Here is a 57,671-nt window from a genome sequence, read left to right as displayed (position 1 = left end):
CCGCCGGAATGGCGAAGCCGAGACCCTCCACGCCGCTGCCGGTACTCTTGGCGGTGATAATACCCACCACCTGACCGTATTCATTGATCAGCGGCCCGCCGGAGTTGCCGGGGCTGATGGCGGCGTCGGTCTGCAGCATGTTCCGAGGGGTGCCGTCAATGTTGATGGCCCGATCCAGCGCGCTGATGATGCCGCTCGTCATCGTGTTGGCCAGTTCGCCCAGCGGATTCCCAATGGCGATGGCCGGGTCGCCTACCCTCAGCGCCTTGGAATCGCCCCAGACGAGCGGAATGAGACCGGTGGCGTCAATCTTCAGGGCGGCCAGGTCCGTCTCTGAATCGCGCCCCATGACAGTGGCCTTGTAACTCTTGCCGTCGTGCAGCGTCACACTGACGGAACTGGCGTTTTCGATCACATGATTGTTTGTGACGATGCGACCGTCCGCGGAGACGATGAATCCGGAACCGGCCGCCGGTTGGGTCACCGTCTGCCCAAACACATTGCGTACGGTGGTTTCGGTGGCGATGGCGACGACGGAGGGATTGCACTTCTCATAAATCTGCCGCGTGGTCAGCGAGGCGCCGGACGAGGCGACGGGCAGCAACGCACTGTCGTTTCTTGTTCCCCCTGTGTCCAACGCGTTGCCCGCGGCGGCGACCGGTGCCGTCCCCGTATTATTCATCGATGCTTCGAACGGTTGCAGGCGGGGCAGCAGGCTCACGCCCAGCGCGCCGCCGACGGCGCCGCCGATCAGCGTGAAGATCAGGCACAGGGCTACGATCGGAAAGAGACGGGTCTTCGATTTGGGTTTGCCATGTTTGGCCTTGCTGTCTTTGGGCGCGCTGTCCTGCGCCGTGTGGACGGCGGGCGGCGGATAGAAGGCGGGCGCCTGAGAAACGGTCTCCGCCGATCCCCAGACATCGTGCCCCGCGTAGGCGGGCGGCGCCTCGGCGCGCCAGCTCTCCGGGGCGGGCCCGAAAGCATAGGGAGCATATTCATACGGATAAGCGTATGAGGGATAAGACGGAGTGGGCGCGGGGTAAGCGGGATAGGCGGGATAATACGGTCCCACGGGGGCATCGGCCGCCGGCGCGGACTGCGTGGGTGTGAAGACCGGCGTCGTCTCTGCCGGCGCGGTGTCGGCCGGCGGTGCGTCCATCGGCGCGGGTTCTGCCGGCGCCGCCTCCACCGACGCGGATGCTATGGGCTGTGCCGGCATAAAAGACGCCGGCGTGACTTCCGGGCTCGTGCCCAAGAGGTCGGGATTCTTCTGTTCGTACACAGTCATCATCGCTCCTTTGCGTTCATGTGGTCCGCCACAAACGTTAGCATTTCCGGTTGATGGCTTCATCATACGGGATAATTATGACGGTGTCATGACAAAAAAAAGAAGTCTTTTTGAACAGTTTTAGAAGAAATTGTGAACACGAGACACGCTGGACCAAGGGAATTTTTGAGGTCCCTTGTGGGAGCCGAAAATCCGTGATACAATGAGACGACAGCCCTCGGGCAGGGCCGGATGCGACGCTTGATGCTGCGCCGGATGCGAAGTTGGATCTGTTTTTGTAAGGAGTTTTTTATGTTGCGCGTGGAGGCCCAAAACGACGCATTGACCGTATATTTGGCGGACCGTCCGGTGCTGACGCACACGCCGGACAGCCCGTTTGTCATCGCCGGGCAGGGCGCCGGAGCGTTCCACGCCCATGGCGGACACTGGCGCATCTCCGACCGGCTGAGCCGGCGCACAATGCTGACGAACGCGCACTACGACGCCGGCCGCTCATCCATCCGCTTTTGGGGGGGGGACCTGTCGCTTACGTTTCACCTGTCGGAGGCGGACGGCAATCTGGTGCTGACCCCGCAGCGGTCCACCACCGGGCTCAACCGGCTGTGGCTCCAGTTTCCGGCGACACCCGGCCACTGCGTCTACGGCGGAGGCGCCCAGTACGGCCTGCTGGACCTGCGGGGACATCGGCTCCCGCTATGGGTGCACGAGCGGCGGATCGGGCGCGAAAGTGCGCGTCTCCCGTTTCGTCCGGGCAGCGGGCGCCACGCCACTTATCACCCGCAGCCCACCTTTGTGACACAGGACGGCATCTTTGTCCACATCGACGCTCCAGTCTACGGCGCGTTGGATTTCCGTGCCCCACGCCACCACCGTGTGGAGCTTTGGGATCTGCCGGCAGCCGTGATTGTCGGTGTGGCCGCCGATGTGCCGGCGCTCATGGAGCGGCTCACCCGGCTGCTGGGGCGCCAGCCCGTCCTGCCGCAGTGGTGCGTGGAGGGCGCGTGGATCGAGACGCAGGGCGGCGCGGCGCGGCTGATCGAGCGGCTGGAGCGGGTGCTGGCGGCCGGAGCGCGGGTGTCGGCGGTCTGTGTTCGCGACTGGTCGGGTCTGCGGGAGACGGGGCGGCGCTGGCAGGTGTTTTTTGACTGGGTGTGGAACCGGGAGCTCTACCCCAAACTGGACAAAATGATCGGGGAATTCGGCGTGCGCGGGCTCCACACGCTGGCCTATATAAACCCTCATCTCTCCATCGAGGGGCGGCTGTTCGCCGAGGCGTCGCTCAGCGGCTTTTTGGTGCGCAAGCCGGAAAGCGGCAATTTCATCAACGACATGGGCGGTTTTATGGCCGGGCATCTCGACCTCTCAAACCCCGACGCCTGTGCCTGGTACAAGGAGATCATCAAAAAAAATATCCTGCAGTTTGGGTTTAGCGGTTACATGGCCGATATGGGATATTTCCTCCCGGCCCGGGCCGTGCTGGCCAACCGGGAGAGCTCCAATCGGATGCACAACCGCTGGCCCATGCTATGGGCCAAACTCAATCGGGAAGCCGTGCGGGAGGCTGGCCGCACGGCGGACGCGGTCTTCTTTACCCGCGCCGGATACGGCGCCATGGGCGGGCAGACGATGCTGGCGTCCACGGGCGATCACAACACCGGTTGGGGGGCGGAAGACGGTCTGCCCTCGGCGCTGGACGCCGCCCTCACGCTGGCCTGCGGCGGGATAGGCCTCAGCCTGTCCGACGTGGGGGGCAACGTGTCCTTCGCCGCGCGCCGCACAAAGGAGTTGCTGCTGCGCTGGACGGAGTACGCGGCGTTTACGCCTATTATGCGTATGGCGGACATGGGCGGGGCGCAGCTGGAATTCGATGCGGACGAGGAGACGCTGTCGGTGTTTGCCCGGCTGACGCGTGTGCACGCGGCGCTCGCGCCCTACATGCGGGCGCTGATTCGGGAGAACGCCCACACCGGGTTGCCGGTGATGCGGCCGATGTGGATGGTTTTCCCGGACGACGACAGGCTGCGCCGGGTCCACCATAGCTATATGCTGGGCGAGGAGATGCTGGTGTCGCCGGTGCTGAGGCGGGGCCGGCGGTCGCAGACGCTGTTGCTCCCGGCAGGTCACTGGCTGCACATGTGGACCAAACAGGTCCACTCCGGCGGTGAGCACACCGTCTCCGCGCCGCTGGGATATCCTCCCGTCTTCTACCGCCCGGACGGCCAATGGGCCGACCTTTTTGCCGCAATCGGACAAAAAGGGGACGATTCATCTGTCTGCTTCTGATTTTGTTCTTGGCGTCTGAGATCTTATCACAAAAGAACTGTCTCTTTTGTCCAAAATGGGAGGGAAGGCCATGGACAGATGTCCGCCGTTTTCGCTCCAAATGCTCCCGTTGGAGGTGACGCTATGCGCCCTGGGAGAGGCGACGCTGCCTCCCTTTTTGGGCTCCGCGCTCCGCGGGGTGATCGGTCACGCACTTCTGCACAACAGGCAGGCGTATGATTATTTTTACTGCAACCGGCGCGTGGACGGCAGCGGGCTCGACACCGCCAATCCCTATGTGCTGACGCTCCCACCGGAGGGGAAGACCGCGTATGCGGCGGGGGAGACAATCGTCTTCCGTTTGTTGCTGCTGGGCGGCGCGGCCGCGTATGCGCGCGCCATGGTGGATGCGCTCCGGGCGATTGAGCACAGGGGACTCGGTGTGGCCCGCGTTCCGTTTCAGCTCATAGAAGTCCGACACGGCGTACACGATCGCTTTGTCTGGTCCGACGGCGTCTTTTATCCCGCCGCCGCCCGGCCGGTGCCGTTGCCGGTCCTGCGGCTGGAGGACGTCGCCGGCTGCAAATTGGCGTTTCACACGCCGCTGCGCATCCGCAGAAAAGGGGTGCCGCTGCGCGCAGTGGACGCGCCGACCCTGCTGCGCAACTTGGTTGCACGGACTGTACAGGCCTGCGAGCGGTACGGCGACGGCGCGGATGCGGACGAGGCGGCGCGCCTGCGCGAGGCCGCACAGGCGGTGCGCATAGAGACATACGCGCTGCGCTGGCGGGACCTCACGCGCTACTCAGGCCGGATACACGCCAAGATGGAAATCGGCGGACTTGTCGGAACCGTCGCGCTTGCGGGGGACCTGACCCCCTTTGTGCCGTGGATTCACGCGGCCCGGATCTTACACATCGGGAAAAACACCACGTTTGGACTGGGGTACTTTTCCGCGTCGTTCCGATAAACCGCGCCGCCGGTGCGGGTGTGGCACACAAATTACTAAAATTTAGTAAAAATAAGCAAAAAAAGGCGCGAAAACCGTTGTGCACAACGACGATTTTTAGAATCATTCCTCATATTTTCGATCTATTTATGACAGAGACAGACAAAACTGTAGTGCTCTTAAGAGTGAGAACCACTATATCTGGAAAACGGAAGAATATGTAATAAAATGGAAATACTAGAAAAATCAATAAAAATGTGTTTTAATGGAGGTGTGATGCCGATAATATATGTGAGACTATATTTGGAAGGGGGGGCGTTACATTACCGAGTTGCGGCATAGGCAAATCCCGGTCGGTGCGTAGGCCCTGGGACGCCGGAAATTTCCCCAGGGGCGGATGGATAGACTTGGAGGAAGATTTGAGGTTTTTGCCATGAAAGTTTCATTTGGAAGCTGCCGCATGCAGGCGGAGACGCTGGACGGTCAATTGCAGTATGACATTGTGGTTGACGAAATCAAAAGGGGCGACGACTCTGTTCTCTGCGAAGAATATGGGTTGTGTGTCGCGTTGCGGTCCGGAGAGGTGCTGTCCAAGGAAGAGATCCACGGACTGACCACCTCACGGGAGACCATTGAAGGGCTGCTCGCGCGGCTGATGCGCCACAATGTCACCCCTGTTTCAGTGCGTGACATTGTGGAAGATTGTCTGGCTGAACTCACTTTGACGTAAGGAGACGCGCAAAAGGGCACTTTTAAAACGGCCTGCGACCGTTTTGAAAGTGCCCTTTTTGTGGTGGGCCCGCGGACTTTGTGCCCAAGGCCCACTCGGTGGCGCGCGCGAAGGGGTTGGCCGCTTACAATTCATCCAGTGTGCCGAAACTGTAGCCCATCTCCGTCCATTTCGTCAGCAGTTCGTCGAGGATCTCCGCATTGGTTTTTGAGGTGGTGTGCAGCAATACAATGGCACCGTTGTGCGTGCGCGGCAGCAGCTTGCCAAAGGCCTCCTCGCGCGTGGGCTGTCGGTCCTGGCGCCAGTCCACATAGGCGAGGCTCCAAAAGACGGTCCGATAGCCCAGCTCCTGGGCCAGCGCTAGGTTCTGTTCGCTGAATTTGCCCTGCGGCGGCCGGTAGAAGCGGGAGAGTTCGTAGCCGGTGACCTCCCGGTAGCGCGTCTCCAGTGCCGTGAGTTCCTCCGCGAAGGCGGCTTTGTCGGTGAGGGCGCTCATATCGGGGTGGTGGTAGGTGTGGTTGCCGACGATGTGACCCTCCTCGTGCATCCGCCGCACCAGGTCGGGCGCCGACTCGACGTAGTGTCCCACGAGGAAAAACGCCGCCGGGACACCATGCTTCTTCAGCGTGTCTAAAATGGATGCCGTGTACCCGTTTTCATAACCCGCGTCGAAGGTGAGGTAGAGCCGGGGCTGTTTTGTATCGCCCAGAAAGACAGCGCCGTACTCGGCCAAAAAATCGGCGGTCGCGTTGCCCGTCGGGGGGCGGCCCTCTTTGGGGAAGTGCAGTCCCCAGTCGCCGGACGCGGCGACCGACGCGCGCGCGCCGCTTCTCGACAGAGACCAGAAGGCCGCCGTGAGCAGGATCAGGCCGGCGCCGACCACGGAGAGGACGCGTTTTCCGTTGACGACCCAAAACATGGAGAATCATTCCTTTCACTTCGCACTCCCTATTCTATACGCCCCCAGCCGGCGGCCTATGCGGATTTCGTGCGGACCGGCGGCGCACCGTGCCCGATGAATAAAAATGCAAAAAATACACGCCGCCCCCTTGCGAAAAACCTAAAAATGTGGTTTAATAAATACGTAGTGAGAATCCTTGGGCAAAACATCCGAACGATTTCCTGCAAATGTGTGGGACTTGTGTGCTTTTGCAGAAAGTGTATAGGGATGTATTCCCATATTCCGGTGGGCGCAGGGAGTCGGACATCATGTGACGACGGCCCCGCAAATCACGATGATGTGAGGGAAAGATGATGAAAAAGAAGATTCTGGCGTGTTTGGCCGCCGCAGTGGCAGTGGTGGCGCTGCTCGCCGGCTGTGCGAGTTCTGTGCCCGCAAATACGGTCTTCAGCCTCGACGATTTAGAAGGCAAGCACATCGGCGTGCAGCTCGGTACCACGGGCGATATCTACGCCAGCGACGTCGAGGGCGCCGAGGTGGGCCGTTACAACAAGGGCGCCGACGCCGTGCTTGCGCTTAAGCAGGGAAAGATCGACTGCGTGTTGATCGACAACGAACCGGCCAAGGTCTATGTGCAGCAAAACAGCGATTTGCGGATCCTGGATGATCCCTTTGAGTTGGAAGAATATGTAATTGCCTTGGCAAAGGGTAACACGGAGCTGAAAAATCAGATCGACAGCGCGCTCGCCGAGTTGATCGTTGACGGCACGCTGGCCAGTATTGTGGCCAACTACATCGGCGACAAAGCGGGCCAGACGCCGTATACATCCCCGGAGGGCATCACCCGTTTGGGCACGCTCACCATGGCTACAAACGCGGAGTTTCCGCCGTATGAGTATTTTGAGGGCGATCAGATCGTCGGGCTGGACGTGGACATGGCGCGGGCGCTCTGCGACAAGCTGGGTCTCACGCTTCAAATCGAAAACATGAACTTCGACTCCGTCATCCCGGCGGTGCAGACAGGGAAGGCCGACGTCGGCATCGCCGCTATCACAGACACCGAGGAGCGCCGGGAGAGCGTGGACTTCAGCGCTTCGTATACCACGGCGACTCAGGTGGTCATTGTTCGCAGCAAATAATCATAGCCTGGCCGGCGCATAGGCCCGGGCTCGGCGCGCCAGGCCCGGAGACAGACCGGCGGGATGGATAAACGCAGCGCAATGGGGGCGTGAACACCTGAATGGTAACGACGGTGTCTATGCCCCTTTTGTTTTTCGGCCGGCAAAAGGGGAGACGGGATGGAAGCGTTTTGGAACACACTGCAGAATTCTTTTGAACGGGTCTTCATCGTGGACGACCGCTGGACGCTGCTGGCCAGAGGGCTCGGTCTCACACTGCTCATCACGCTGCTGGCGGCGCTGCTTGGGCTGGTACTGGGTTTTTTGATCGCCATCGTCCGCTCGACGTACGACAAAGTGACCGGGTTGAAACCGGTGCCGCGCGTGGCGCTGAACATTCTCAACGGCATCGCCAAGCTGTATCTGACGGTGATCCGCGGGACCCCGGTCGTCGTACAACTCATGATCATTTACTTCGTCGTCTTCGGCGCGGTGAACATCAGCAAGGTCGTGGTCGCTGTCATTGCGTTCGGTGTCAATTCCGGCGCCTATGTGGCCGAGATCGTCCGGTCCGGCATCATGTCGATCGAACGGGGCCAGATGGAGGCGGGCCGCAGCCTGGGGTTCTCCTACGCGCAGACCATGATGCGCATCATCCTCCCGCAGGCGTTTAAAAACGTGCTGCCGTCTCTCGGCAACGAGATCATCGTGCTGCTGAAAGAGACCTCCATATCCGGGTACATCGCGCTGGAGGACCTGGCCAAGGGCGGGGACATCATCCGCAGCGTCACCTATATGGCGTTTATGCCGCTGATCGTGGTCGCGCTGATCTACCTGATTGTGGTCATTTTCCTGTCCCATCTCGTGACCAGACTGGAAAGGAGGCTGCGCGCCAGTGACCATTGACGACCGGAACACCCGGGCCGGCGCCGGGGATGAGAACATCCTGATCCGGGTGGAGGACCTGGAAAAGCGGTTCGGCGATCTGGCGGCGCTGAGCCAAATCAACATCGACATCCACAGGGGTGAGGTGGTCGTCATCATCGGTCCGTCCGGCTCGGGGAAGTCCACCTTCCTGCGCACGCTGAACATGCTGGAGGACCCAACCGCCGGCGCAGTCTACTTCAACGGCGTGAACCTGGCCGACCTGTCGGTGAACATCAACATCCATCGGCAGAAGATGGGGATGGTGTTCCAGCATTTCAACCTCTTTCCTCACATGACCATTCTAAAAAACCTGACCGCCGCGCCGATCGCCCTGCTGAAAAAGAGCCGGGCGGAAGCCGAGGCGGACGCCATGCGCCTGCTGAGGCGGGTGGGGCTCGCCGAAAAGGCGCAAGAATACCCCGCCATGCTGTCGGGCGGGCAGAAACAGCGGGTGGCCATTGTCCGTGCGCTGGCCATGAACCCGGACGTCATGCTGTTTGACGAACCAACCTCCGCGCTCGACCCGGAGATGGTCGGGGAGGTGCTGGAGGTGATGCGGGATTTAGCGCGCGAGGGGATGACGATGGTGATCGTCACCCACGAGATGGGCTTTGCCCGCGAGGTGGGCAGCCGGATCGTCTTCATGGATGAGGGACAGATCGTCGAGGAGGCCGTGCCGGAGGTGTTTTTTACCACCCCGCGGCGCGACCGCACCGCCCAGTTCCTGCGTAAGATCCTGTGACCCGTCCTCCCCCTCAATAGTACCTTACTGCCGCGAAGCGGCAACAAAAAACAAGAATTTGGGTTGTGGGTTGCAGGTGCAACTCACGTTAGAGACAGACAAACCGCAGGGGGTGGGCTCTGCCCGGTGGGTTTTCGGCGTCCGCCGCCCGAGGCGGGGCGCCGTGCCAAGCATAAGACAGAAAACAGAAAGAAGAAGGGAGTTTCCAATCATGATGCTGCAATCGAAGGACACGCGTCAACGCATCCTGTGCCTTGTGACAGTGCTCGCGCTGGTGGCGCTGCTCTGTCAGCCGGTGGCCGCCGTAGAGGCCGCACCGCTGCCTATCCCCGAAGTCACGTTCACAAACGTGAGCGGCGACGGGGGCATGGACAGAATTTCCATGACGGACGCGAGAACGTTTGAAGTCATTCTTCCGCTGCCGGAGGGCACGGACGCCGAGGCGCTGGCGGCCGGCGTCACCTGGTCGCTGACCCGCGAGGCGGGCATCCGAGATCCGGAGCTGTACCCGACCCAGTACCTGGGCAACACGCTGGAGGACTGGCGGGTCGACGCGCCGCGGGTAGGCCTGCAGGCGGTCTTCGACAACATCGTGACCGTGGCGGCGGCGACCGGTGGCCTCCCGGCGCTGAAGCTGACGTTTGCCAACATTACATTCTTCAACAGCGTCGGCATCAACGGGAGCCGCGGCAGAATGCTGGATTATACGGGCGACTTCGACCTGATCGCTCGGGACGCCGACGGCGCGGTGCTCGGGCAGACGAGCGTCCGCGTCAACGCGTATGACTCCTACCGCACCGCCGAGGAGTTTGCCGTGGAACTGCTGGAGGCGAAGCTCGCCGCCGAGGAGAGCGGGCTGTACGCCGAGGTGTACAGCATGGGCCAGAGCACCTTCGGCATCGACATGCCCTATATTGTTCTGGCTGAGACCGCGGAAGATGTAAATAATTGGAAATCCTTCCTGGCCCTGTCGATCGAAAACCCCGCCGCGGCGCTCGCGTACTACGGGGAGTACGAGGATGAAATCCGTGTGCCGGTGCTCTACAGCAACATCCACGCCGACGAGACAAACGGCGCGGACGCGCCGATGGACTTCGTGTGGGACGTCATCGAGGGCTACGACACGCCGGTGCCGTACGACGACATTGAGAGCCTCACCGAGGCGGGCAAGACGCGGCTCACAGAGCAGCGCGCGAAGACCGATAGAGACGGATACGGCGGCATGGGGAAAAGGGCCACCTCTTCGCTGATCCAAGAATGGACGACGTTCAAGGGCGGCATCACCCCGTCGGACGCCAATGACAACTCCGGCGTCATCGCCAGAGCGACGCTGGAGAGTTACTACAACATCAAAAGCAAAGCCTTCGATTCGGACGCGATTTTGGACGACGTGTTCTTCATCATCGTGCCGGAGGAAAATATGGACGGCCGGACCCACAACACGCGGCAGGGCGGCGGCGGCGTCGACCTGAACCGCGACAACCTGTTCCAGACGCAGGCCGAGACGATCAACATGACCGACATGATCTCCGACTGGAACCCCGTGGCGTACATCGAGTTCCACGGCTTCGTGTCAAACTTCCAGGTCGAGCCCTGCTCGCCCCCGCACGAGCCCAATGTGGAGTACGACCTTTTTGCCGAGATGGCGGTGAAGGGCGGCGAGGCGTTCGGCGCGGCCGCCGTCGTGAACAACACCCGCTACAACAGCTACCAGATGCCGCTGCGCGACTATCTGATTGAAAACGCCGTCACCGGCACCCTGGACTGGCCGGAGCCGTGGGACGACATGTCGACCAACTACACCCCGCAGTATTCGATGCTCCACGGCACGGTGGCCTACACCGTCGAGGTGCCCGCCTCGAACGAGGAGGGCAAGAAGGCGCTGGAGTACGGCATGATGGGTCACTCCACGCAGGTGGCCGAGAACAAGGACGTCTATGTGGAAAACCTTGTCGCCGGTTTCAAGCGCGGCGTGGAGAATGAGGACCCAGATTCGGTCCGCCCGTGGTACGTGGACGCCGCCGACAACCCCGGCGCCGAGGCGAATGTGTACCGTCCGCGCCACCCGGAGAACAACAACTTCTTCCCGGAGTACTACGTCGTCCCGCTGGACGACGCCAACCAGAGAAACCTCTCCGAGGCGTACCACATCAAAGACTTCTTCCTGCGCAACAACGTCCTTCTCTCCGCGCTGACCGAGGACGTCACGGTGGGCGGGGCCACTTACAAGGCCGGCAGCCTGGTTGTCAACATGCACCAGGCCAAGCGCAACGTGGCCAACGGCACGCTGTACGACAGCGTTCTCATCACCACGTGGCCAGAGCTCTACTCCGAGCCGACCACGTCGTTTGACAAGACCCGCGGCTTCGACTGCCACGAGATCCGCGTGCCCGGCGCGCTGGCCGGCAAGCTCGCGCCGGTGACGGAACCCGGCGGCGGTAAGAGCTGGTACGACGGGGAGGCCGGCGACGCCGTGGTGCTCGCGAACAACAGCGTCGCGGCGGTGAAGGCCGTGAATACCTTGCTCGACCAAGGCGGGACCGTCGGCTACATCACCGGGGGTCCGTACAAGAGCAATTTCCTTATCTCCTACGAGGACTTTCTGGCGGTGCGCGACACGGAGGTCCTGCAGGCGTACGGCGTGAAGGAACTGCCGGCCGCGCGCAAGATCGAAAAACCCACTATCTACCTGACGGGCCGCCCGGCCGACAACACAACCGGGTACATCCACTACAGCCTCACGAGCGCATACGGCTACAACTACAGCAAACAGGCGTTCCTCGACGAGATGGGCTTCACGGCGACCCGCGACGTAGCCGAGGCGGATGTGATCGTCGCGAACACAAATACACAACAGGGCGATGAGCGTACCGCCGTCACCGACGCCATCGCCTCCGGCACGCCGGCGGTGATCATGGCAGCCCGGTCGTTCACGCTTAGCGTCGGCGGCACGTCGCTCGGCACGCTGCTTGGCGCCGTGAGCGGTGGCAGCACCACAGACTGCCTGACGACCGTCCAATATGTCGAGGAGAGCCCGGTCACCGACAGCTACCGCGCCGCCGGCGACAACATCATGTACGGCTTCGGCGGCAACTACTTCGGCACAGTTCCCGAGGGGGCGCGCGTGCTGATCCGCAACACCACCGACACACCGTTTGGCGGGTTCATCCGTCAGACAAACCTCACGCCCTACCTGGGTGCGGTGGTCGCGCTGGAGTACAATCGGACCGTCGGCGGCAGCAAATATGACCTCACACTCTTTGCCAACACGCTGGTCAACAAGATGCACCAGAAGGACGACTACCGCTACGCCTCGAACGCGATCTACAGTAAGATGCTGGGCGGCGCTGTCGGGGAGGACGACGTGCCCGTCATCGACGAGTACCACGGCAGCTTCACGGTCACGGCGGACAAGACGAGCCGGACCGTGACGGTCACGGGGGCCGGTTATGAGCCGGACGCGCCGGTCTCCCTGTCGGTGCGCTACAACGCCGCCCCCACGGACGAGACGAGCGATTACAATGCCGAAGTCCGGACGGACAAGCGCGGCCGCCTCGACTTCACGGTCCCCGAAGCCGTCACGCAGGACAAGTCCTGGCTGGGCGGACACAGCTACTTCGCGTCTGTGGACGGTGATATCCAGTCCGACCGGATCTACGCGACGGTCGTCAAGGCGCATTCCTCGGCCCGCGTCTCCCTGCGCATCAAGGCTAAGGCCAAGCTGAACTTCTCGGTCGACAGCGAGACCTACGAATTTGCCTCCGCGAACCCCGACATCGTGACGGTGGATCAGACCGGCATGGTCACGGCGCTCAGGGCCGGCACCACGCTTGTCACATTGCGCGCCCTCGACGGCAGCGGACTCATCCATCTTGTGACGGTGAGCGTCGGGTAAGCGCAAAAGCAAACGTGAGATCGACGCTTTACGGCGAAAACCGCGTAAAGGAGGAGCGACCGACGGGCCGCTCCTCCTTTGCGCGGTGCCGGCCAATCGTGGCCGCTTGCCGGACACTCACCACCCTTTTCGCCCGGAAAACCGCGATTTTGAGCAAACGGCGCCCCAAATGCCTTGACAGGGGAAGCCCTTCGATGATACACTCTATAATTAGAACGATCAGAACGGAAAGACGGCAGCAAAGGCGCCGCGGGGCTCTTTGGCCGGGATTTTTGTATATACGAGGTAACAAACCATGGGCGATGTCATCAGTACCTTCGGCAGCCTGGTTTTTGGCGACGCCGTGATGCGCCGGCGGTTGCCCAAAGAGGTCTACCGCTCCCTGAAGAGGACAATCGAGGCGCATACGCCGTTGGACCCGGCGGTGGCCAGTGTCGTGGCCGCCGCGATGAAGAACTGGGCCTGCGAGCATGGAGTCACCCATTTTACCCATTGGTTCCAGCCTATGACGGGCGTCACGGCGGAAAAACACGACGCTTTCGTCGCCCCGGACGGCGAGGGCAGGGTTATCATGGAGTTTTCCGGCAAGGAGTTGGTGCGGGGCGAACCGGACGCCTCCAGTTTTCCGACGGGTGGGCTCCGGGCCACCTTCGAGGCGCGCGGTTACACCGCGTGGGACCCGACCTCCTACGCCTTTCTCAAAGGGAAGACATTGTACATCCCAACGGCGTTTTGTTCTTACGGCGGTGAAGCGCTGGACCAAAAGACGCCGCTGCTGCGGTCCATGCAGGCCATCGGCCGCGAGGCCAAACGGATTTTGGCCCTCTTCGGCGAGATAGACCCGGGGGATGTCACGCCTTGCGTCGGCGCCGAGCAGGAGTATTTTCTCATCGACAGGGCAGTCTGGAACAAGAGACCGGATCTTATCTACTGCGGGCGGACACTGTTCGGCGCCCGCCCGCCCAAGGGGCAGGATCTGGACGACCATTACTTTGGCGCCATCAAACCCCGTGTGGCGGCGTTTATGCAGGAGTTGGACGAGGAGCTCTGGAAGCTGGGCGTTTTGAGCAAGACAAAACACAACGAAGTGGCGCCGGCCCAACACGAATTCGCGCCGGTCTTCGAGACCGTCAACATCGCCGTCGACCACAACCAGCTCACGATGGAGCTGATGAAGACGATTGCGGGCCGCCACGGCCTTGTCTGTTTGCTCCACGAAAAGCCCTTCGCCGGCGTCAACGGGAGCGGGAAACACAACAACTGGTCGCTTGGCACCGCGACGGGGGAGAACCTGCTGGACCCAGGCCGCACGCCGGCCGAAAACGCGCGCTTCCTGCTCTTCCTTCTCGCCGTCATCAAAGCGGTGGACGAGCACCAGGATCTGCTGCGCATCTCCGTGGCCACCGCGGGCAACGACCACCGCTTGGGAGCCAACGAGGCGCCGCCCGCCATCATCTCAATCTTTCTGGGCGACGAATTGACGGAGATCCTCACCGCCGTCCGCGAGGGCACCCGCTACCACAGCCGCAGTCAGGTGCAGATGGCGATCGGCGTCGACACCCTGCCGCATTTTCCGCAGGACATGACAGACCGGAATCGCACCTCTCCCTTCGCGTTCACCGGCAACAAATTCGAATTTCGCATGCTCGGCGCGCCGCTCTCGCTGGCGGGGCCGAACATCATACTGAACACCATCGTCGCGGACACGCTCGCCGGGTTTGCCGACGCACTGGAGGGCGCGGAGGATTTCAGTAAGGCGTTGGACGCGCTGGTGAAGGATACGCTGCGCCGCCACGGACGTATCATTTTTAACGGCAACAACTATGCGGGCGAATGGGTGGTCGAGGCGCAAAAACGCGGACTTTTGAACCTGACCACGACGGTAGAGGCGCTGCCTCTGTTCGCTTCAGAGGAGAACATCCGGCTCTTCGAGCGCCACGGGGTGCTCTCTCGGGCAGAGGTCGTCTCCCGTATGGAGATAATGCTGGAAAACTATGCAAAAACGATCCACATCGAGGCGCTGACGATGATCGACATGACGCGGCGTGAGGTAGTGCCGGCGGTGGTGCGGTACACAAAGCAGCTCGCCGACAGCGTGCTCGCCAAGCGGGGTGTGGCCGCCGAGCTGGACGACACGCTGGAGACAGAGCTGCTGCGGCGGCTGACCGGGCTTGCCGGCTGTCTGTCGTCCCAGATCGAAGAGCTGGAAGCCTCGGTGACCGGCGTCGGGCGCTATGCCGACAAGAAAGACGCCGCGTTTTACTACCAGGCCGAGGTTTTCTTCAACATGCAGACGCTGCGGGGTGTGGTGGACGAGCTTGAGATGCTCACGGGCCGCGGCGACTGGCCCTTCCCCTCGTACGGCGAGATCCTGTTTAGCGTGGTCTGAACCCGCCGTGCTGGAGCGCGGAGAGATTTTTTGACAAAGGGCTTGCGCGGCGGGAAAGGGCGTGGTATAATAATATCCGCCTTTCTGCCAACGAGCCCGTGTGGCACGGCGGCGTGGGCGTCCGGTGTGCGCCGGCAGGTTGTACGATACTATATTTTGTGGTCTGTGCTACTATATTTTGTGTTTTATACCAGATTTAGTGGATCAAAGACGGATGTAAGGGAAGGAAACCGCCATGAAACAAGGGATACACCCCCGCTATGAGACGACGACTGTCCGCTGTGCCTGCGGCGAGACCTTTGAAACGGGCTCCACGAAGCAAAACATTCGCGTGGAAATTTGCTCAAAGTGCCACCCCTTTTACACCGGAAAACAAAAGCTGGTGGACACGGGCGGCCGTGTGGATCGTTTCAACAAGAAATTCGGCCTCGGACAATGAGGATCGGACAAACCCACGCCTGAGGCGTGGGTTTGTCGCATATGAATGATTCAGTCCGACACCGAAACCATCGATAAAAGAGGAGGAAAGCATATGTCATGGACCCCTGTTGCGCAGTCCGACTTTTCCATCAATCCCTTCACTCTCATCGGCGATGAGTGGATGCTCGTCGCCGCCCGCGTCGGCGCGCGGTGCAATATGATGACCGCGAGCTGGGGCGGGTTTGGCGTCCTTTGGGGCCGCCCCGTGGCCACCGTGTACATCCGTCCGCAGCGTTACACGCGGGAGTTCATCGACGAGGCCAGCCACTTCAGCCTCTCCTTTTTTGAAGAGTCCGGCCGCGCTGCGCTGAACCTGTGCGGGACCAAGAGCGGCCGCGACGTCGACAAGGCGGCGGAGGCGCACCTGACCCTCGAAAACGGCCCGCAGGACGTGCCGCTCTTTGCCGAGGCCAAGCTGGCCGTCGTCTGCCACAAGCTCTACAAGGGACGTTTCAAGCAAGAACGTTTCCTGGAGCCGGCGCTCATAGGCGCCCACTATCCAGACGGGGATTTCCACCACCTGTATATTGGGGAGGTTGTCACCCTGCTACGCCAAGACGTGTGAGCGACGAGGCCTATCAGGTCCCGCGCGGGCCGGGTGAAGCCGTATTTGTGGAGCGCCGTTCCCGTTTTGTCGGGCGGGTGTGCCCTGCGTGCGATGAGGCCGAGGCGCTTGCCTTTTTGCAGGAGATCCGCGCCAAGCACTGGGACGCAACTCACAACGTGTACGCCTATCTCTTGCGCGAAGGGAACCTCATGCGCTATTCGGACGACGGGGAGCCGCAGGGTACGGCGGGCCTGCCGGTATTGGACGTGCTCCGCCACGCCGGCGTATACAACCTGATCTGCGTGGTCACCCGCTACTTCGGCGGGGTGCTGCTGGGCACGGGCGGTCTGGTGCGTGCCTACGCCCGTGCGGCTCGGGAGGCGCTGGACGCGGCGGGTCTCGCCACGATGCGGCGCTGGACGCGGCTGACGATTTCCTGTCCCTATCCGTTGTTCACGCCGGTGCGCCAGGAGATCGCCGCCGCGGGCGGCGTGGAGGAGTCTGTCGACTACGCCGCCGACGTCTCGATCGCGCTTTGGATGCCGGCTCCGCTGACCGGAGTCTTCGTCGAGCGGATTGTGGATCTTTCGGCCGGGCGTGTCACGCCGGCGGCGGGCGAGGAGGCGTTTCGCGCCTTGCAGACGGACTGAAACCAAGGGGGAAGGCCATGACAGCTCGCGAATCGGTCGAGAGATGGGAGACGGAGAGGCTTTCCGCCGGCGCCGTGCGCGCGGCGGAAGGTCGGGGGCGCGCGCAGCCGGAGACGCCCTGTCCGCTCCGCACAGATTTTCAGCGGGACACGGACCGCATCGTGCACACCAAAGCATTCCGCCGTCTGATGCACAAGACGCAAGTGTTTTTGAACCCGGAGGGGGACCACTACCGTACCCGTATGACCCACACGCTGGAAGTCACCCGCGTGGCCCGCACGATGGCCCGCGCCCTGCGCCTCAACGAGGACCTCTGCGAGGCCATCGGCCTCGGGCATGACCTGGGGCACACCCCATTCGGTCACGCCGGCGAGGCGGCGCTGACGGCTGTGATGCCGGGCGGTTTTACCCATTATGCGCAGAGCTTGCGCGTTGTGGACCGTTTGGAGCGTGGCGGACAGGGTCTCAACCTGACGTGGGAGGTGCGTGACGGCATCGTTTGCCACTCCGGACCTGTCCGGGCTCAGACGCTGGAGGGCCGGCTCGTCCACAAGGCCGACCGGATCGCCTATCTCAGCGCGGACATCGACGACGCGCTGCGCGCCGGCATCCTCGCGCTGGAGGACATCCCGCAGCCGTTGCGCGTGCGGCTCGGCGACACGCTTTCGACGCGCATCAACGCCTTTGTGAGCGACCTCGTCGCACACAGCCGGGCGCAGGAGGACATTGGCCTCTCGCCGCCCATGGAGGAGGCGATGCGTGCGTTGCGGACTTTTCTGTTTGAGCGGGTCTACAAGAACCCGGTGGCCAAGGGCGAGGAGACCAAGGCACGCGATTTTTTGCAAAAACTTTTCGAACACTATGTCCGCTGCCCGGACGAACTGCCGCCGGACATGCGCGCGGCGGCCGAGATCGAGGGACGAGAGCGGGCGGTGTGCGACTATATCGCCGGCATGACGGACCGTTTTGCCGTGGCTCGGTTTGAGGAAATTTTCGTACCGAAAGGCTGGCAGAGGACCTGATGGTCCGAACATCTATGTTGCATAGCGGATTCCATTTATGGTAAATATATACATGACGTACATGCCGGCGACGGGGGGCGCGGGGCCGCTTCCCAGTCTGCGTCCGTGGGTGCCGGTACCGTGACGGTGGTGATGGGATGGCCTTTCCGGACGCATTTTTGGAGGAACTCTTTGCCCGCACCGACATTGTGGAGCTTATCTCCCGGTATGTGCCGCTGAAGCGGCAGGGGAGCGATTACAAGGGCCTCTGCCCGTTTCACAGCGAAAAGACGCCGTCATTTACTGTTTCTCCGGACAAGCAGCTCTTCTATTGTTTCGGCTGCAGCACCGGCGGCGGCGTGTTGCAATTTATCATGCGCGTGGAGAATTTGGATTTTGCGGGGGCGGTGCACTTTTTGGCCGAGCGGGCCAATCTGCCCGTGCCGGAGGAGGGCGCCGATCGGGATGCGCGCCGGCGGCGCGATGCTATTTATCAATTGAACCGCGCGGCGGCGCGCTACTTTCACGAGACGCTGCTGTCCCCCGCCGGGCAGGCCGGGCAGGCATACTGTCGGGCGCGCGGACTCTCTCGGGGCGCCGTCACCCGCTTTGGGATCGGCTACGCGCCCGATCGCTGGGACGAACTCATCCGGGCGATGACGGAGGCCGATTTTACCAAGTCCGATCTGCTGGAGGCCGGGCTCGTGGTGCGCAACAAGACGGGCGGGCTGTACGACAGGTTTCGCGGCCGGCTCATGTTTCCTATCATCGACTTGCGCCGGCAGGTGGTCGGTTTCGGCGGACGCGTGCTGGACGGATCGGCGCCCAAGTATCTAAACAGCCCGGACACGCCGGTGTTCTCGAAGAGCCGTCAGCTTTTTGCCCTGAACATGGCGAAAAATACCAAGCAAGGCCGGTTGATTCTGGCCGAGGGATATATGGACGTCGTCTCCCTGCACCAGGCGGGGTTTGACTGCGCCGTGGCCTCGCTCGGCACCGCGCTGACCGACGCGCAGGCGTTGCTGCTCGCCAAGTACACGAAAGAAGTGGTGCTTGCCTACGACATGGACAGCGCCGGGCAGAGCGCCGCGCACCGCGCTATCGAACTGTTGGGACAGTCTGGGGTGGCTGTCAAAGTGCTTCGCCTGCGGGACGCAAAAGACCCGGACGAGTTCCTCCGCCGCTACGGGCGGGAGGCGCTGGCTGCGTTGCTGACCGGGTCCGAGACACAGACGGAGTATCGCCTGAGCACGCTGGCGGCGCGCTTCGATCTGGCGGACGACGAGGGGCGCCTGGCGTTCTGCCGCGAGGCTGCGGCGCTGCTGGCCTCGCTGCCGGGCGCCGCCGAGCGGGATGTCTACACCCGCCGCGCCGCCGAGATGTGCCGGGTGTCGTTTGAGGCGCTGACCGCCGATGTGAGGCGCGAACGGGCCAAACAGGCGCGCCGGGTGGACCGCGAGCTGGCCCGCCGCGCGAGCCGGCCGGAGCGGACGATCCAGCCGCATGTCCGCGAGGTGCGCTACGGCAACCCGCGCTCGGCCAGCGCCGAGGAGGAGGTGGTCCGTATGCTTTTTCACGATCCCTCGCTGTCGGAGGCGGCGGACGGTCTCGTGACGGCGGCGGACTTCTCGGTGCCTCTGCTCGGACGCATCTTCATGGTTCTGTGCGAGCGGTACCGCGAGGGACGCGCGCTCGCGCCGCACGCACTCGAAAGTCATCTCACGCCGGATGAGATGTCTCATTTTGTCCGTCTTGTGAGCCGGCCGGCCTCGTTGGCCCACGGAGCGCAGGCCCTGCGCGACTCCGCCGCCGTCATCGCGGCGGAGAGCGCGCTGCGCCGCGCCGGACCGGCGGGGGAGGACCCTCTGCTGGTGCTGCAGAAAACCAAGTACGAGAGCCAAATCTCATAAACCGCACGCTGTGAAACCGCGAAACGGTCCGTGCCGGAAGACGGCGCGGGAAGCCGCAATTAAAGAAATCGGAGCGCCTTTGCGCTCCGGGGTTATGGAGGATCCGCAATGGCCACCAATGAGGAGAAAAAAGCTGTGATCAAAGAGCTCATCGAGCTTGGCAAGAAGAAAGGGAAGCTGACAGACAAAGAACTCATGGGCGCGCTTGAAGAGTTGGATTTTGATTCGGAGCAGATCGACAAGCTCTACGACACGTTGGAGGGCCTGAACATCGAGCTGGCCGTCGAGGAGGATCCGGAGGGTCTGCCCGAGGACATTGCGCTGGAGATCGACGAGATCGAGGAGATCCCGCCCGAGGAATTGGCCGACCCGGATGTGCTGGCCGAGAGTTTCAACATCGACGACCCGGTCCGCATGTATCTCAAGGAGATTGGCAAGGTGCCTCTCCTCTCCTCCGACGAGGAGATCACACTTGCCTGTCAGATGTGGGAAGGGGACGATTATGCCAAAAAACGGCTGGCCGAGGCCAATCTGCGTCTCGTCGTCAGCATCGCAAAGCGATACGTCGGCCGCGGTATGTTGTTCCTGGATTTGATCCAGGAGGGCAATCTGGGGCTTATCAAAGCCGTGGAAAAATTCGATTATACTAAAGGATACAAGTTTTCTACCTACGCCACCTGGTGGATTCGGCAGGCCATCACCCGCGCCATCGCCGACCAGGCGCGTACCATCCGCATTCCGGTGCACATGGTGGAGACCATCAACAAGGTCATCCGTGTGTCCCGCCAGCTCCTGCAGGAGCTGGGACACGACCCGTCCCCGGAGGAGATCGCCGCAGAGATGGGGATGCCGGTGGAAAAGGTGCGGGAGATCATGAAGATCGCGCAGGAGCCTGTGTCCCTTGAGACGCCGATCGGCGAGGAGGAGGACAGCCATCTGGGCGACTTTATCCCGGACGAGGACGCCTCGGAACCAGCCGAGGCCGCTTCCTTCATGCTGCTCAAGGAACAGATCGTCGACGTGCTGGGCACGCTGACGCAGCGGGAGGAAAAGGTGTTGCGGCTGCGCTTTGGCATCGAGGACGGCCGTACCCGCACATTGGAAGAGGTGGGCCGGGAATTCAATGTGACGCGCGAGCGCATCCGGCAGATTGAGGCCAAGGCATTGCGTAAGCTCCGCCACCCGAGCCGCTCCAAGAAATTGAAAGATTTTTTGAACTGATTTGTACTGAGAGGATGAACGCTGCATGGATCGAAACAGATGTCCGGTCGGCGCCCCCACAAGCATAAAGACTGGGACGAAGCTCACGATCACACTCGACGGGTCGTCTGGGGTCAGCCCTGACTTCCAGCTCTCTTCCGTGTTCGAGCACGACACGGAAAACGGCCGGTTTATCATCGATGCCCCCATGTACCGCGGCAACCTGTATCCGCTGGGTGTGGGACGCACGCTCTTCTTCTCATATTACCGCAACAAGATGCGTTATGACTTCCAGGGGGTTGTGCGCGACCGCTTCAAGCGCGGCGACATGTTTTACATCGACGTGGAGCGCATGACCGATATCCTGCGCACCCAGCGGCGCGAGGACTTCCGCTTGGACCTGCTCGTGGATGCGATGATCATCTGGGAGGAGGTGGGCGAGGACGGGACGACGGTCACGCAGGAGATCTACGGCCTGACCCACGATGTGAGCGGCGGCGGCGCCGCCGTCTGCGTGGACACGCCACTGCGCGAGTACGAGCGCGTCAGGATCCGCTTGCTGATCCCCAGCACCGAGGAACCCGTCAGCTACACGGCCGAGACCCGCTGGACCACGCGCCGCGAAAATGACACGGAGTTCAAATATCTCTGTGGTCTCAAATTTTTGTTCGAGAGCAGGCTGGACAAAGAGGGTCTGCTGAACATCCTCTTTCGCATCCAGCAGCAGCGCATGCGCGTAGACATCCACCAGCCCTTCACGCAGGCGGAACTGCCCGGCTGACTCCATGGGCGGCCGGCGGATCCGGCAAGAAAACAGAACAGTTTGGCCCGCACCCCTTCTACAGGGGCGCGGGCTTTTTCTATGGGCGGCCCGCGCGGCCGCTGTTGCATTTTACATATCTTTTACAGCGTGCTGCTTTTGGGTTTTACATAGATGGTGTTAAAATCTGACCAGATGTTTGAGCCGGGTGTTTGAAAAAAGGGACCGCGGGACGGCTCGTACGGTCGGGGAGGCAGCGGTATGAGGCTGAAAAAGCGGGTTCGGGAACTTGTCGCGGGTGTGGCGGCGGCGGCGCTGGTGGGCGGTCTTGTGTTCTCTATTCTGACATACACGGCGCTGCGGCAGGCGCAGGAGGAAACGCTGCGGCTCCGGGCGGAACTCGACGGTCTCTACACAAGGCTCGCCGGCGTGTCCGCAGAAAACGGGCTCTCCGCAGCGGGACTGGAACAGGATCTCGCGGCGCTGCGCGAGCAGCTCGATGGTTATTTGGCGCGCCCGGCCGGCAGCATGGCGGAGACGCCGGCCGAGTCCGGTCTGCCCGCTCCGCAGCCCGCGGGGCCGGCGGTCGGGCGGTCCGGTGGAGGGACCGGTCCGTCGAAGGGTGTCGGCGTGGATGAGGCGGACGTTCCTCTGGCGGACATGGAGGCGGACATGGTATCAGACGCCGCTGTCGACACACCCGAGGCCGACGCGCCGGCGGCGGCCCAGGTCCGGGCCGGAGACAAAGTGGTGCTGACGGTGGCGGCGGAGCATGCGTCCGACCTGTACGGTTATCAATTCCGGCTTCATTATGACGACGCGTCGTTTCGTTACGACGGGGACCTTGAGTCTCTGACGCCCGAGCTCCACACGATTTTCGGCAAGGAATTCGACGGGTACCTGCTCGTCGGCGCCACGATGGTCGGCCAGAAGAAGGGCGCCGCGCTGGAGGATGCGCCGGTGTGTCGGGTGATGCTCACCGCATTGCGGGACACGACATCGGAGAGCATCGCGGTCGACGCGGTGCATGTCGTCGGGTCCGATCTGACCTACACGGAAAATGTCCCGGGCTGGACCGTGACGGCGGCCCGGTGACGACGCGTTCGATGCGTTTTTCGTCTCACTACGGTATTTCCGCCGATGAGGCGGCGATATAAAATTACATCTGGGAGGTAGGTATATGTTTCAAGAAGAGAAGGGGAGGAAATTGAGCGCGCTGCTGACGGCCGTCGCCCTCGTGGTCTCACTCACCATACCGGCGCTCGCGGCCCCCTCGCTCAAACCCGGGCAGGGCGAGACGGTGCTCGTGGCCGAGGACGACGGAACGCTCAACGAGCAGCGGACGCCGCGGCAGGTCAATGTCCACATGGGCGACGATCCGTCCACACAAGTCAATTTTACCTACACGACGGTCGCAGCATCCACCACGCAGGTTGCCATCCACAAGCAGGGAGAGAGCGACTCCGTCACGCTGCAGGGCACGGCCGGCATCGGCCAGGATGGAAAGTTCTTCCACGCCATCGCAGTGGACGGCCTTCTGCCGGACACCGTGTATGAGTACACGGTCGGCTACGGCGCCAACACTTACAACGGTCAGTTCAAGACGGCGCCCCCCAAAGGCAGCCAGAGGTCCATCAAGTTCGCATACCTCGCGGACACGCAGGTCTCGAACGCCACCAACGCCCAGTCGCTCGGCGCGACGCTGCATGAGGTGAATCAGATCCCGAACCTCGACTTCGTCTACATCGCGGGCGACGTCACCGACACGGCCACCAGTGAGAGCCAGTGGGAGCAGCTCTTTTACAACGAGGGCGCGTTCCCGAACGGCGGGCAGGATATGTTCGGACACAACATGCTGGCCGTGACCCAGGGCAATCACGACAACAACGTGATGTACCGCCACATCAACGCCCCCGCACAGCAGGGCAACATCGTCTACGCGTTTGACTACGGTCCCGCGACCTTCATCATCCTGAATCTGGAGTCCGCACGGGCGGATGCAACGGCGCGCGAGCGGCAAACGGATTTCTTGCGGGCCGCTGTGGCGGACGCGAAAGCGCGCGGTCAGTGGACGCTCGTCGGCTTCCACAAGTCCCTTGTCACCGGCGCGAGCCACATCGTGGACAGCGACGTCGTATCGGCGCGCACCTACTGGATCCCGATCTTCGCGGAGCTTGACGTGGATTTCGTTCTCCAGGGCCACGATCACGTGTATTCCCGCGGGTTTGTGAAGGGCGACGGCACAAGGGCCTACGATGAGCTCTACGGACCCGGCAGTACCGCGCCGGATCCCGCGGACGCGCCGCTCTACATGATCGGCGGTCATGCGGGCGGGCTCAAGTGGTATTCTCGGATCAATTACACCGTGGCGCCCGGCGACCCGCTGATAGCGGGCTACAGCTTCCTTGACATCGACTCCGCGAGTCCGGCCGACAATCATGACGGCCTGGGCAGCGACGTCAAGCAGGAGCAGGTCATCGTAGAGGTGGAGATCTCCCCCGAGGCGGTCGACATCAACACCTACATGTTCAAATACAACGAAGACAGCGATACGATCACGACGCCGAAGTACCTGTACGACAGTCTGACCGTCACACGGCAGGTGGATGAGCTGGCGCTCACGAGCAGCGCGAATCTCGTGAAAAAAGGCGACTACTTCCACGTCGACGCGGGCTTCTCGGAACCGGTGGCCAGCAACACGGCGGAGCTCACCTATACGTTTGACGCCGACGTCTACGCCTATGTCGGCTTCACCGCCGCCGCGGGTGTGACGGTGCTGGATCGGGCGGACACGGACACGGGCGTGAAGCTCACGGTCATGGTGCCGAACTACAACACAACCAATTACGGGCAGGCGCTGTTCACGGCGAAGGAGAACGCCGACATCAGAAACGGCGAGGGCGTGTTTACCCTCACCGCCCGCTATGTCGTCCGGGGAGAAGACGGGACAAAATCGATCCGCACGGCGACGGCGGATACCCGCTTCACCACCGTCGGCGGGACGCCGGGCGATGTGGACGGCGACGACAAGGTCACGCTGCTCGATCTCTCCGAGCTCATCGATGCCTTTGGCGTCACAAGCGCGGACAGCGCGTGGGCCAAGTATCGGTTCTTTGACTTCAACGGAAACGGCGTCATCGACATTCAGGACATCGTCGAGATCGCGCTCAAGGTGCGCTGACACACGCTACCATTCCTTGTCCCTTTATATCACCACCATGTCTGCCCGGCCAAACGGCCGGGCAGACGGCGGAAAAGCAAGGCGGCCCGGCGCCCCTTGCTTTTCCGCGCGTTTTGCGGGGCGCCGGATTTTTACGGAAAGGCTGAGACAGACTATGAAGCAAGGCCGCAGACTGTCTTCCACGATCACCGCCGCCGCGATTGGCGTGTTTTTGCTGTTTTTGCTCATCTTCAACCTGACGCTACGGTTTCAGCGGCCGGCCGACATCGAGGCTGGCATCGCTTACACCAAGGCGCGGGTCATCGGGATCGAGAGCGACACGATCCAGCCGGATCCCGATTTTCCGGACATCCGGATCGGCCGGCAGGACTTGGTGTTGGAGATCACGGAGGGCGCGCACAAGGGGCAGATCATCCGCACCTACAACCTGGTAGAGCGTATCATCAACAACCCCGCACAAGTCGGCACACGATTCATCATCTCCAGCTACGACGACTTCATCACGGCCTTGGTCGTCGACTACGACAGAGAGGCGATCATCTATGGGCTGGTTGCGTTGTTTGTCGCGGCCGTCGTGTTGCTGGGCCGGCGCAAAGGGGCGCACTCGTTGCTGGCGCTGCTCTTTACGCTGTTGTGTATCCTCTTTTTCTTCATCCCGCTGATCGTGGTCGGCGTCAATCCAATCGCTGCCGCACTGCTCGTCGTGGCTGTCTCGACAGTGGTCACGCTGTGGATGCTGAATGGCTGGAGCCCAAAGACGATATCGGCCGTCATCGGTTGTGTGGCCTGCACCTTCCTAGCGGGGCTGGTCGCCTTTTTGTTCGGCGCGGCCGCGCGCATCACGACGATGAACACGCCGGAAGCCGAGGCGCTACTCTTCGTCGCGCGGGGGACCCACCTCAGTTTCCGGCATCTGTTATTTGCCGGCGTCTTGTTTTCCTCCCTCGGCGCGATCACCGACACGGCCATGTCGATCTCCTCATCGATCTTCGAGATGCGCGCGCTGAACCCACAGCTGCCGCGCGCGCAGTTGTTCCGTTCGGGCATGAACATCGGGCGCGACGTGATGGGCACGATGACCGATACGCTGATCCTGGCCTTCACCGGGGGCAGTATCAACACCCTCGTAATCTTCTACATGTACGCGCTGCCCTATATGCGGCTTTTCAACATGCAGCTCCTGGTGGTGGAGATCCTGCGCGGCCTTTCGAGCAGCGTCGCCGTCGTCGCCTCGATCCCCGTGACGGCCCTGCTCGCCATGCTGCTGTGCGACAGAACGGGCAAGAGTAAACGGTAGGCTCTCGCTCAAACCAAGGCCCCTCCCAGCGCCGGGAGGGGCCTCAAGTCGGTGTGCTATTTTAGTGCCTTATTGCCGCGGAGCGGCAATAAAAAACAAGAATTTGGGTTGTGGATTGTAGGTGCAACCCACGTTAGTCAGAAACGACCGTGGTGTCAAGGGAGTCTGGCGGTGACAGCGTAAAGGTGATGGTCACGGGGTTGTGGGCGGTATTTTGGAAACCCAGGTTCTTGGTCTGGACGGAGACGAGCGCCACGTTGTCCGAGAGCCAGAAGCCGTCAGTTGTGAAAGTGGACGTTTCCTCCGTATAGGGCGCCGACAGGCTCCGGCGTGTCGGCGTGTCCGTGTCCACCGCCAGGTGGAAGCCCACGGGCATCGCCTGTGCCGGCAGCCCCGTGTAACCGGCCGGCGGCGTCGCCGGCGCCGACGCGCCAGGCAGCAGGTGTGAGAAGTCCGCGCCCACGACCACATAGTGTCCCTTTTCGGCCTCGGCCTCAAGAAACGACCGCATTTGTGCAAACTGTGCGTCGCGAACCGCCCCGTCTTCGCCAAACGGCGCGAACCGGGTGTTCACGAGGACCAGCTCCCCGCCGTCCTCCACCGCCGTCCGAAGGACCAGGAAGCAGCGGTTCGGGACAAAAAGACGCTCCGGAAAGGGCGTGCTCCCGTCAAATCGGATGCGCGCGCTGTCGCGGATGGAGAGCTGCGAGAAGCTCATCAGTCCGCTTTCCACACGGCCCACGGACTGAGAGAGCGGGAACGGCACAAAGGGAGACTTGTAGTCGAGGGCAAAACAGGACACATAACTTTCCAACAAGTTTGCCAGCGCGGCGCGTTGGTCGACGCCAAAACTGCGCCGACTGTCTATGTCCACCTCCTGCAAAAACAGGAAGTCGTAGCCGTTGCCGGTCACATCTAAGACGGCGCTCAGGTTTTCTTCCACCGTCTCCCGGCTCTCCGCCGCGGCGCGGCGGCCTCCTTCCGAGAAGTGGTCCTGCGCCGCATCCAGGCCGGCGTACCCGATGTCGAAGGTCAGTGCGGAATAGGTCTGGCCCACGCGCGCGAAGGGACGGATGGAGCGGCCTTCCACCCCGACCCGTGCGCTGTCGGCCGGCCGGTATTCCGTGATGACAAAAAACAGCAGCAGGCAGACGGCCAGCAGGACCAACAGGCCGATCAGCGAGAAAACGACCTTGAGGACACTGGGCCAAACCGGCCTGCGACCGTTATAATGGATGAATTTTTTTTGATTTTTTTTCACATTGGTTCCTCTTCTCCGGGATACATAGGCGGGATCGAAGGGGTGCGGGCTGCACCAGTTTCTGAGGCCGCGCCCGCAATGGGTATCCACTGTGTACACACCTATACAGTATATAACATAAAATTATATTTTTCCACCGCAAAGAGAGAAGGGTGCAGATATTTTTAACTGATACATGGAAAAATATGGTATATATTTTGACTTGACAATGGACTCACGGCTGTTGTGGCGCTGCAACACCAGAAGTGAGCCCATTGCGCGCTTGCGCGCAATGGGCTTGCAGTTTTATCGCACGTTGTGATACAATGTCACCAACGCCGACATCCGGTGCGACTGCGTTCGGGGATGCGTGGCGTGGGAAACAGAGAAAACACCAAAAATAGCGGCCATGCTCGGCGGGGTGTGGCCGCTGGCGGGGGATGAGGATGGGAGAGATAGCAAATTTTCGGCGTCTGGTGGTCAAAGTGGGTACGTCCACCGTGACGCATGCGTCCGGCGCACCCAATTTGCGGCGGCTCGACCGGTTGGTGTGCGTGCTTAGCGACATCAAACACACGGGCCGGGACGTCATTTTGGTCACGTCAGGGGCCATCGGCGTCGGGGTGTCCCGGTTGGGGCTGCCTGGCCGGCCCTCCGAAGTGCGTTACAAACAGGCCGCCGCCGCCGTCGGACAGTGTCAGCTCATTCATTTGTATGACAAGTTCTTCTCCGAATACGGCGTCACCGTGGGCCAGATCCTGCTGTCCCGTGACGATGTGGGGGAGCCCTCGCGGCGTGCGAGCCTTGAAAATACATTTCTTACACTGTTCGAGTGGGGGAGCGTCCCCATTGTCAACGAGAACGACTCGGTGAGTTTTGACGAGATCGAGACGGGCCGGCAGCGCCTCTTCGGCGACAACGACACGCTGTCTGCTACGGTGGCGGAGCTTGTGAACGCCGACCTGCTTGTGCTGCTTACCGATATCGACGCGCTCTACAGCGGAGACCCACGGACAGACCCGGACGCCCGACCTATCCCTGTAGTACGCGCGGTGGACGATGCCCTGTGCGCCGCGGCGGGCAGCGCCGGTTCGGCGCGCGGCACAGGCGGCATGATGACGAAACTGGCGGCCGCACGGATGGCGCTGGCCGCCGGATTCGACATGGTGGTGGCGTCTGGTGAGGATCCGTCGATTCTCTACGAGATCGCCGCCGGTCGGCCGGCGGGCACGCTGTTTTCCAGAAAGCATTGACAAGGTGTGGCGTCACGCAACATAAAGAGAAGGAGGGATTTGGATGGTTACAGTGGAAGAACTCGGCAGGCGGGCCCGCGCGGCGGCGCCCGCGCTCGCAGGGGCCGGTACGGCGGACAAGAATCGCGCGCTGCTCGCCGTGGCGGACGCGCTGGAGGCGCGTGAGGAAGACATACTGGCCGCCAACCAAAAAGATGTGGAGACTGGGCAAGCCGGCGGGATGACAAAGGCCTTGCTGGATCGGCTCACGCTCACACCGGCGCGTATCGCCGGCATGGCCGGCGGCGTACGCCAGGTGGTCGCGCTGGAGGACCCCATCGGGCGGACGGACCATGTCGTGCGGCGCCCCAACGGGTTGCTCATCGGCGCTCGGCGCGTGCCGCTCGGCGTTGTGGGGTTGATCTACGAGGCCCGCCCAAATGTGACGGTGGATGCGGCGGTGCTCTGTCTCAAGGCGGGCAACGCCGTGCTGCTGCGCGGCGGCAAAGAGGCCATCCACACAAACCGGCGCCTCTCCGCACTCATGCGGGAGGCGCTGTCCGCATGCGGTCTGCCGGCGGACGCCGTGTGCTTTGTCGAGGACACGGCGCGGGAGAGCGCCGTCGGCATGATGGGTCTCGTCGGCGTGCTGGATGTACTGATCCCGCGCGGCGGCGCCGGACTCATCCGCAGCGTGGTGGAAAACGCCCATGTACCGGTCATCGAGACCGGCGTCGGAAACTGCCACGCCTATGTGGACGCGGAGGCCGACTTGGAGATGGCGGTGCGTATCGTCGACAACGGGAAGACTTCCCGGCCGTCGGTGTGTAACGCGTTAGAGACGCTGCTGGTAGCGTGTCCGATCGCGCCCGCCTTCCTGCCGCTCGTCAAAAGGAAGCTGGATGAAAAACAGGTGGAGCTGCGCGGCTGCCCGGAGACCGCCGCCATTCTGGGGGACGCGGTGCGTCCGGCCGACGAATCGGACTGGGGGACCGAATTTTCAGACTACATTCTGGCCGTCAAGGTGGTGCCCGGCGTGCGGGAGGCGATGGCTCACATCGCCCGCTACGGGTCCGGACATTCCGAGGTGATCATCACAAACAACTATTTCACGGCGCAGCGCTTTGTCGACCGTGTGGACGCGGCGGCCGTCTATGTCAACGCCTCCACCCGTTTCACGGACGGGGAGGAATTTGGCCTCGGCGCCGAGATCGGCATCTCCACGCAGAAAATGCACGCACGGGGTCCCATGGGTCTGGCGGCGCTCACGTCGATCAAGTATGTCGTCCACGGGACGGGACAGGTGCGTTAGTTCCTCCGCGGTGCGGATAAGAATTTTCAAGTTATTAAGAAGTACCCACTTGACAATCCGCGTCTATGGTGGTACATTAACGTTGGCACTCGGACGGCAAGAGTGCTAAATGGGTGATGTGCTATGAAATTGACTTCACGAAAAAGAGCGGTATTGCGGGCGTTGATCGAGGATTACATCCAATATGCGGAGCCGGTTGGCTCCAAGACGCTGGTGGAGCGCCGGGGGCTGGGGTTTTCTTCTGCCACGTTGCGTCATGAGATGGTGGAGCTAGAGGAGATGGGCTATTTGGCACAGCCCCACATCTCGTCCGGGCGCGTGCCCTCTCCGCAGGGGTATCGGTTGTTTGTTGACGAACTGATGGAGTATCATTGGCTCTCGGAGGCCGAGCGTGAGACCATCAACGCTTCGATGCGGCTGAAGGCAGAGGAGCTGGACCGCCTCATTCTGAAGGCGGGGGAGTTTTTGTCGCTGTTCACTCGGTACACGGTGTACGCGCTCACCCCACGCGTCGATCAGGTCCGTCTGTTGCGCTTTGATCTGTTCACCGTGGGGGTGGCTACCTTTGTCATCGTTGTGGTCACCGACGTCAACACCGTCAAAAACAAGGTGGTGCACCCTCCGCTTCCGCCGGTCGAAGAGGCGCTGCGGCGTCTGACTGAAGTGCTGAACGGTTGTCTTACGGGGCTGGCGCTGCACGCCGTCACGCCGGAGCGGATGCGGGGCGTGGCGCGGCAGGCCGGCGAGGCCGGTGTCTATGTCCCCTATGTGACGGAATTTCTCGCGGAGCTCTCCGAGGAATTTGATGGTCGGGGGGCCTTTTTGGCCGGACAGTCACACATGTTGGGTCACCCGGAGTACCATGACATTTTAAAGGTGCGCCGCCTGCTTGAGTATCTGTCCGACAGGCGGGAATTGGCGCGGCTGGCCGTGGCCGGTTCCGACGAGCCGGTGCGGTTTGTCATTGGGCCGGAAAACGAGGCGGAGGAGTTGCGCGACACCAGCGTTGTGACGGCCTCTTATCGCATCGGCGAACATCTGCAGGGTTTCATCGGCGTGGTGGGCCCCACCCGTATGGACTACGCAAAACTGGCAGCACGGCTGGCCTATGTTGCTGAGCGGTTGGGGCAGTTGCTCTCCGGCGATGAGAAAGAGATGTCTGAAATTTCCGATACATGGAAATTTTGAGCAATTCGAGTGTCTCTTACGGCTTCTCCAAGCTGCCAGAGACACTCAATCGAAATGTTATTGGGGAGAGGAGACCATGAGCGAGCAAGAAAAGCAACAGGCGCCGCAGACGGACATGCCCGAGGCACAGTCTGTCTGTGAGGAGACCGCGCGGGCTGAGATGGAGGCGCAGCCGCCGGTTTGTACCGAGGAGGCGTGGGAGGCGCTGACGGCCGAGCGGGACGATTACAAGGACCGCTACCTTCGGCTGGCCGCCGAATACGACAACTACCGCAAACGCACCCGGCGCGAGCGGGACGCGCTGCAAGCGGAAGTGCAGGCCGGGACGGTGGAGAAATTTTTGTCTGTCTACGACAACTTGGAGCGGGCGCTCGCCCAACCCACCGAGGACGAGGCGTATCGGCGCGGCGTTGAACTCACAATGAAGGGGCTGACCGACGCGATGGCCGGCTTTGGCGTGTCTGCCATCGAGGCGCTGGGCAAGCTGTTCGACCCCACGTGGCACGACGCCGTGGCCCATGTTTTGGACGATTCCGGCGAAGAAAATCTGGTCGTCGAGGTATTGCAGACCGGCTTTGTGATGGGGGACCGCGTTGTCCGCCACAGTATGGTGAAGGTAAAAAATTGAGACGTTATTTGGAATACGGGAGGACTGTTGCAGTATGCCGAAAATCATTGGAATCGATTTGGGTACCACCAATTCCTGTGTAGCCGTGATGGAGGGCGGCGAGCCGGTTGTGATCGCCAACGCCGAAGGCGCCCGCACCACACCATCCGTCGTTGCGTTCTCTAAAGACGGGGAACGCATGGTTGGCCAAGTGGCCAAACGTCAAGCCATTACAAATCCGGACCACACGATCTCCTCCATCAAGCGCGATATGGGCACGGACCGCCGGGTAAAGATCGAGGGCAAACAGTATTCCCCACAGGAGATCTCGGCCATGATTTTGCAAAAGCTGAAGGCCGATGCCGAGAGTTACCTGGGCGGCAAGGTGACGCAGGCCGTCATCACTGTGCCCGCGTATTTTACCGACAGCCAGCGCCAGGCCACGAAAGACGCCGGTAAGATAGCGGGGCTCGATGTGCTGCGCATCATCAACGAGCCGACGGCCGCTGCGCTGGCATACGGCCTCGACAAGGAGCACGACCAGAAAATTCTCGTCTACGACCTCGGCGGCGGTACCTTTGACGTTTCGATTCTGGAGATTGGTGACGGCGTGCTAGAAGTGTTGGCGACGGCCGGCAACAACCGGCTGGGCGGGGACGACTTTGATGACTGCGTCATGAAATGGCTGGCCGGCGAGTTTAAAAAGAGCGAGGGCGTGGACCTCACAGGCGACAAGGTGGCTATGCAGCGGCTCAAGGAGGCCGCCGAGAAGGCGAAGATCGAGCTGTCGGGCGTGATCACAACGTCGATCAATCTGCCCTATATCACTGCCGACGCCAATGGTCCCAAACATCTCGACACGACGCTCAGCCGCGCCAAGTTTAACGAGCTGACCGCGCATCTGGTGGAGGCCACGATGGGCCCGACGCGTCAGGCGCTCAAAGACTCCGGCCTTGCCGCCGGCGACCTGGCCCGCGTCCTGCTAGTGGGTGGTTCCAGCCGCATCCCCGCCGTGCAAGAGGCCATTGCCAAGTTCACCGGCAAGGATCCGTTCAAGGGGATCAACCCAGACGAGTGCGTGGCGATGGGCGCCGCTATTCAGGCGGGTGTGCTGGGCGGCGACGTGAAGGATCTGCTGTTGCTCGACGTGACGCCGCTGTCGCTCGGCATTGAGACCATGGGCGGCGTGTTCACTCGCATGATTGATCGCAATACGACCATCCCTACCAAGAAGGCGCAGGTCTTCTCCACCGCCGCCGACGGGCAGACTTCCGTCGAGGTGCATGTGCTTCAGGGCGAGCGTGAGATGGCCTCGGCCAACAAGACGCTGGGGAAATTCCACTTGGATGGCATTCCACCGGCGCCGCGCGGCGTGCCGCAGATTGAGGTCACCTTCGACATCGACGCCAACGGCATTGTGCATGTGTCGGCGAAGGATCTCGGGACTGGCAAGGAGCAGCATGTGACGATCACCGCCTCTTCCAATCTGTCCAAAGACGACATTGACAAGGCAGTCCACGAGGCCGAGCAGTTTGCCGAGGAGGACAAACGCCGCCGCGAGGAGATCGACACAAAGAATCACGGCGAACAGATGCTCTACCAGTCTGAGAAGGCGCTGGCCGATATGGGCGACAAACTCTCGGACGCGGACAAGGCGCCGGTAGCCGCCGCCGCCGATGCGCTCCGGGAAAGTCTGAAGACAGACGACTGCGGCGACATTCGCGAGAAGACAGAGTTGCTCTCAAAGGCGTTTTACGCCGTGAGTGAAAAACTTTACAGCCAGGTGCCGCCGCAGGCGGGCGGCGCGCCGCCGCCTCCCGGCGCCGGTGCAGACGCCGCCGGCACAGGTCCCGTGGTCGACGCCGAATACGAAGTGGTAGACGGGGACGAAAAGTGATACAAGGGGCCGGTCCCCCCGGTGTTTGGGGCCGGCCCCTTGTCATGAGTTTTATTGCAATTTCTGACTGCCCGTGGTATAATCGAAAAGCAAATGCACCGGTTTGTTTGGCGCGCGGTGGGTGCGGTGTCACGGCGAGGGAAGGAGTTTGTCACATGCCCGAGCGGAAACGGGATTTTTATGAAGTGCTAGGCGTGCCGAAGGACGCCTCGGACGATGCGATCAAAAAGGCGTACAGAAAGCTGGCTAAGGAAAACCATCCCGATCTGCATCCGGGCGACAAAGGTGCGGAGGCCCGTTTTAAAGAGATAAACGAGGCGTACGAGATCCTGTCCGACAGCACAAAAAAGGCGCGATATGACCAGTTCGGTCACGCGGGTGTGGACCCATCCTATGGGGCAGGCGGTGGTCATGGCGGCGGGTTTTCCGGATTTGGAGCGGAATTCGACCTCGGCAGCATCTTTGAGTCTTTTTTCGGCGGCGGATTTTCCGGAGACGCCGGGCGGAGGAACGCCCCCCGGCGGGGCGAGCATATCCAGACGCATGTTATGCTTTCGTTTGAGGAGGCCGCGTTTGGCTGTGAGAAAGAACTGGAGGTCACCCGCATTGAGCGTTGCGAGGCCTGCCACGGTCAGGGCACGGCCGACGGCAGCAGCCCACAGACGTGTAAAGTCTGCCGGGGCGCTGGTCAGGTGCGCACCACACGGCAGACGCCGCTCGGCAGTTTTGCCGCCGCCTCACCTTGTCAGGCCTGCCATGGCACGGGGCAAGTCATCGAAAATCCCTGTCAGGCCTGTCGAGGTACGGGACTGAGCCGTCGTAAAGTGACGATTCAGATCAAGATCCCTGCAGGGGTGGACGTCGGGCAGACGGTTTCTCTGCGCGGGCAGGGGCATGCGGGGCAAAACGGCGGGCCGGCGGGCGACGTTCGGGTTGGTATCGACATCCGTCCGCATCCGCTCTTCACGCGGGACGGCACGTCCGTCCACTGCGATTTCCCCGTCACCTTTGCCGAGGCCGCGCTGGGCGCCGAGCTGGAGGTGCCCACGCTGGATGGAAAGGTCAAGTACAACATGCCGGAGGGTACACAAAACGGGACCGTGTTCCGCCTGCGCGGCAAGGGAATCCCCTCGCTGCACGGCCGGGGCAGGGGCGACCAGTTCGTCCATATCGCCGTGGAAGTTCCCCGCGGTCTGAGTCGGAAACAAAAAGCGCTGCTCCAAGAATTCGCCAATGCCGTCGGCGAGGCCAACTATCCCCAGAAGAAAGGTTTTTTTGACAGAGGCATATAGCGGGCGCACTGCATCCGGCGTGAGATGATCCAGGCATGAAAGGCGAGGTGTTGCCGTGTTGGCCGAATTCCTGCTGAGACTCAGGGACACCTTCTCGCAATTTTTCGAGGAAATGAGAGCCATAGGATGGGAGGGTTTGGTGCTCATCTTCCCCTTGGCTGTGATCGTGTTTGTCGTGTTGTTTTTCATCTGCTACGGCAGGGACATGCAACCGCGCGCCGGTACGCTGGAATGGATCGAACGGCTGACGCCCGCCCGTTTTACCTGGGAGGGTGCGCGGGGGCGTATGATGCGCGCCGACTGGTGTGCGGCCGCTGGGTTCACGCTGGTGTATGCATCGCTGGCCTTCGGCGTTTTGCTCGGGGACAACTGGGCGCCGCAGACATTCTGGCAGGCCACATCGGATGAAAACGCCGCCGTCGTCGACTTGGGCGGGATCGAGACGATCGACACTGTAATGTATTACACCGGACTGTGGCACGGCGAATGGACGCTGGCCTTCTCCGAGGACGGCATGGCCTGGCGTGACCAGCCGGAGATGGAACAGGACTATCCCGATCTGTTCAAGTGGCAGTACGCCAAATTGGAGGAGGCGGAGCAGCCCACCCGCTATGTGCGCATCACGTCGGCCGGACCGCCGATGGAATTGGGTGAGATGGTCTTTGTCGTCAGGCGCGGCGGCGTGCGCACGTTGCTCAATGTGAACGCCTTTGTGTCAGAACCGCCGGGTGCGGAGCGTCTGTTTGACGAACAGCGTTTCTGCCCGTCTACCCCAACCCAGCTGAACGGTATGATCTTCGACGAAGTCTACCACGCCCGCACCGCCTACGAATATGTGCGCGGCGTGTATCCCTATGAGACGACGCATCCGCCGCTCGGCAAGGGTATCCTCTCCCTTGGCATCCGGCTTTTCGGCATGACGCCCTTCGGCTGGCGTTTCATGGGTACGCTGTTTGGTGTTTTGATGGTACCGCTTCTGTATGTCTTTGTCAAGCTGCTCTTTGGGAGGACCCAGATTGCCGTGTGCGGCACGGCTCTCTTCGCGTTCGAGACCATGCACTTCACGCAGACCCGTCTTGCCACCATCGACACCTACGGTGTTTTTTTCACGTTGCTCATGTATCTGTGTATGTATCTGTTCATCACGTCCGGGTACGAGGCTCCGATCAAAAAAACCGTCTGGCCGCTTGCGCTGTGCGGGCTGTCCTTTGGGCTCGGGATTGCCTCCAAATGGACGGGATTTTATGCGGCGGCTGGACTCGTGGTCCTGTATGTGATGTATCTCGCGGCGCGGGGGCGGCATCAGGCGGCGGCTGGGCAGAGGAATCGCTATCTGAGGTTCTTGTTGGCCACCCTCGGCCTGTCCGTCCTCTTCTTTGTCTTGATCCCGTTTGGCGTCTATCTTGTCTCTTACATCCCGTATGCGACGGCCAACGGGCGCGCACTCACCCTGTCTGGGCTGCTGGATGAGATGTGGCGAAACCAGATTGCCATGTTCCGATACCACGCCCACGAAAGTGCCACTCACCCGTTCCAGTCCCGCTGGTATCAGTGGCTCTTCGACGGACGGCCCATCCTGTACTATCAAAAGTACACGGATGCGACTCGTGCGGTCATCGGTGCGTTTACAAACCCGCTTACGACCCTGGGCGGTCTTGCGGCCGTCGGCGCGTGCGTGTTGGGGTATCTGCGCGGCAAGAGCCGCCACGCGTTGTTCATCGCGGTGGGGTATCTGGCCCAGGTGGTTCCATGGTTCTTTGTGAGCCGCATCACATTCGCATACCACTATTTCCCGGCCATGATCTTTTTGATTCTGGCGCTGTGTTATGTGTTCAATGGGATCTGGGAGCGATATCCGGCGCATCGCAGCCGCGTCATCCTGTTTACGGGGGTGGCGGTAGCCTTGTTCTTCCTGCTATTCCCCGCCGCCTCAGGCCTCCCCATGTCGCACTGGTACGCCGGAAGCTTCGTGAAGTGGCTGCCGTCCTGGCCGTTCTGAGGGAAAAGAGATAAGTGCCAAAGGGCACTTTGATACGTCGCACTGGTATGCCGGAAGCTTCGTGAAGTGGTTGCCGTCCTGGCCGGTCTGAGAAATTATACTGAGAGGCCGGGCTTGGGGTTCGGCCGGATGGGAAGGATTATGAGTTATTGGGCCGATGTCCACACACACAGTGTCTTCTCCTCCGACGGACATGATGCGATGGACGTGATGGCGAAGGGTGCGGTGCAAGCGGGGCTTTCGGCCCTGTGTGTCACGGACCACTTTGACACCTGGAGCAGTTTCGACCCGGAGCTGCACCGCGTCGCTTTCGAGGCGGTCCGCGCGGTCGTCTCCGACCGTCTGACGTTCCTGCGAGGCGTGGAACTGGGGGAGGGGCATACGCTCGGCGCCCGGGCCGAGACGCTGCTGCTGGCCGGCGGCCCGCTTGATTTTGTGTTGGGCTCCTGCCACTGCATTCACGACAAGTCGGATTTCTACGACATGCCCCGTATGGACCGAACCGAGTGTCTGACGTTGATCGCCGAGTACCTCGAAGAGTTGCTCGCGATGATTCGTTGGGGGCGGTTCGACGTGCTGGGGCATCTCACATATCCGTTGCGTTACATGGTCGGACGCGACGGCATCGCGGTGGATTTTGCTCCGTTTCATGATGTGTTGCGCGCCCTGTTCCGCGCGCTTATCGAGGGCGGGCACGGTCTGGAAGTCAATGTGTCCAATCTGCGCCGGCCCGGCGGATTTCCTATGCCAGATCTCCCGTTGCTCAAACTCTACCGAGCGTGCGGCGGGGAGATCGTCACCGTCGGCTCGGACGCGCACCGGGCGCGGGAGATCGGCGCGTACATCCGGGAGGGTTGCGCCCTGCTGCGTGAGGCCGGGTTTAAGCGTGTGGCGGTCTACGAAAATCGGCGGCCGGTTTGGCACCCGCTGCCGTGAGGCATAAAAAGTAAAAATTTGGAAATTATAGCCACGCGCAGGGAGCTGCTTCTGACACCTGGACCATGGAGGGGCGTGATATTTGTCTTGGAAAGGTGGATTTCTCTCATGTCTAACGACTCCTGTCGGATGCGGCGCCGGGAGATCTTGGCTGTCGTTTTGACGGCCGCGCTGTGTCTGCTGTTGGCCGCCTGCGGCTCGCCGCCGCCCCAGCCGCCGCCGGGTGTTGTGTCGCCCAATGTGGATGCTCCGACGCCGCTGGAGGACGTTACGCCGGATGGCGGCATCGTCTCCCCGGAGGCGTCCGTCGGTCCGTCCGTGTTGGATACGCCGGACCCCGGCCAGCCGGTGGTGACGGAAGCTTACTGGGAGGAGAAGGCTCAGGCAAGGGACGGCCGGGTGGTGGCCGATATCCGTTGCACTCTGCCGGTGCTGCCAGACGACGTGCCGGTGGCGATCCTCGCCTATTACGACGGCAAGAGCCGCGCCTTCCGACAGTATGGGGAGGAGATCCAGCGCAACGCGCAGGCCCACTACGAGGCCAGTCGGAGCGGAGATCTCGACTTTGCTCCCTATACGCTGGAGCAGAATTTTATGATCTCTTATAACCAAAACGGACTGCTGAGCGTGGTGCGTGACATCTCCGTGTTCTCGGGGGGGGTGCACGGGGATATTTTGGTCGAGACGGAGACCTTTCGGCTGACGGACGGGCGGACACTGTCCTTGGACGACCTGTTTTCCGTCGGGCGGGATGTGTACCGGCCTCGCTTGGCGGAGGCTGTCTGTGCGCTCATCGAACAAGATCCGGACGATTACTATGAAAACTACCGCGACATCGTCGAAGAGAATTTTCCCGAGGAGACGTTTGCTCTGACGGAGGACGGACTGACATTGTACTATGGGACATATACCCTGGCGCCTTTCGCCGGGGGCATTCCCCGTTTTGAAATTCCTTACGGGCAGTTGACGGATATATGGAAGGTCTTTTAAAGAAAAATATGCGCTGCCGCGCGGTGATCGAAGGGTATACCAGCGAGGGATTCGGTGTGGCGCGTCTGGACGGCCGCGCGGTGTTTGTGCCTGGCGGCGCGCGGGGTGACGAGTGTTTGCTGCGGGTCCTCAAGGCCGGCCCGGACGGGCCGGTGTACGCCGCGATCGAGACGCTGCTGGTTTCGTCGCCCGCCCGGCATACGCCAGCGTGCCCCGTGTATCGACCCTGCGGCGGCTGTCACTTTCAGCACATCGGCTATGAGGAGGAGCTCGCGCTAAAGAAGACGCGCGTCGAGGACGCGCTGGTTCGCATTGGGAAAATGGACCTGCCCGTGGAGACGATCTGGCCGGCGCCCGCCTTAGACGGCTATCGGAACAAGGCGCTCTTTCCCGTCCGCGCGGTGGACGGCCGTCCGTCCACAGGTTTTTTTCGCGCACGCAGCCACGATCTGGTGCCCGTGGCGCGTTGCGCGCTCCAGAGCGAGAAGGCCAACGTGTTGGCCGCGGCCCTGCGGAGCTGGATGGAAGACTGTGACGTGACGCCTTACAACGAGGCGTCCGGTACGGGTTTGATCCGGCATCTCTTTGTCCGTACGGGTACGGACGAGACGCTTGCCTGTCTGGTGACGTCCGAGGCGACGATTCCCTGTCGGCAGGCGCTTGTCAGGCGGCTGCGTACAGCCTGTCCCTCCCTCGTCGGACTGGTGTTGCAGGCGAACACCCGACGAGACAACGTCGTGCTGTCGGGGAAGACATCTCTGTTGTGGGGCCGGGAGACGATGGAGGACACCCTCTGCGGGCTGCGATTTCGTCTGTCGGCCGCGAGTTTTTACCAGGTCAACCGTCTGCAGGCCGAGCGGCTGTATGCCCTGACTGCCGAGTACGCGGCGCTGACGGCGGGGGACACTTTGCTCGACCTCTACTGTGGCGTGGGCACGCTCACACTGCACCTGGCGCGCGGGGGCGCGCGCGGTTACGGGGTGGAGCTCTCTGCAGAGGCCGTGCGCCGAGCCCACGAAAACGCCGTGCATAATGGCTTGCCGCAGGTCCGGTTTTTGCAGGGTGACGCCGCCGAGGCGGCCGCACGTCTGCGTGCCGATGGCGTGCGACCGGACGTCGTCACAGTGGATCCGCCTCGGAAGGGGCTGGAGGCTGCGCTGATCGAAACCATCGCGCAGATGACGCCGGCTCGCGTCGTCTATCTCTCCTGCGACCCCGCGACGCTGGCCCGTGACCTTGCCCGTTTCGCGTCGCTTGGTTACGCCCCCGTCCGTTGCACCGCCGTGGACATGTTCCCTCGCACGTCACATGTGGAGAGCGTGTGTTTACTGGAGAGAGTGTAGGGTCTTGCCAATCAGACGTGTTGATGTATTCGTATTCGTGGTCACAACAGCAAAACAACATAACGGCATATGACATATTTTAAGGCGACGTATATTCCGTGGCAAGAACTGTGCTACTGCGGGGTAAAAGGGAGGCAGTGCTGTGTGTGAAGTGGCGCAGGGCGGCGTTCCGCTCGGGGTACTCTGGGCGAAGAAGTCACGCGGCGGCGGTATGCAGTGGTTGCCGCTCCAGGTTCATTTGTCGGACACCGCCGAAACGGCGAAATTGCTGTGGGACAGGCATATCACGGACGGGGTCAAAAAACGCGTCGCAGAAGCTTGCCAGTGCGATGAGTCCGCGGCGCGGGCGCTGTGCATTTTTACTGCGGCGGTGCATGATCTCGGCAAAGCGACGCCGGCGTTTCAGAAGAAGGAGACATATCCGAAAAATCGAGACTTGGACGAGCGGATATGTGAAAGGCTGCGTTTTATGGGGTATGAGTGGCCGCCGATGAAAGACCCGTCGGCGACGCCGCATGCGCTCGCCTCGCAGGTGCTCTTGGAGAATATGGAGTACGCCAAGCACATTGCAGTCATCGTGGGTGCCCATCACGGCAAGCCGTCAAATGCTGGCTACAAAAAGACCTACTGTTCACATAGGAATAACTATGGACGCGGACACCGGTGCTGGGAGGCCGCGCAGCAGGAGATTGTCACATGGGCGTTGAAGCTCGCGGGTATGAGCTCCGCCAAGGATCTATCGAAACCAAAGCCCGCCGCGCAGGTCTTACTTGTCGGACTTGTCATCATGGCGGATTGGATTGCCTCGAACGAATGTTATTTTCCCTTGATTTCGATTGACGCGGAAATCGAGCTCGACTCCGCAGACCGCGCGAGAAATGCATTCGATGTGCTCACGTTTACCCAGCCGTGGATTGCTGACAGTCCATATGTGCATCCTGACGTATACATGGAGCGTTTTGGCTTTCATCAAGCAAATGCGATGCAAAAAGCCGTGGCGGACATCGCAGTGAATATCCACATTCCCGGCATGATGGTCATTGAGGCGCCTATGGGCAAGGGCAAAACGGAAGCGGCGCTTGCGGCGGCGGAGATTTTCGCACATAAAGCCGGGCGCGGTGGCGTATTCTTCGCCCTACCAACGCAGGCGACATCGGACGGTATATTCCCGCGTTTTTTGCATTGGATTAACAGCTTTGACGACGGCATGGCGCATAGCGTGGAGCTTGTACACGGCAAATCGTGGCTCAATGAAAAATACCAAAAATTGCCAAAATTCGGTGATGATTCGAATATTGGAAACGATTTGGATGTCAACAGAGAAAGAGGCCAAGTGGGTGTTCACGCATGGTTTTCCGGTCGGAAGCGCGCGATGCTTGCTGATTTTGCCGTCGGTACGATCGATCAAGTGCTGCTTGCCGCGCTGAAGATGAAGCATCTGATGCTACGGCATCTCGGGCTTGCCGAAAAGGTTGTGATCATCGACGAATGCCATGCCTATGACGCGTATATGAGCCGATACCTTGAAACGGCGCTCCGTTGGCTCGGTGCTTATGGTGTGCCTGTGATCGTGCTCTCCGCGACGCTCACAGGTGCGAAACGTGCGTCGGTTATTTCGGCGTATCGCGGTGACAGAGTGCCGAAATTCGGCGTCGAAATCGCGAACAATCGTGCGTATCCACTGATTACATACACCGACGGTGACGGCGTTTGGCAGTGCGAGGTTGAACAGGAGGACTCGGATACAGTCATCGCGGTCAACAGGCTCGGGTTTGACAATATAACGGACAAGCTTGGGGCGTTACTGTTGGACGGCGGAGTGGCGGGGGTGATCGTAAACACGGTAAAAAGGGCGCAAAGTCTCGCAAAACGCCTGCGGGAGAAATTCGGGGACGATGATGTGCTGCTCATACACTCACGGTTGATAGCGGCGGAGCGCGTCAAGCGTGAAGCAGAGCTTCTCAAGAAACTCGGTAAGCCCACCGACAACCCAGAGCGCCCGCAGAGGTTGATCGTCGTCGGAACGCAGGTGTTGGAGCAGTCACTGGATATTGACTTCGACGTACTCATAACGGATGTTTGTCCGATGGACTTACTGTTACAAAGAATCGGACGGCTTCATCGCCACGCGGGACGCGTGCGTCCAGTAGCGGTTTCACAACCGGTATGCTATGTGACGGGGATTGAACTGGATGAGGACTTTGACGAGGGCTCCGTCAAGGTTTACGGAGAGTATCTTCTCTCTCGCACGCGCGAGCTTCTACCGGACAACGTCGCGCTCCCGCGCGACATTCCGGAACTCGTGGAAGCGGCTTATGACGGTGGTGGCGACGAGTCGCTGTATGCGCTTTGGGACGCGGAGATTGTGATGCAAAGAAAAAAGGCTGGAGATTTCAAGATAGCAAATCCGTCGGACAGAGAAGATGCGACGATTGTCGATTGGCTGAGCACCGACGTCCCGGACGATCCGTCGGGCAAACGTGGTGAGTGCGCTGTGCGTGACACAGATTCGGCAATTGAGGTCCTCGCTGTTTTTGAACATGGTGGAAAACTTACAACAACTGACGGTGTGGCGCTCCCAGAACACGATATAAGCGAGGAGACGGCGCGTCATCTTGCGCGGCAGAGCATACGACTTCCCGTTGTGCTGTCAACAGTTGAGTGCATAAAAGAGCTTGAAGAACTGTGCCTCAAGAAGTTCCCGCAGTGGCAGACCTCGTCGTGGCTGGCGGGAGAGCTGTTTCTTGTGTTTGACGAAAACGATGAGACGGCACTTGGCGGATATTACGTCTTGTACGATAGAGACAATGGACTGAGTTGGGCGAAAATGTAAAAATACACAGAAATTTGTGGAAAGCATGAAAAGGGTATTGACATAAGAATTTAACCATGGTATTATAATAATGTGATATGTATATATATAACTGGTGCGTTGCAGATTGTTCTCCGCGTAAGCGGAGGTGATCCAGTGATTTGTATGTATTTACCAATGTTCCCCGCGTAAGCGGGGGTGATACTTGCGGCGATGTGTATAAATGCATATAAGAAAACGGGGTGACGCATGATTGTCACGTATTCAAGACCGGCTGTCAGGGCCATCTCTCACATGGATATCCATACAAAACAACGAATAAAAGCGGCTATTGAAAAGCTGCCGGCTGGTGACGTGAAAAAATTAACGGGGTTCCTATATGCATATCGGTTGCGTGTTGGTGGTTGGCGAATATTGTTTGATATGCGAGAAGACATTAAGATTACAAACATTCTCTCGCGTGGAGAGGCATACAAAAAATGAAAGGAGTTATCGTATGAATGTAAGCCGTGAACAGCTTCACGATCTCATTAATATAGTGGATGCTTCCGAATTTGATGTTCTTTATCATGTGCTTTCAAAATTCATTCCTGAGGATACGCCGACATCCAACGAAATAGAGGCCATTGAGATAGGGCGAGAAGCCTTTCGGCAAGGCGATTGTGTGCGGCACGAGGATATCGACTGGAATTGATGGTGCAGTTTCCGTGTGAGCGAGTGGTAGGTTTGATGTTGTAAAGACAGAGAAAACGAACTTGCTTTACTGTAGAAAGGGGTTGATTTGCCCTGTGAAAGAGTTCAATCTGTTGCGTGAGAAATGGATCCTTGTAATGACACTGAATGGAAAGACGGAGGCATTATCGCTTATCGAGATTTTTCGGCGTGCGTCGGAACTGCGAGCCCTCGCGGGTGAGCTTCCGACGCAGGACATCGCTGTACTGCGGCTGCTTCTCGCGATTCTCCATGCGGCGCTTGGTGGAAGAGATATCGACGGCAATGAGCTGCCGGACAACGAAGACGATAAAATTGACGGCGCGTTTGCACTGTGGGGTGCATTGTGGGACCGCGGTGCGTTTCCGTGTGAACGGATTGAACGCTATCTTGAAAAGTATGAAGAGCGGTTTTGGCTGTTCCACGATGAGACACCGTTTTATCAGGCGAAAGTTGTTGATATGATAGACGAAGTGTTCGGTCCATTTCCTGTGTCAAAACTGATAGGAGAGTTGGCGGAGAGTGAAAATAAACCGCGACTATTTCCACCTCGCTCCGGCGATGGGAAAGTATCGATTACATATGCTGAAGCGGCGCGGTGGCTTATCTATTTTGTTGCTTATGCAGAATCATTTGGGAAACTCGAACAGCATGGAAAGAAGCACGGCGATCCAGGAACTGCGGGAACGGGTTGGCTCGGTAAGTTCGGGCAGATATACGCCACGGGCGACAATTTTTTTGAGACGCTTGTATTGAATTTTGTATTACTCGACAATGGTAGCCCGTGGAACGAAGAAAAACCGGCTTGGCTTGAACAGAGGACGCGTGAGCATCGCTCCATAAGAACACCGGACAATCTTTCAGAACTGTATACTTTGCAATCACGATTGGTTTTATTGAAACAGCAAAATGGTCATGTTGTTTCATATCGATTTGTCAGTGGTGATTTCTGTTCACCGGTGAATGCATTTGTGGAGCCGATGGCGGCGTGGTATCACTCAAATAAAGATAAAAAAAATGCACCGCCGGAATACAGTCCTCGTCGTCATCATGCAAGTAGGCAGTTGTGGCGTGATTATTCAGCATTAATAGCACCAATAGATGGAGCACGCCGTCCGGGTGTGATCTCTTGGCTCGCCTACCTGAAGGACCAAGGAACTTTGGATAAAGCGGTAATCTCGTTTGGAACGACCGGCATCAAATATGGTAGCATGCAAGCTGCAGTTACAGATACATTTGCCGATTCGCTTACATTCAACATGGCACTGCTCGTTAGGCTCGATGGCGGGCAGGAAGGTTGGGGATATCGTATAATCGACGAACTTGAAGTTACCGAAAAATGGGCATATGCTGTCGGTGAACTCGCCGCAAAAATCGCAAAAGCGAGTGGTGGAGACGGTGCGGGAGAACGCGATTCTGCCCGTGAACAGGCGTACTTTCGCCTCGATATGCCATTCCGTCGGTGGTTGGAGAGTATTGATCCGAAACAGGACGACATGGATAATAAATCGTACGAGTGGCGGGAAACCGCACAGCGGATTGTCCGAAGGCTTGGAGAGGAGTTGTTCAGTGCCGCCGGAATGAAGGCATTTGTGGGACGAGGCGAAAACAGCTCGCCGCGGGCGTACGGCTATTTCCTCGCCGCGACATCTTTGCGAATATGAGGAGTGATGAAAATTGAACAAAGCATGGGAAGCAAGGCTTGTGTCTGGATGTGTAAAGAGGAAGATTGAAACGCTCACACAGCGTGGAGAGTCCGTAGCGCGGGCATCGCTTGCCAAACTGAGGCGCGGGGTGGGAAAACCGCCGTGGAGCATACCGGCGCTTTGGGGATTGGTATTTGCGGATGTGCCTGACAAGCTCTCCAGCGACCACGCCAGACAGATAGCGGAGGAAAACGCGATATATACGGCGATCACGCTTTACGCGTTACATCAGCAGAGCAGCGACGTGAAGCAGTCGCCAATGAGCATTTCGGGCATATCGCTGGGCGCTGCAGCGCGTAAGCTCGCGTCAGCGCGCGATGGCGATCAGTGGGGCGAGGGACCTGTGCGGCGAAGATTTGTTGACGCGGCAGCCTCGGATAGTACAAAGGAGTTTGCTCAGCATCTGCGCGGATTTGTACAGCTGCTGAGGGCTGAGGGAATACCGCTCGATTATCCTGCGCTCGCGGAGGATCTGTACTGGTTTCATTTTCTGAAAACTCGTGATGATGTGCGCCGCCAGTGGGGCCTCGACTTTTACAGGAACAAAAATGCAGATATGACGAATAATGAAGAGGAGGAAAAACGCAATGAACAATAATAGGCTTTATATCGACATCCACATACTCCAGACAGTGCCGCCGAGTTGCATAAACCGGGACGATGTCGGAGCGCCCAAAACGGCGGTTTATGGCGGTGTAACGCGCGCGCGTGTGTCAAGCCAGTCGTGGAAAAAGGCTGTGCGAGATATATTCAGTAAGGAGCTTGCCGAGAACGAAGTCGGCGTTCGCACGAAGCGAATCGCAGATATGGTCGCGAAAGAAATCTATGCGCTGAACCCGGAGTATGACAAAACTGCCGTCAAGACGGATGCAGAAAAAGTATTGCAGCTCGCTGGTCTTCAGGAAAAGAGCACGAAAGCCGGAAAGGATGCGCCATTGTTCTTTATGAGCGTATCGCAGGCGAAAGCACTCGCAAAACTCGTTGTCGAGGATGAAATTCTGAAAAGCGACGCCAAAGACATGCAAAAGAAGAAAGGAACGGATCCAAAAGCGCAGAAGGCGCTGACCGATAATCCTGCTATTGACGTCGCGCTGTTTGGACGAATGGTTGCGGACGATCCAGGGCTGAATACAGATGCGACAACGCAGGTTGCGCATGCAATTTCAACGCATAAGGTCGAAAATGAATTTGACTATTTTACCGCCGTAGACGACTTTCCAGCTGAAGAAAAAACCGATGCTGGAGCGGGGATGATCGGCACGGTAGAGTTCAACTCATCGACACTGTATCGCTACGCGACTGTGGCGGTGCATGATCTGCAGAGAAAACTCGGCGCCGCCACGGCGAAGGCTGTAGGTACTTTTGTGGACGTATTTGCACGGGCTATGCCAACAGGTAAGCAAAACACCTTCGCAAACCGTACGATTCCCGATGCGGTACTTGTCACAATTCGGGGGGATCAGCCGGTAAACTTTGTTGGTGCTTTTGAAAATCCGGTGAAGCCTAAAAATGGATACTTTGCGGGCTCTGTCGAACAGCTGATTAAAAAGGTTAATGAGACATATTCGGATTGGCTTGCGGAGCCGGAAAAGTCTTTTGTTGTGGGTGCCGCGCTCGGTGCGCCTGATGTGCTTGCTGCGCTTGGTACGACGGTAGAAAAGGTCAAGCTGGATGCTCTTGCCAAGAAAATTGAGGAATACTTAAATGACCATACTTCTTAGGCTGGCTGCGCCGCTCCAGTCTTGGGGAGTCGGCAGCAAATTCGACCGACGCGGCACTGAGCGTGTTCCTACGAAGAGCGGGGTCATCGGTTTGTGTGCGGCCGCTATAGGTATTTCACGCGAGAACAAAGAGAAAATACATGAGCTTTCTTCCCTGAAATTTGGTGTGCGCGTGGACAGGCCGGGTGTATTGTTGCGTGACTATCATACGGCGAAGAGTGGGAAAACAGCCTATGTTACAAATCGGTACTACCTGGCGGATGCAAAATTTACGGCGGGGTTGGAGGGAGTAGAAGCTCTTCTCCATGATATTGACGCGGCATTACGTCGACCGGCGTTTCCCCTATTTTTGGGAAGAAGAAGTTGTCCGCCTGAGGGGAAAGTCGCGCTCGGGATCGTAAAAGAGTCGTTGCTTGACGCGTTGAGAACCGACGCCGGATGGGAATATATTTCTTATGATGGCGATGGTGTTTATTTGGTTCGTGATGTACCCGTAAGTTTCAGCCAAATACGGCGCGAATACGGCTTCCGTTGTGTGGAACAAATCTCCGCAGAAAAGCAAATTGGTGAAATTGAAGATGAAATAGATTGGTTTAAAGAATCGGAGATGCCATGATGTATATTTCACGAATTGAATTGGACGCTACGCGACGTGAAACGCTCCGTGCACTTGCATCGCCATCTGTACTGCACGGAGCGCTTGAGCGTTGTTTTGATGGTGAACGAAGGCATCCACTTTGGCGAATTGACATGTTATGCGGAAAGGTATATTTGCTGATAGTAAGCGCGGTACCACCGAATTTATTATCTATAAAAAGGCAATTCTGTTTGCCTGAAAGTGCCGGTGAAACACGTGATTACACACCAGTACTTACTCGAATTCATGAAGACGATGCCATGCGTTTTCGACTCCTTGCAAATCCTGTACATAGGTTTATAGAAAATGGCGTGAAGAAAATTGTTGCGCATCAAACACCAGAACATCAGCGCGGATGGCTTCGCTCAAAGGCCCAGAAGTGCGGCTTTTCGCTCCAAGACGGAGCGTTTGATGCAGTGTCTGAAGGGTGGAAACGATTTCGGAAAGCGGACGGGAGTTTTGTGGAAATCAAAACTGTGGCTTTTGAAGGTGTGTTGACGGTAACAGATGCGACCATTCTCCGCGATGCTCTCACCGATGGCATCGGACGGGCGAAGGCTTATGGCTGCGGACTTTTGACACTTGCAAGGGGCAATGCCAATGAACAGTAATATCTCCGGGCTTGAAAAAGCAGGGCTCCAGGCATTGCCGCAGATGCGTGACCGTCTCTCGTTTTTATATGTTGAACACAGTAAAATCAACAGACAAGACGGCGCCATTACGCTGACGGATGCGCGCGGAACAGTGCATGTTCCGGCGGCGTCACTTGGGGTGCTCATGCTTGGGCCGGGAACGGATATATCACATCGCGCCATGGAGCTCATTGGCGATTCCGGAACATCTGTTGTCTGGCTTGGGGAGCGCGGAGTGCGGTATTACGCGCATGGGCGTCCGCTCACACATTCCGCACGGTTTCTCATTCGGCAGGCTGAACTTGTGAGCAATGTGCGAAGCCGCGCCGCCGTGGCACGGGAGATGTATACCATGAGGTTTCCCGGTGAAGATGTTTCAAAGCTGACAATGCAGCAGCTTCGCGGACGCGAAGGCGCACGTGTACGCGCCGTATATCGAAAAATGTCGAAGTGCACGGGCATTCCGTGGAATGGTCGCGAGTATGACCCTGATCATTTTGAGTCGGGTGACGCGGTAAATCAGGCGCTGTCGGCAGCTCACGCCTGTCTTTATGGGTTGTGTCACAGCGCAATTGTGGCGCTTGGCTGTTCGCCTGGTTTGGGGTTTGTGCACACTGGTCATGAACGCTCATTCGTATACGACATCGCAGATTTATATAAGGCAGATATTACAATTCCTGTGGCTTTTGAGATGGCGGCCGACAGCGACGGCGACAGCGACATCGGCGGCAAAACAAGACGCGCTGTGCGTGACAAGATTGCAGACGGGCGGATTCTTGAGCGGTGTGTGAAAGATATTCGTCTGTTGTTACTTGAAGAATCTGCAGCGGAGGACGAGCCAGAGGTTGAGATATTACGTCTATGGGACGACAGGATTGGTGAAGTTGAAAGCGGAAAGAGTTATTCATGATGATGGTATTGTCACTTACTGATTGTCCAAATGCACTTCGCGGGGATCTCACGCGATGGCTTTTTGAAATCGACACAAATGTCTATGTGGGCAGTGTCAGCGCACGCGTACGCGACGAGCTCTGGAAGAGGGTCACTGAAAACGCCAAGTCTGGCCGTGCGGTACTCGTCTATCCCGCGAAAAACGAGCAAGGGTTGGAATTTCGTGTCCACAATAACCGTTGGGAGATTCGGGATTTTGATGGGTTGACACTTATGTTTCGCCCGTTTGATACACATATGTCTGGAGAAGAACGGCTGAAACCGGGATTTTCAAATGCGGCGAAAAACCACAGAGCACGTCGTTTTTCCAGTCACGCCGTTTTGCGGGGGTCAGCGGAAAAGGGCGCCTCGCTGTTACGAGGTGAGGCGGAGTATATAGTTCTCGACATAGAAACGACCGGTCTGGATCATTCAAAAGACGAGATTGTAGAAATTGGGGCGCTCCGAGTCGAAAGCGGTGAGGTGACCGCGGTGTTTAAGCAAATACTTGCGATTGAGGTAGCGCTGCCGCCGGCGATTTCTAAACTGACAGGTATTACAGACGAAGAAATCAGGCACAGTGGCAGAGACCCGTTTGACATCATGCGTGAGCTCGCGGAATTTACAGGTGATTTGCCGATTGTGTCTCACAACGTGGATTTTGATATAGGATTTCTGAGAAATGCCTGCAGAAAAATGGGACTGCCGCTGCCTGTAAACCGGTGTATTGATACGCTTGTATTGGCTCGCCGACGAGTAAAAGATGTTGTCGACCACAAGCTCGGAACACTTGCGGAGCATTTCGGAATCGAGCGAAGCGGGGAACACCGTGGGTATGATGACTGCCTGACGGTAAAGCGATTATATGAAGAGCTGATGAAATTGGGATGACAGCACGATGGTTTTGTAACAAGAAAAGTAAATGAATTTCGGCGCTCTGGATACTGGATGTGTAGATGACACAAGGGTTTTCTTAGTGTGTTCCCCGCGTAAGCGGGGGTGATCCGCTGTACAGCGGCGGCACACACAATCCGCTGTAGTGTTCCCCGCGTAAGCGGGGGTGATCCCTCTCGGACTGGGAAAAGCCACGCACGTATACAGTGTTCCCCGCGTAAGCGGGGGTGATCCTAAAAATGACAAGCACAACAATCAGGGGCCTAGGTGTTCCCCGCGTAAGCGGGGGTGATCCTCCAAGAGTAGGTTGAGATGTGTCGGAGGCAGCGTGTTCCCCGCGTAAGCGGGGGTGATCCTTGTCGTTGTGCTTGTCATTTTTATTTCCTCCTGTGTTCCCCGCGTAAGCGGGGGTGATCCCGCGCAAAAAATGCTAGACACCCTACGGGCCCTGTGTTCCCCGCGTAAGCGGGGGTGATCCTGTCCGTGCGGACTCTGCTACAAGCATGAGCACGTGTTCCCCGCGTAAGCGGGGGTGATCCTAAGGTATCTACTTTTGCGTGCCCTACTATATAGTGTTCCCCGCGTAAGCGGGGGTGATCCCCGGGATAACAAATGTTTTGAAACGAAAGGAAGGTGTTCCCCGCGTAAGCGGGGATGATCCTATGGCGTTTTGAAGAAGCATTTTCAAGTTCTTGTGTTCCCCGCGTAAGCGGGGGTGATCCTAACGTGGCCGACAGACAAGACGCAGGCCAAAAGTGTTCCCCGCGTAAGCGGGGGTGATCCCATCTGACGGTTTTTCAGGAAGATACGGCGGTGGTGTTCCCCGCGGAAGCGGGGGTGATCCTTTAATGATGAGACAAAACAGACCGAATTCGTTGTGTTCCCCGCGTAAGCGGGGGTGATCCCCGTAGTGTATAATAGCACTAAACCCAAAGAACTCAGTCGTATCAAGGGTTTGCGGGCATGGCGTAGTCCTTTTCCAACACTATGCCAACCAATATACGGGGACAAATTTGCCGCTTAAAAACTCTGACGTTAAATAAACACTAAATTTGCCCCGCGAAAATGAAGGAGGATTTTCATGGGCAAAACAATCTTTATCGGAGCCAGAAAGGGCGGCGTGGGTAAGACAATGACCGCCGCAAGCCTTGGCGTGGGACTTGCCCGCAAGGGCAAAAAGACGCTCGTCATAGACGCGGATAGCCAGCATTCCCTCACCGTGAGTCTCGGCGTGAAGGAACCGGACAAACTCCAGTTCACGCTCGCTACAGCCATGAACCGCATCATCAGCGAAACGGATTTCAGTCCCACGGACGGAATCATTCACCACGCTGAGGGCGTGGATTTGCTCCCCGCCAGCGACGGCCTGACGGGTATCGAACTGGCTCTCGCGCCGCTCATCGGGCGGGAAACCGTGTTACGGCGGTATATCGAAGCAGTGAAGCCGCTGTACGACTTCATCTTAATTGATACCGCGCCGACCCTTGACCTGCTGACCGTAAACGCACTCGCCGCCTCGGACAGCGTGATCATTCCCGTCGCGCCAAAATTTCTGGACGCGAAAGGGCTGGAGCTTCTGCTGAAAAGCATCGCGCAGATACGGCGGCAAATCAATCCCGCACTCTCCATTGAGGGCATACTGCTGACGATGGTAGACCGCAGAGCGAACTTTACGCGGGAAATTATCTCGCTCGTTGAGAACGCATACGGCGGCAACATCCGTATTTTCAGCGAATATATCCCGCGCTCTGTCCGTGCCGCCGAAACGTCGGCTCGCGGAATCAGTATCTTTAAGCATGATCCGAACGGTAAGGTCGCGGCGGCGTATGCCGCGCTCGCGGAGGGGGTGCTTGGTTATGCCGCGTAATCAGACAGCCGGAACCCTCGCCCTCGCGGGATTTGATGACATTTTCAGTCCAACAGGCAAGGTCTTGACCATGCGGGGCGAGCAAATCGTTGAACTGCCGCTCCCCGAACTGTTCCCGCCTGACTTCCACCCGTTTCAAATCAACGACGACGCGGAGATGGAGCGGCTTGCCGAAAGCGTTAAGGAATACGGCGTCCGAGAGCCGGGACTTGTCCGTCCGAGAGCGGACGGTGGCTATGAGCTGCTCGTCGGCAACCGCCGCAAGAGAGCGTGTGAACTGGCTGGAAAAGCGAATCTGCCCGTCATAATCCGCGAACTCACGGACGATGAAGCCGCCATCATCATGGTCGATTCCAACCTCCTGCACAGGGAGCGGATTCTGCCCAGCGAAAAGGCGTGGGCGTATCATATAGAAATGGAAGCGCTGAACCACAGCGGCGTCAGGGGAAGACAGCACTCGTATCAGGTTATGGAGGCGAAAACCGGCGAGAAGAAAAACCAAATCTTCCGCTATATCCGGCTTACCGAACTGATTGACGCCCTGCTCGACAAAGTTGACGCGAATAAACTCGCGTTCAACCCCGCCGTGGAACTGTCATATCTGTCCATACCGGAGCAGACCGCCGTCGCGGACGCGATGGCGCGGTACGAGGTCAAACCCTCGCTCTCGCAAGCTGTTCGGCTGAAAAAGCTGAAGCAAGACGGGACGCTTACCACCGAGACTATTGACGCGGTACTCTCAGAGGACAAAAAGCTACACAAAGGCGAGCCGGCAGGTTCCCTGCGGTTCCGGCGATTTTTCCCGCCGGAATACTCGCCCAAACAGATGGAGACGGTAATAATTGGTCTGCTGGCAGACTGGAAAGCGAGGGTGGCGGGATGAATGCGGCTTTTGAATTGATCTATCCACTTCAGATTCATTCAAGCCTATTCATCGGCAAGGAACCGTCAGCCGTCCTGTTCGGTGACGAACGAGTGAATGTGAAAACATGGCAGCAGGTCGTGGGCATAATCCTGGCGCGGTGCGACAGCGAACAGCATGAGCGTCTGATGTACCTGCGCGACAAGGTTTACGGCAAAATTCAAAGAATCCTGTCCGCGAGCGATTCAGGTATGCGGAGGCCGCTGAAAATCTGTGAGGATATGTATATCGAAACATATTACAGCTCGCAAACCATGATGTATATCCTCAGATGTTTGGTACTCGCGCACACTGAGTTTGATTACTCGAACATCAGTATCGCCATTAAGAGGAAATAGCGGCGGATCACAGACACCCCCTCGCGTTCCCAACCCACAAGGATTGGGAACGCGAGGGGGTGTTTTTCATTGTGCCAAAAAATTTAGGAGGGATCGGAATGACCCAGTTCACAAGAATTTATGACTGTTTCGAGTATCGCCTTGAAGATTTAGGTTGTCGGGCGCGGGAGCGCGGAAGGTGAGTTATGCCTATAACCTACCTCAAGTGCGCCAAATGCCTCCATACGTTTGATACCTACAAAGAAGCGCGGGAGTGCGAGAAATCGCATTTGCGCCCGGTGTCGGCGAAGGCGATCCAGTACACCATCAAGCCGTACCCATACTCAATTGAAGTCACATTTAACAACGGGGAGAAACACATGTTCAACGCTCAGGGCTTGGGTGGGTAAGAATGCGGTTAAGAATTGCAGAAACAAATAAGCGAAAAGACCGTCGTCCTGTCGGTCAAGGCGGCAAAACTCACGGGGCAGCTTTTGGAAAATGTAAACAAACTGAATACGAAAAACTAGAGCGGCTCGTTTTCCCAACTGCGGGAGAGCGGGCAGCTTTTTGCTTTTACTCAGAATTTCGAAGGAGCGACCATCTTATGAGCCAATTAACCAATGCCACGAAAAACACCCGTATTTACAACAAGTTCGCTTATCATTTATCCGACTTGGACTGCCGATATTGCGCCAATTTCATCAGTGACGCGGCGGTGAAACATAGCAGCGCCCACGGCTGCGGACGGTCTGAGTGCGAGTTTCGGGACTTACGCGACGAGTGTGATGCGTCGGGGCGCATTAAACGGAGAAAGGGGGAAGAAGCCGGATGGCGGGAGTGAGCAAAGAGCAGATTGAACGGGCGAAAGCCATGCCGTTGCTTGATTATCTGCTCTCTCACGAGGGCGATAACTTTAAGCGCGTTGGCAATGCCTACTACCGTCGCGATCCCGACCACAATTCGCTGGAAGTGAGCAATAATCTTTGGCATTGGCACAGCCACGGCATTGGCGGCAACATCATTGATTACCTCATAAAAATCAACGGGTACAGTTTTGTGGATGCAGTACGGCATTTGGCGGGCGATGATTGTTCCGCTTCATACACCATTCCAAAAGCCTGGCCAATCCCGCCGAAAGCAAGACCGCCCACTGCCCCATTGGAACCAACCGCCGCCAACAATCCGCCGGAAAGGAGCCAGTTCAATTTGCCACCGCGAAACTGCGACAACAACCGGGCTATCGCCTATCTCGAAAGCCGCGGCATTGATAAGTCCCTGATTCTTGACGCTATCCGGCGCGGTTGCCTTTATGAAACGGCAATCCATCACAACGCCTGTTTTGTAGGACGTGACGAGAGCGGCAAAGCTCGATTCGCCGCTTTGCGCGGCACGGTCGGCAGTTTCAAGCGAGACGCGGACGGCAGCGATAAAAAATTCGGTTTCTGCCTGCCGCCGAATGAGCGCGGCTGCAAGACAGCTATCGTCTTTGAATCGCCCATCGACGCGCTAAGCCACATGGCTCTTTTCCCCGACGTTGACGGCTATCGGTTGTCGCTGGGCGGCACGGCGTTATCGGCGCTGACGCGGTTTCTCGATGTTCATAAGGAAATTACGAACATCACCGTCTGCACGGATAACGACGCGTCGGGCAACGCTTGCGCAGACAAAATCGCGGAAGCATGGGACGTTTCAGCCATTCGAGAGCTGCCAAAGCAGGGCAAGGACTGGAATGAATTTTTACAAATCACGCAGAAATCAGAGGTGAAAGAAATGGAAGACGTTCGGAAAGAGATTGTGTTTCGGGACAGCGGCCATAAACCGCTGTTCACGGTTAAAGACGGCGACAGCATTAAAATCACAGTCGCTTACAACGGCGAGGAATTGATATGCAAGTGCCGCTGGATTGACGAGGCGCACACGAAAATCGGCAGCGAATATTACCACAACGATGAGTTCTCCGAAAAGGCGGCGAAAGTAGGCAACAGATATGAAGCCGTGCCGAATCCAAGGCCGAAGATTGACGTTCTCGCTGCGAAGTACGGAGAGGACTTGCAAGCCGTTGAAATCCCGATGACGGAAGCGGCTGTCAGAAAGCTCGTCGGCGGCAATTACACGATGGAGACGCTGTATAATTGGGACAAGAAATACATTTTCGGCGCTTTGGTGCGCGGAAAGGACGGCATAGCGGTATGCGGGATTGGCGGCGGGAACAACGACACGCTCACCAGTCTGCACCCGTACCACGCGCAGACGTACAAGCGCGAATTAAGCCCGGCAACACCGCCGCAGCCGCGAAAGGTGTCTTTGCTCGACGAGCTTGAGGCGACGCAAAAAGAGGTCGCCGCGACAAACGCCGCGAAAGCGCCGGGCGATAAGCCAAGAAAACGCGACGAGCGTTCTTGAAGCACGAATTCCAAATATTAGGAGGAGGATTTATTATGTCTTATGCAAAACAATTTCCAATCCGCGTTACGCTTGATGTGGATGCCTGCAATCTTCTGATTGAAGCCCTAAAAGGCAACGAGGAAGATTTTGAGGGAAGCATTGCCGAAGAAGCGAAGGGGTTAAGGGAGAAAATAGAAAATTATGGGCGGCGCGAAACCGACGCAAACGGCGAGGAGATTGTCCGCTTAGGCTTTTATGAAAAGGAGGGCGTGAAGTTTATCCGGCAATTCTTGGCCGCCGCAAAAATGGCCGCAGAATACCGTGAGCTGTTGGATTTTAGCGATACAGTTTGCGCGGAATACGATACCTCTGTCGAAACGGAGGTGTAGGCGCTATGCAAGACCAAGTAAACGAAAAAGCCGTCGCGCTCTCCGTCAAAGGCGTGAAGATAACGGGGCGGCTGCTCGCAAAGGCTATGCGGGCGTTTTTGCAACAGGCGCGGGCGTCCCCCAAATCCAAGCAAGGCAAGCAGAGTATAAAGTCGCTCACGAAACAGGGCGCGAGCCTGTCCAACATTGAAATCAGCGGTGACAACATCGGCACATTCCAAAAGACCGCCCGAAAGTACAATGTTGACTTCGCCCTCAAACGCGACGATTCCGAAGCTCCGCCCAAATGGTTCGTGTTCTTCAAGGCGAAGGACGCGGACGCGCTCACGGCGGCGTTTGGCGAGTACAGCAAAATCACGCTGCGCGAAAAAGAGCGCAAGCCCTCTGTCATCGCGAGCTTGGAGAAGTTTATCGAAGCCGCGAAAAGCATTGCCGCCCCTGTCAGGAATCGGAGCAAGGGAGGGCATGAATTGTGATAGACACAAGTAAAATTAAGCGGTTCGCGTTGCCCAATCTGCCGTATGTGTTCCTGTTTTGGCTGTTCGACAAGCTCGGCGAGGCGTACAGGCTTGCTTCGGGGCGCGATATGCTCCACAAGTTCATTGCCACGACAGCGACGCTTAATACAACAATCGCCCGCCCCGCGCCGTCCTTCGATACGTTCGATTTGCTGATCGGACTGATCGGCGCGGCGGCGGTTTACGCGGCGGTTCTGTACAAGAAGCATAACGCCCGCAAATGGCGCAAAGACCGCGAGTACGGCTCAGCCCGTTGGGGCAACAAGGCCGACATTGAGCCGTTCGTTGACCCTAAGCCCGACAACAACATCAGTCTGACGGCAAGCGAAAGCCTGATGCTCAACGGCAGGCCAAAGAATCCCAAACACGCGCGGAACAAAAACGTGCTGATTGTGGGCGGTTCGGGCAGCGGCAAGACGAGGTTCTGGCTGAAGCCCAACCTTATGAACCTCCACAGCTCGTATTGCATTACCGACCCGAAAGGCCAAATTCTGGTCGAGTGCGGGAAGCTCTTGCAGCGCGGAGGGCCGAAATTACGGAAGAAGCTCGGCAAGGACGGCAAGCCGCTGAAAGACAAAAACGGCAACGACGTTACGGAGATTGTGCGCGGCAAGAATGGCAAAATCGTGTATCAGCCTTATGAAATCAAGGTTCTGAACACGATTGACTTCAAAAAGTCGATGCGCTACAACCCGTTCGTGTACATTCGGGGCGAGAAGGACATACTGAAATTCACCACGGCTCTTATTGCAAATACGAAGGGCGAGGACGCCAAGAGCGGTGAGGATTTTTGGGTCAAAGCAGAAGTGTTGCTGTACTGCGCCCTTATCGGCTACATTCACTATGAGGGGCGGCCGGAGGAAAAGAATATGAACACGCTTGTCAGGTTCATCAACGCGATGGAGGTTCGCGAGGAAGATGAGACATACCAAAACGCCGTGGATTTGATGTTTGAACGGCTGAA

49 protein-coding genes and 1 CRISPR repeat array (1 of these 50 running past the window's edge) are annotated in these 57,671 nt (G+C 59.0%); of the genes, 46 read left to right on the top strand and 3 right to left on the bottom strand.

Features of this window, described 5'->3' with window-relative positions:
- Window positions 1-1,282, bottom strand: the 5' portion of a protein-coding gene (locus LBK75_10490; protein MDR1158709.1) for a trypsin-like peptidase domain-containing protein. It extends 419 nt beyond the left edge of the window; 1,282 of the gene's 1,701 nt are visible here — the first part of the coding sequence; it begins with the start codon at window positions 1,280-1,282; its stop codon lies off the left edge, out of view.
- Window positions 1,283-1,543: 261 nt separating this feature from the next.
- Here LBK75_10490 and LBK75_10485 point away from each other — a divergent pair, with 261 nt between their 5' ends.
- The 3 genes from LBK75_10485 to LBK75_10475 all read left to right on the top strand — a co-directional run bounded on the left by LBK75_10485 (window position 1,544) and on the right by LBK75_10475 (window position 5,229).
- Window positions 1,544-3,571 (top strand): alpha-glucosidase, encoded by a 2,028-nt coding sequence (locus tag LBK75_10485; GenBank protein ID MDR1158708.1) that lies wholly within the window; start codon window positions 1,544-1,546, stop codon window positions 3,569-3,571.
- 70 nt (window positions 3,572-3,641) lie between these two features.
- Window positions 3,642-4,520 carry a CRISPR system precrRNA processing endoribonuclease RAMP protein Cas6 gene (cas6, locus tag LBK75_10480; GenBank protein ID MDR1158707.1) on the top strand — a complete coding sequence of 293 codons (879 nt, stop codon included), beginning with the start codon at window positions 3,642-3,644 and terminating at the stop codon, window positions 4,518-4,520.
- Window positions 4,521-4,932: 412 nt separating this feature from the next.
- Complete coding sequence (locus LBK75_10475) at window positions 4,933-5,229, top strand: DUF6514 family protein (GenBank protein ID MDR1158706.1); 297 nt, start codon at window positions 4,933-4,935, stop codon at window positions 5,227-5,229.
- Between the two features lie 124 nt (window positions 5,230-5,353).
- Here the strand turns inward: LBK75_10475 and pdaA are convergent, their stop codons facing one another.
- The gene (gene pdaA, locus LBK75_10470; protein MDR1158705.1) at window positions 5,354-6,148 is read right to left on the bottom strand and encodes a delta-lactam-biosynthetic de-N-acetylase; all 795 of its coding nucleotides are present in this window, start codon (window positions 6,146-6,148) and stop codon (window positions 5,354-5,356) included.
- Window positions 6,149-6,483: 335 nt separating this feature from the next.
- On the opposite strand from pdaA, the gene LBK75_10465 reads away from it, so the two are divergent.
- From LBK75_10465 to LBK75_10395, 15 genes are all read left to right on the top strand, one after another.
- A complete protein-coding gene (locus LBK75_10465) occupies window positions 6,484-7,269 on the top strand; it encodes a transporter substrate-binding domain-containing protein (protein MDR1158704.1) in 786 nt (261 codons plus the stop codon).
- Window positions 7,270-7,428: 159 nt separating this feature from the next.
- A complete protein-coding gene (locus LBK75_10460) occupies window positions 7,429-8,154 on the top strand; it encodes an amino acid ABC transporter permease (GenBank protein ID MDR1158703.1) in 726 nt (241 codons plus the stop codon).
- 40 nt (window positions 8,155-8,194) lie between these two features.
- Window positions 8,195-8,917 (top strand): amino acid ABC transporter ATP-binding protein, encoded by a 723-nt coding sequence (locus LBK75_10455; GenBank protein ID MDR1158702.1) that lies wholly within the window; start codon window positions 8,195-8,197, stop codon window positions 8,915-8,917.
- Between the two features lie 211 nt (window positions 8,918-9,128).
- Entirely contained in the window at window positions 9,129-12,812 is a 3,684-nt protein-coding gene (locus tag LBK75_10450; GenBank protein ID MDR1158701.1) for an Ig-like domain-containing protein, read from the top strand.
- 295 nt (window positions 12,813-13,107) lie between these two features.
- Window positions 13,108-15,201: a glutamine synthetase III gene (locus LBK75_10445; GenBank protein ID MDR1158700.1), complete on the top strand. Its 2,094-nt coding sequence runs from the start codon at window positions 13,108-13,110 to the stop codon at window positions 15,199-15,201.
- A gap of 235 nt (window positions 15,202-15,436) precedes the next feature.
- On the top strand, window positions 15,437-15,640 hold the full coding sequence (gene rpmE, locus LBK75_10440) for a 50S ribosomal protein L31 (protein MDR1158699.1): 204 nt from the start codon (window positions 15,437-15,439) through the stop codon (window positions 15,638-15,640).
- A gap of 93 nt (window positions 15,641-15,733) precedes the next feature.
- Complete coding sequence (locus LBK75_10435) at window positions 15,734-16,246, top strand: flavin reductase (GenBank protein MDR1158698.1); 513 nt, start codon at window positions 15,734-15,736, stop codon at window positions 16,244-16,246.
- A 47-nt stretch (window positions 16,247-16,293) separates the two neighbouring features.
- On the top strand, window positions 16,294-16,878 hold the full coding sequence (locus LBK75_10430; GenBank protein ID MDR1158697.1) for a YigZ family protein: 585 nt from the start codon (window positions 16,294-16,296) through the stop codon (window positions 16,876-16,878).
- Window positions 16,879-16,895: 17 nt separating this feature from the next.
- Window positions 16,896-17,900, top strand: a complete 1,005-nt coding sequence (locus tag LBK75_10425) for a deoxyguanosinetriphosphate triphosphohydrolase (GenBank protein MDR1158696.1) — start codon at window positions 16,896-16,898, stop codon at window positions 17,898-17,900.
- A 137-nt stretch (window positions 17,901-18,037) separates the two neighbouring features.
- The gene (dnaG, locus tag LBK75_10420; GenBank protein ID MDR1158695.1) at window positions 18,038-19,789 is read left to right on the top strand and encodes a DNA primase; all 1,752 of its coding nucleotides are present in this window, start codon (window positions 18,038-18,040) and stop codon (window positions 19,787-19,789) included.
- A gap of 108 nt (window positions 19,790-19,897) precedes the next feature.
- The gene (gene rpoD, locus LBK75_10415) at window positions 19,898-21,010 is read left to right on the top strand and encodes an RNA polymerase sigma factor RpoD (GenBank protein ID MDR1158694.1); all 1,113 of its coding nucleotides are present in this window, start codon (window positions 19,898-19,900) and stop codon (window positions 21,008-21,010) included.
- A 25-nt stretch (window positions 21,011-21,035) separates the two neighbouring features.
- Window positions 21,036-21,770 carry a PilZ domain-containing protein gene (locus LBK75_10410; protein MDR1158693.1) on the top strand — a complete coding sequence of 245 codons (735 nt, stop codon included), beginning with the start codon at window positions 21,036-21,038 and terminating at the stop codon, window positions 21,768-21,770.
- 240 nt (window positions 21,771-22,010) lie between these two features.
- Window positions 22,011-22,844: a hypothetical protein gene (locus tag LBK75_10405; protein ID MDR1158692.1), complete on the top strand. Its 834-nt coding sequence runs from the start codon at window positions 22,011-22,013 to the stop codon at window positions 22,842-22,844.
- Window positions 22,845-22,929: 85 nt separating this feature from the next.
- Window positions 22,930-24,930 carry a metallophosphoesterase gene (locus tag LBK75_10400; protein ID MDR1158691.1) on the top strand — a complete coding sequence of 667 codons (2,001 nt, stop codon included), beginning with the start codon at window positions 22,930-22,932 and terminating at the stop codon, window positions 24,928-24,930.
- Between the two features lie 154 nt (window positions 24,931-25,084).
- Window positions 25,085-26,227 carry a YibE/F family protein gene (locus LBK75_10395; protein ID MDR1158690.1) on the top strand — a complete coding sequence of 381 codons (1,143 nt, stop codon included), beginning with the start codon at window positions 25,085-25,087 and terminating at the stop codon, window positions 26,225-26,227.
- 133 nt (window positions 26,228-26,360) lie between these two features.
- Here the strand turns inward: LBK75_10395 and LBK75_10390 are convergent, their stop codons facing one another.
- Window positions 26,361-27,488, bottom strand: coding sequence for a hypothetical protein (locus LBK75_10390; GenBank protein ID MDR1158689.1), 1,128 nt, complete (start codon window positions 27,486-27,488; stop codon window positions 26,361-26,363).
- Window positions 27,489-27,913: 425 nt separating this feature from the next.
- On the opposite strand from LBK75_10390, the gene proB reads away from it, so the two are divergent.
- From proB to LBK75_10250, 28 genes are all read left to right on the top strand, one after another.
- Window positions 27,914-28,720 carry a glutamate 5-kinase gene (gene proB / locus LBK75_10385; protein ID MDR1158688.1) on the top strand — a complete coding sequence of 269 codons (807 nt, stop codon included), beginning with the start codon at window positions 27,914-27,916 and terminating at the stop codon, window positions 28,718-28,720.
- 43 nt (window positions 28,721-28,763) lie between these two features.
- The gene (locus LBK75_10380) at window positions 28,764-30,011 is read left to right on the top strand and encodes a glutamate-5-semialdehyde dehydrogenase (GenBank protein MDR1158687.1); all 1,248 of its coding nucleotides are present in this window, start codon (window positions 28,764-28,766) and stop codon (window positions 30,009-30,011) included.
- A gap of 123 nt (window positions 30,012-30,134) precedes the next feature.
- Complete coding sequence (gene hrcA, locus LBK75_10375; GenBank protein MDR1158686.1) at window positions 30,135-31,199, top strand: heat-inducible transcriptional repressor HrcA; 1,065 nt, start codon at window positions 30,135-30,137, stop codon at window positions 31,197-31,199.
- Window positions 31,200-31,275: 76 nt separating this feature from the next.
- Complete coding sequence (locus LBK75_10370; GenBank protein MDR1158685.1) at window positions 31,276-31,827, top strand: nucleotide exchange factor GrpE; 552 nt, start codon at window positions 31,276-31,278, stop codon at window positions 31,825-31,827.
- A 34-nt stretch (window positions 31,828-31,861) separates the two neighbouring features.
- Window positions 31,862-33,703, top strand: a complete 1,842-nt coding sequence (dnaK, locus tag LBK75_10365) for a molecular chaperone DnaK (protein MDR1158684.1) — start codon at window positions 31,862-31,864, stop codon at window positions 33,701-33,703.
- 155 nt (window positions 33,704-33,858) lie between these two features.
- Complete coding sequence (gene dnaJ / locus LBK75_10360; GenBank protein MDR1158683.1) at window positions 33,859-34,995, top strand: molecular chaperone DnaJ; 1,137 nt, start codon at window positions 33,859-33,861, stop codon at window positions 34,993-34,995.
- Between the two features lie 55 nt (window positions 34,996-35,050).
- Window positions 35,051-36,994 carry a phospholipid carrier-dependent glycosyltransferase gene (locus LBK75_10355; GenBank protein MDR1158682.1) on the top strand — a complete coding sequence of 648 codons (1,944 nt, stop codon included), beginning with the start codon at window positions 35,051-35,053 and terminating at the stop codon, window positions 36,992-36,994.
- A gap of 141 nt (window positions 36,995-37,135) precedes the next feature.
- Window positions 37,136-37,930 carry a histidinol-phosphatase HisJ family protein gene (locus LBK75_10350; GenBank protein ID MDR1158681.1) on the top strand — a complete coding sequence of 265 codons (795 nt, stop codon included), beginning with the start codon at window positions 37,136-37,138 and terminating at the stop codon, window positions 37,928-37,930.
- A 108-nt stretch (window positions 37,931-38,038) separates the two neighbouring features.
- The gene (locus LBK75_10345) at window positions 38,039-38,920 is read left to right on the top strand and encodes a DUF3298 and DUF4163 domain-containing protein (GenBank protein ID MDR1158680.1); all 882 of its coding nucleotides are present in this window, start codon (window positions 38,039-38,041) and stop codon (window positions 38,918-38,920) included.
- Window positions 38,905-40,263, top strand: coding sequence for a 23S rRNA (uracil(1939)-C(5))-methyltransferase RlmD (gene rlmD, locus LBK75_10340; GenBank protein MDR1158679.1), 1,359 nt, complete (start codon window positions 38,905-38,907; stop codon window positions 40,261-40,263). Before LBK75_10345 ends, rlmD begins: the two co-directional genes overlap by 16 nt.
- Window positions 40,264-40,405: 142 nt before the next feature.
- The gene (gene cas3 / locus LBK75_10335) at window positions 40,406-43,096 is read left to right on the top strand and encodes a CRISPR-associated helicase Cas3' (protein MDR1158678.1); all 2,691 of its coding nucleotides are present in this window, start codon (window positions 40,406-40,408) and stop codon (window positions 43,094-43,096) included.
- 228 nt (window positions 43,097-43,324) lie between these two features.
- Entirely contained in the window at window positions 43,325-43,558 is a 234-nt protein-coding gene (locus tag LBK75_10330; protein MDR1158677.1) for a type II toxin-antitoxin system RelE/ParE family toxin, read from the top strand.
- 13 nt (window positions 43,559-43,571) lie between these two features.
- The gene (locus LBK75_10325) at window positions 43,572-43,769 is read left to right on the top strand and encodes a hypothetical protein (protein MDR1158676.1); all 198 of its coding nucleotides are present in this window, start codon (window positions 43,572-43,574) and stop codon (window positions 43,767-43,769) included.
- Between the two features lie 94 nt (window positions 43,770-43,863).
- The gene (gene casA / locus LBK75_10320; GenBank protein MDR1158675.1) at window positions 43,864-45,450 is read left to right on the top strand and encodes a type I-E CRISPR-associated protein Cse1/CasA; all 1,587 of its coding nucleotides are present in this window, start codon (window positions 43,864-43,866) and stop codon (window positions 45,448-45,450) included.
- 13 nt (window positions 45,451-45,463) lie between these two features.
- A complete protein-coding gene (casB, locus tag LBK75_10315) occupies window positions 45,464-46,090 on the top strand; it encodes a type I-E CRISPR-associated protein Cse2/CasB (protein ID MDR1158674.1) in 627 nt (208 codons plus the stop codon).
- Window positions 46,080-47,213, top strand: a complete 1,134-nt coding sequence (cas7e, locus tag LBK75_10310; protein ID MDR1158673.1) for a type I-E CRISPR-associated protein Cas7/Cse4/CasC — start codon at window positions 46,080-46,082, stop codon at window positions 47,211-47,213. The genes casB and cas7e overlap by 11 nt, the downstream gene beginning before the upstream one ends.
- Window positions 47,197-47,829, top strand: a complete 633-nt coding sequence (cas5e, locus tag LBK75_10305) for a type I-E CRISPR-associated protein Cas5/CasD (protein MDR1158672.1) — start codon at window positions 47,197-47,199, stop codon at window positions 47,827-47,829. The genes cas7e and cas5e overlap by 17 nt, the downstream gene beginning before the upstream one ends.
- Window positions 47,829-48,461 (top strand): type I-E CRISPR-associated protein Cas6/Cse3/CasE, encoded by a 633-nt coding sequence (cas6e, locus tag LBK75_10300; protein ID MDR1158671.1) that lies wholly within the window; start codon window positions 47,829-47,831, stop codon window positions 48,459-48,461. Before cas5e ends, cas6e begins: the two co-directional genes overlap by 1 nt.
- Entirely contained in the window at window positions 48,451-49,392 is a 942-nt protein-coding gene (gene cas1e / locus LBK75_10295; GenBank protein ID MDR1158670.1) for a type I-E CRISPR-associated endonuclease Cas1e, read from the top strand. Before cas6e ends, cas1e begins: the two co-directional genes overlap by 11 nt.
- Window positions 49,389-50,303: a type I-E CRISPR-associated endoribonuclease Cas2e gene (cas2e, locus tag LBK75_10290; protein ID MDR1158669.1), complete on the top strand. Its 915-nt coding sequence runs from the start codon at window positions 49,389-49,391 to the stop codon at window positions 50,301-50,303. Before cas1e ends, cas2e begins: the two co-directional genes overlap by 4 nt.
- Before the next feature lie 87 nt (window positions 50,304-50,390).
- A CRISPR array of direct repeats spans window positions 50,391-51,211; the repeat unit is 28 nt; unit sequence GTGTTCCCCGCGTAAGCGGGGGTGATCC.
- A gap of 176 nt (window positions 51,212-51,387) precedes the next feature.
- On the top strand, window positions 51,388-52,173 hold the full coding sequence (locus LBK75_10285; protein MDR1158668.1) for an AAA family ATPase: 786 nt from the start codon (window positions 51,388-51,390) through the stop codon (window positions 52,171-52,173).
- Window positions 52,163-53,056, top strand: coding sequence for a ParB/RepB/Spo0J family partition protein (locus LBK75_10280; GenBank protein ID MDR1158667.1), 894 nt, complete (start codon window positions 52,163-52,165; stop codon window positions 53,054-53,056). The genes LBK75_10285 and LBK75_10280 overlap by 11 nt, the downstream gene beginning before the upstream one ends.
- Complete coding sequence (locus LBK75_10275) at window positions 53,053-53,433, top strand: hypothetical protein (protein ID MDR1158666.1); 381 nt, start codon at window positions 53,053-53,055, stop codon at window positions 53,431-53,433. Before LBK75_10280 ends, LBK75_10275 begins: the two co-directional genes overlap by 4 nt.
- A gap of 391 nt (window positions 53,434-53,824) precedes the next feature.
- Complete coding sequence (locus tag LBK75_10270; protein ID MDR1158665.1) at window positions 53,825-54,256, top strand: hypothetical protein; 432 nt, start codon at window positions 53,825-53,827, stop codon at window positions 54,254-54,256.
- Entirely contained in the window at window positions 54,244-55,818 is a 1,575-nt protein-coding gene (locus LBK75_10265; GenBank protein MDR1158664.1) for a toprim domain-containing protein, read from the top strand. The genes LBK75_10270 and LBK75_10265 overlap by 13 nt, the downstream gene beginning before the upstream one ends.
- A 35-nt stretch (window positions 55,819-55,853) precedes the next feature.
- Window positions 55,854-56,189, top strand: coding sequence for a hypothetical protein (locus LBK75_10260; protein MDR1158663.1), 336 nt, complete (start codon window positions 55,854-55,856; stop codon window positions 56,187-56,189).
- Window positions 56,190-56,194: 5 nt separating this feature from the next.
- The gene (locus LBK75_10255; GenBank protein ID MDR1158662.1) at window positions 56,195-56,665 is read left to right on the top strand and encodes a PcfB family protein; all 471 of its coding nucleotides are present in this window, start codon (window positions 56,195-56,197) and stop codon (window positions 56,663-56,665) included.
- Window positions 56,659-57,671, top strand: a 1,013-nt coding sequence (locus LBK75_10250; protein ID MDR1158661.1) for a type IV secretory system conjugative DNA transfer family protein, incomplete at its 3' end; no start/stop codon positions are given. The genes LBK75_10255 and LBK75_10250, both read left to right, overlap by 7 nt.

The organism is Oscillospiraceae bacterium, from assembly GCA_031265355.1.
Taxonomy (GTDB): Bacteria; Bacillota; Clostridia; order Oscillospirales; family UBA929; genus JAIRTA01.
Note: the sequence above shows the minus strand (reverse complement) of the source record. Positions and strands in the feature narration are given on the sequence as shown.

Coding starts and splice junctions, on each gene's coding strand:
- pdaA (MDR1158705.1), bottom strand. CDS start 6,148: ATGTTTTGGGTCGTCAACGGAAAACGCGTCCTCTCCGTGGTCGGCGCC.
- dnaG (MDR1158695.1), top strand. CDS start 18,038: ATGGCCTTTCCGGACGCATTTTTGGAGGAACTCTTTGCCCGCACCGAC.
- LBK75_10450 (MDR1158701.1), top strand. CDS start 9,129: ATGATGCTGCAATCGAAGGACACGCGTCAACGCATCCTGTGCCTTGTG.
- LBK75_10275 (MDR1158666.1), top strand. CDS start 53,053: ATGAATGCGGCTTTTGAATTGATCTATCCACTTCAGATTCATTCAAGC.
- cas6 (MDR1158707.1), top strand. CDS start 3,642: ATGGACAGATGTCCGCCGTTTTCGCTCCAAATGCTCCCGTTGGAGGTG.
- LBK75_10370 (MDR1158685.1), top strand. CDS start 31,276: ATGAGCGAGCAAGAAAAGCAACAGGCGCCGCAGACGGACATGCCCGAG.
- LBK75_10280 (MDR1158667.1), top strand. CDS start 52,163: ATGCCGCGTAATCAGACAGCCGGAACCCTCGCCCTCGCGGGATTTGAT.
- cas2e (MDR1158669.1), top strand. CDS start 49,389: ATGATGATGGTATTGTCACTTACTGATTGTCCAAATGCACTTCGCGGG.
- LBK75_10270 (MDR1158665.1), top strand. CDS start 53,825: ATGCGGTTAAGAATTGCAGAAACAAATAAGCGAAAAGACCGTCGTCCT.
- LBK75_10285 (MDR1158668.1), top strand. CDS start 51,388: ATGGGCAAAACAATCTTTATCGGAGCCAGAAAGGGCGGCGTGGGTAAG.
- proB (MDR1158688.1), top strand. CDS start 27,914: ATGGGAGAGATAGCAAATTTTCGGCGTCTGGTGGTCAAAGTGGGTACG.
- LBK75_10260 (MDR1158663.1), top strand. CDS start 55,854: ATGTCTTATGCAAAACAATTTCCAATCCGCGTTACGCTTGATGTGGAT.
- rpmE (MDR1158699.1), top strand. CDS start 15,437: ATGAAACAAGGGATACACCCCCGCTATGAGACGACGACTGTCCGCTGT.
- LBK75_10445 (MDR1158700.1), top strand. CDS start 13,108: ATGGGCGATGTCATCAGTACCTTCGGCAGCCTGGTTTTTGGCGACGCC.
- LBK75_10380 (MDR1158687.1), top strand. CDS start 28,764: ATGGTTACAGTGGAAGAACTCGGCAGGCGGGCCCGCGCGGCGGCGCCC.
- LBK75_10485 (MDR1158708.1), top strand. CDS start 1,544: ATGCGAAGTTGGATCTGTTTTTGTAAGGAGTTTTTTATGTTGCGCGTG.
- hrcA (MDR1158686.1), top strand. CDS start 30,135: ATGAAATTGACTTCACGAAAAAGAGCGGTATTGCGGGCGTTGATCGAG.
- dnaJ (MDR1158683.1), top strand. CDS start 33,859: ATGCCCGAGCGGAAACGGGATTTTTATGAAGTGCTAGGCGTGCCGAAG.
- rlmD (MDR1158679.1), top strand. CDS start 38,905: ATGGAAGGTCTTTTAAAGAAAAATATGCGCTGCCGCGCGGTGATCGAA.
- dnaK (MDR1158684.1), top strand. CDS start 31,862: ATGCCGAAAATCATTGGAATCGATTTGGGTACCACCAATTCCTGTGTA.
- rpoD (MDR1158694.1), top strand. CDS start 19,898: ATGGCCACCAATGAGGAGAAAAAAGCTGTGATCAAAGAGCTCATCGAG.
- LBK75_10435 (MDR1158698.1), top strand. CDS start 15,734: ATGTCATGGACCCCTGTTGCGCAGTCCGACTTTTCCATCAATCCCTTC.
- cas7e (MDR1158673.1), top strand. CDS start 46,080: ATGAACAATAATAGGCTTTATATCGACATCCACATACTCCAGACAGTG.
- LBK75_10255 (MDR1158662.1), top strand. CDS start 56,195: ATGCAAGACCAAGTAAACGAAAAAGCCGTCGCGCTCTCCGTCAAAGGC.
- LBK75_10400 (MDR1158691.1), top strand. CDS start 22,930: ATGTTTCAAGAAGAGAAGGGGAGGAAATTGAGCGCGCTGCTGACGGCC.
- cas5e (MDR1158672.1), top strand. CDS start 47,197: ATGACCATACTTCTTAGGCTGGCTGCGCCGCTCCAGTCTTGGGGAGTC.
- LBK75_10465 (MDR1158704.1), top strand. CDS start 6,484: ATGAAAAAGAAGATTCTGGCGTGTTTGGCCGCCGCAGTGGCAGTGGTG.
- LBK75_10475 (MDR1158706.1), top strand. CDS start 4,933: ATGAAAGTTTCATTTGGAAGCTGCCGCATGCAGGCGGAGACGCTGGAC.
- LBK75_10330 (MDR1158677.1), top strand. CDS start 43,325: ATGATTGTCACGTATTCAAGACCGGCTGTCAGGGCCATCTCTCACATG.
- LBK75_10265 (MDR1158664.1), top strand. CDS start 54,244: ATGGCGGGAGTGAGCAAAGAGCAGATTGAACGGGCGAAAGCCATGCCG.
- cas1e (MDR1158670.1), top strand. CDS start 48,451: ATGAACAGTAATATCTCCGGGCTTGAAAAAGCAGGGCTCCAGGCATTG.
- LBK75_10325 (MDR1158676.1), top strand. CDS start 43,572: ATGAATGTAAGCCGTGAACAGCTTCACGATCTCATTAATATAGTGGAT.
- LBK75_10425 (MDR1158696.1), top strand. CDS start 16,896: ATGACAGCTCGCGAATCGGTCGAGAGATGGGAGACGGAGAGGCTTTCC.
- LBK75_10410 (MDR1158693.1), top strand. CDS start 21,036: ATGGATCGAAACAGATGTCCGGTCGGCGCCCCCACAAGCATAAAGACT.
- LBK75_10350 (MDR1158681.1), top strand. CDS start 37,136: ATGAGTTATTGGGCCGATGTCCACACACACAGTGTCTTCTCCTCCGAC.
- cas6e (MDR1158671.1), top strand. CDS start 47,829: ATGTATATTTCACGAATTGAATTGGACGCTACGCGACGTGAAACGCTC.
- LBK75_10460 (MDR1158703.1), top strand. CDS start 7,429: ATGGAAGCGTTTTGGAACACACTGCAGAATTCTTTTGAACGGGTCTTC.
- LBK75_10345 (MDR1158680.1), top strand. CDS start 38,039: ATGTCTAACGACTCCTGTCGGATGCGGCGCCGGGAGATCTTGGCTGTC.
- LBK75_10405 (MDR1158692.1), top strand. CDS start 22,011: ATGAGGCTGAAAAAGCGGGTTCGGGAACTTGTCGCGGGTGTGGCGGCG.
- LBK75_10395 (MDR1158690.1), top strand. CDS start 25,085: ATGAAGCAAGGCCGCAGACTGTCTTCCACGATCACCGCCGCCGCGATT.